Here is a 47,041-nt window from a genome sequence, read left to right as displayed (position 1 = left end):
GTGGGTCACGACCGCTCATGATCGCGGAGGTGGTGACCCTCCGTTGCTCCGGCACCAAAAGTGATCCAGAACCACGATTCACGCGTCGCCGACAGGGGATGACCTCGGGTCATGTGTCTCTCGGTACTGTAATCGCCGTTGGGGTCAGCACGCCGCTCACTCCTGCGGAGGTCGAACGCGGACAGCGTCTCGGAGCCCTCCTGTGTTGGACCAAGGGAGATCACTCGATGCTCGATACTGCGCTCGCCGCACCCATCTGGCAGGAGACTCTCCGCAAGTCAGAAATCCCAGTACAGCTCAGCTCTCGGTGCCGAGTTGGATGTGCTCGATGTCTTCGTCCAGGAAGGTGGCCAGGTCCTGGGCTTCGGCCTGGACGGCTTCTTGTTCCAGGACGGTGAGGGGACGAAGGGGGCGGACGCGAAGTAGGTGGTCGCGTGCGGTCCAGGTGGCGGTGACGCGTCCGTCGACGAGGACGGTGCGTTGGCCGGCGACGGACAGGCCGAGGTGGGCGTCGTCGATGATGCGGCTGCGGTCGTGGTAGCCGAGGATGGCGTTGTCGAAGGCCGGCAGAAACCGGACGGGGGCGGGGGTATCGGGGTGGGGGCGTGGCGCGTCGGGCAGATCGAGCAGTTCGCGGCCGCGTTCGTCGCGGAAGGCAATCAGCTCTTCTCGGATGGCTTTGACTGCGGCGGGAAGTCCGGCGAGGCCACACCAGGCGCGTAGGTCCGCGCTGGCGGCGGGCCCGTAGGCAGCAAGGTAGCGGCGCAACAGTTGCTGCCCGACGGGATCGCTGTCCTGGGCGGGCAGGGGGTCGAGGTCCCGTTCCAGCCAGGTGGCCAACGGCAGGTTGCGTACGCCCGCCCTCTGGTGCCAGAGGCCGCGGGGCGGGAGCTGGGCCATGGGGATGAGGGCTGCGACGAGCAGCTCGCCCAGGACCCTGCGTGGTGGGCCGGGCCAGCGGTCTTCGACGGCTTCTTGTACGAGCTCGCTCATGGTGCGGGGCTGCCGGTCGGCAACGGCCGCGCGGCCGGCGGCGGCGACCTCTTCCACGTCGATGCCGGCCAGTTCGCGCCGCCAGGTGCCCAGCACTCGCTGGCGCAGCATGGTGTCGTGGCGGGCTCGCCAGGCGAGCGCGTCGTCGGAGGTGACGAGGTGGACGGTGCGGCGCATCAGGTGGGTGCGCACCATCGTGCGGCCGGTGAGCGCGTCGTCCAGTTGCCTGGGATTGAAGTCGGCCAGGCGGGACCACAGCCCGATGAATGGTTCCTGAGGCTCTTGCGCCTGCAGGCCGCACAGGTGGGCCACAGCCTCGAGCACGGATGTGTCGGCGCGGGTGAGCAGGTGCTGGCGGGCGAGGGTGGCGCGGTTGAGGGCGCGGCTGTCGAGAACGTTCATGGGGTTCTCAGGCGGCTGCCCGCTCGTGGAGCGGGCGTCGGCGCAGGTCCGTGCGGGTGAGGGAGAGGGGTGTGTAGGAGACGTCCAGAGGGCTGATGTCGGTACCTGGCGGGACGATGGTGTCGATCTTGTCGAGGATGTCGTCGCCGAGGGTGAGGGCGGCGCCGGCAAGCAGGTCATCGAGCTGGTCCATGGTGCGTGGGCCGATGATGGCGGCGGTGACGTCGGGGTGGCTGGTGGCAAAAGCCATGGCGAGGTGCGTGAGGGAGTGGCCGGATTCTTCGGCGAGGGTGAGCAGCTGCTCGACTGCATCAAGCTTGTGTTCGTCGGTGAGGTGCTTGGGGACCCAGTGCATGCGGGCACCTGCGGGCCGTGGGGCGTTCTTGCGGTAGCGGCCGGTGAGCAGGCCCATGGCCAGCGGGCTCCACACCAGAACGCCGATGCCGTAGCGGCGGCAGGCGGGCAGGACCTCGCGCTCGATGCCGCGGTTGAGTATGGAGTAGGTGGGCTGCTCGGTTCGAAGGCGGTGCAGGCCGCGCCGCTGGGACACCCACTGAGCCTCGACGATGTCCGAGGCCAGCAGGTTGGAGGAGCCGATCGCGCGGACCTTCCCGGCACGCACGAGGTCGGTGAGCGCGGAGAGGGTCTCCTCGATGTCGGTGTGTGGGTCGGGGTGGTGGATCTGGTAGAGGTCGATGTAGTCGGTCTGCAGCCGCTTCAGCGAGCCCTCGACCGCCTGGATGACCCAGCGCCGGGAGCTGCCGCTTCGGTTGGGGCCCTCGCCCATCGGGCCGTTGAACTTGGTTGCCAGCACGACCTCGTCTCGGCGTCCTTTGAGGGCCTCTCCGACGATCTCCTCGGTCTCGCTGTAGCCGTAGACATCGGCGGTGTCGACGAAGTTGATTCCCGCGTCGAGCGCCCGGTGGATCATGCCCACGCAGTCGTCGTGATCCGGATTGCCCATCTTGCCGACCATCATGGTTCCAAGGCAGTAGGCGCTGACTTCGATGCCGGTCCGTCCCAGCTTCCGCATCCGCACGGTGACCCGTTTCCTTCCACTGCTGTACGTGCTCGGTGCCTGCGCCGTCCGGTCCGCCCGTGTGGCTGAGGCGGCCCGGACGGCGCAGGCATGTCAGATCTGGCCGGTTCAGCCGTTGTAAGGGGCGGTGACGTCCAGGACCCAGGTGACGCCGAAGCGGTCGGTGAGCATGCCGTACAGCGGTGCCCACAGCGCGGGTTCCAGCGGCCGCACGATGGCCGAGCCTTCGGCAAGCCTGCCCCACAGGGCACTGATCTCCGTGGTGTCGTCGCCGCGTACGGAGACGAAGAACGAGTTGTCGCCCTGGTTCCAGGGGAGTTGCGAGGGGACGTCGTAGGCCATGACGTGGAAACCGTCGGCGCCGGTCACCTCGCCCCACATCACCCAGTCCGCCTCGCTCTCGTTCTGCACGGCGCCGGCGTCCTTGTAGGTGACCGCGACGGTGCGGCCGCCGAAGACGGACCGGTAGAAGTCCAGCGCCTCGCGTGCGTTGCCCCGGAAGTTCAGGTGGGTGGTGGTCGTGACGGACATGTCCTGCTCCTTGCCTCGAACGAGTGGTAAACGCGCCGCCGGCCGCCTGGACGCAATGCCGGCGGCCTGACCGGGAGCTATGCGCTTCCAGGACGGTTCGCAGGCCACTTTGTCGGAGGTAGAGGACAGGGTGGGTCCTGTACTTCGGTGAGGATGGGCTGCATGCAGAAAACGTCGTCCCGGCTGCTCTCGCTGCTTCAGACACAGTGGCCCCGCACGAGTACCAGGCGCGGGCCGTCAGGCTCGCTCAGGACTTCGTGGATCTCCTCCGCCTCACGTTCGCGGCCGATCAGGCGGTCGTCGGCGCGGCCTGTGTGCGCAGCCGTGCCCCAGCGGATCAGTTCGTTCTCGCCTGACCAAGCAGCCACGATGCAGTACATCCTCTGTTAGAGATAAGCCCAGGGGGAGGGCGAACACGGTCGTCTCCGGCCATGCCCGCTCGGATCTTCGTCAGTGCGCGAACATTATGAGCGTTGCCACCACGCCGTGAACCGCCCACCTCTGCACGACAACTTTCGTTTGCAGAAGGGCGGTTCGTCTTCGCCTGAGTAGAGGGGGGACGGAAAAGGACAGGTGCCGTCTCTCCTCGCGGTTGAGGAGAACAGAACGAGGCGGCATCGTGCCGCAACTGAGTGGGACGGTCATCGTCGGGTGGCGGGGACGGTGCCAGTTCTGGCCGGGCGGGAGGACCTGGCTGTTCAGCCGGGCTCTCTCCTGCGGCTTCGGCGAGTATCTTCAGCGCACCAGGGGATCGATGGCGACCGACAGTCGTTCGAGGTAGAACTCCCGCGATGCGGCCTGATGTTTGAGACCGATCCCCACGCGACCCACAGTCGAGAACGCATGGGCCCCGGGCTGACCGGGACCTCCCGGTCGGCGACATCAAGGGGATCCCGAAGTCCGTCCCCTCCGACCTCCTGATGGGGCTGCTCGCCCAGGCGTCGACGCCGCTCGGCCGCCTGGTCGTCGCCTTGGCCTCTATCCACGCACTGCCCGGACACGGGATCCGAACCCTGCGCACGACGGACCTCAACCTCTCCTGTGGCACCCTCGAAGTACGGCGCGGCCTGCTGCGGCACACCCTCTACCTGGAGGAGCTCACCCACCAACTCGCCGCCGACTGGACGACCTACCGCCACCTGCGATGGCCCGCCTCGACCAACCACCACCTACTGGTCAGCCAGAAGACCGCTGTCGATCCCGACCACCCGGCCGTCAGCATCGGCACGCTGCGCGCGTCCCTCCCAAAGGGCCTGACCCTGGACGGACTGCGTCAGGACCGGATCCTCAACGAGGCATTCGAGTGCGCCGACCCCCTCAAGCTGATGCGGCTGTTCGGCATCACCGAGCAGACCGCCATGCGCTACGTCACCGCCGCCCACCCCGAACGAACCGCCAAGCTGCCCCGGTAGTCGGAGTGGCGAGCCGTGTCAGCAGCAGTTGCAGCCGGCAGCCGCAGGCGTCCGCCTCGGCGGCGGACCGACTGGCCAGCGCACAGCAGCTCTTGCCCTGCCAGGCGTCGGGGCCTTCCTTGTGGCGATGGCGGCGATGAGGTCGGCCCAGGACCAACCGAGGGTGGCGTTGAGGACAGGCCGAGCATGAGGACGGCGGCGAGGTAGGTGCACAGCAGGGTCTGCTTGGAGTGGGCGACCGCGGAGGCGGAGCCGAGTGCGCGGCCGATGCGGCGCTGGGCGGCGGAGAGGAACGGCGTGATCGCCAGGGACAGGGCGGCGATGACGATGCTGGGGATGGAGCGGTCGGCCTTTCCAGTGCCAGCCAGCGCGCGAACGGCGTCGACGGCGAAATACGCGGCAAGCACGAAGGATCAGCTGGGCCGTAGTTTTCCGGGAACGCCGGTGTGCTCGGTCGGTAGGCCTCAAGCAGTCGATGCTGGGGCGTCCCTCGGGCAAAGGGCGCCACAGCATCCGGACCGCCGTTTAATCGCCCGCCGCCGAGCCTCACGGTCCAGCAGGAAGTAGCCGGCCAGCTGCCCGTCGTCCGGCACCTGCGTGAACCTGCCGTAGTTGCGGCGTTGTTCGTCGGTCAGGAACGCCACCCTCCCCTCGCCATCGCTTCTCCCCGTGCTGTGACGGCGCTCACCTCAAGTCACATGATCAGCGGATGCAGTGGCGGGGCCTGCCGGTTCGGGCGGTCGGGTGCGGTTCCCACGCCACGGGTCTCGATCGCTAGTCGGATGCGGGCGGAGCGACGCCGGCGGCCGGGAGGAGCAGTTTGTCGACCATGTCCAGGAGGAATGGCCGGTCGACAGACTTGCCTTCGACGAGGGAGCGGTATGCCGCGAGGGAGGGGATCAACCGACTCAGCATGTTCAGGTCGACGTCGTCTGCCATCTCGCCACGGGCGATGGCGCGGTCGATCATCTCGCGGAAGGCGGTTGCCCACGGTTCGATACAGACGGCGTTCATGATCTCGGCGACCTCAAGATCCTGAGAGGCCAGGGACAGGAGGCCTTTGGTCACGCTGAGCTTGCTTTGCTCTTCCTCGATCGAATCGGGCTTGAACATGGCGCGAAGGTCCTCGCGCAATGATCCGGTATCAGGCGGCTGCTCGATCTTGGCGGTGTGGCGGCCCATGTGCCTGAACGCGTCGAGGACCAGTTGGGGCTTCGACTCCCAGCGGCGGTAGACAGTCGCTTTCCCTGCGTGGGCACGGGCCGCGACGGCATTCATCGTCATCCGCTCATAGCCAACCTCGGCGAGCACCTCCAGCGTGGCGTCGAGGATGTCGGCGTCGCGTGTGTCGTCTCGTTGCCTTCCCCCTCGGCCGACGCGTCGAGACCCACGACCAACCACTGAGGAGTCGTCCATGACCCAGATCATACCCCGGTCAGTTCCGGAACCCGCTAGTATCGGAACTCGTAAGTCTCGTCCATGTGAGGCGACGCGCTGACGGCGAGCGCGTCCTCGATGGACCGCAGGCAGCGCAGCGCCTCGGCGTGCTGATGCCGATAGCGCGCATCGAAAGTGGGCCGCCGGCCGGGTGGCCCTTTACCGAAGGGAAGATCATGACGACTGCGTTCGATCCGATCGAGCTGGGCGGCAAGCGTCTGGCCAACCGCATCGCGATGGCGCCGATGACCCGAAGCCGGGCCTACGGGCCGGGGGCCAGTGCGACGGAGCTGATGACGACCTACTACGCCCAGCGCTCAAGCGCCGGGCTGATCATCACCGAAGGCGTTCAGCCGTCGGTGGTCGGTCAGGGCTACCCCGACACTCCGGGCCTGCACTCCGCCGAACAGGTCGCCGCGTGGCGTCAGGTGACCGACGCGGTTCACCGCGAAGGCGGAGTGATCTTCGCGCAGCTGCTGCACACCGGCCGCATCGGCCACCCCAGCCTGCTGCCCGCGGGCCTGGTGCCGGTGGCGCCCTCCGCCGTCGCAGCGAAGGGGCAGGTATACACCCATGAGGGCCTCCAGGACTTCGTCACTCCGCGGGAGCTGGATGACGAGGAGATCGTGCAGACGATCGCCGACTTCGCGGACGCGGCGCGCAACGCCATCGCCGCCGGTTTCGACGGGGTGGAGCTCCATGGGGCGAACGGCTACCTGATCCACCAGTTCCTTGCCCCCAACACCAATCAGCGCACCGACCGATGGGGAGGCGACACAACGGGCCGGGCGCGTTTCGCCGTCGACGTCACCCGCGCCGTCGCCGACGCCATTGGCGCGCACCGGACCGGCGTCCGCTTCTCTCCCGGGGTCCCCTTCAACGACATCGACGAGACGGACCAGGCCAACCTGGAGGAGACCTACACGACCGTGGCGGCCGCTCTCGCCCCGCTGGGCCTGGCCTACCTGCACATACTCGAAGGTTCCAACCAGAGCCTGACGGGGGTCCTGCGCAAGGACTGGCCCGGCACGTTCATCCTCAACCCCTTCACCTCCTCTGAGCCCACCGACCACCGTTCCCTGAGCCTGATCGAGGACGGCGCCGCGGACATGCTCGCCTTCGGCGCACTGTTCGTGGCCAACCCGGACCTGCCCCGTCGCCTCGCATCCGGCGGCCCCTACAACGAACCCGACCGCGCCACGTATTACGGCGGCGACGAGCACGGCTACACCGACTACCCCTCCCTACCCGCCTGACCACCCGGGGCGCGGCGTCCCGGCTCACCCCGGGCGCGCCCCGTCCCGTCCACTCCTCATCTGAGGATCTGATCGCGACCACCGTCGCCGCCCCAACCCATCCCGGCGGCACCGAGGAACCAGCCCACCCAGTCGGTCGCCGATACCGCCCTGATTGCGGACGCCGTCGACGAGCCAGACGGCCTCTCCCCTGGGACAGGCCGTCGCTCTTCTGACCGGAACAACGAAAGGAAAGACTGGATGCGAGTCGTGCACGTCACTGAGTTCGGCGGCCCCGAGGTGCTGTCCGTGGTAGAGGCGCCAGAACCCCAACCCGGCCCCGACCAGGTGATCGTCGCTCTGGCGTTCGCCGACATCCTCTTCCTCGACGCCCTGATCCGCAGCGGGGGATGGGCAACCCAGCACTTCGCCCGCACACCGCCCTTCGTGCCCGGAACCGGCGGCGTCGGGACCGTGATCGCGGTGGGAACCGGAGTCGACCGCGCCTGGCTGGGACGCCGGGTCCTGGCCGCCGCCGAGACCGGCTACGCCGAACAGATCGCCGTCTACGTGGGACAGCTCCTGCCCGTCCCCGACGAGGTCGACGACCAGACCGCGGCGGCCCTGCTGCACGACGGCGCGACCGCGGCCGCCCTGGACCGGCTCGGCGAACCGAGGCGCGGCCAGTGGGTACTGGTCACCGCCGCCGCCGGAGGAGCCGGGTCACAGCTGGTCCAGCTGGCCGCGCAAGCCGGAGCACGCGTGATCGCGGCGGCGTCCACCGGTGACAAACGAGCCTTCGCCAAGAAGCTGGGCGCCGAGATCACCATCGACTACACCCAGCCCGGATGGGACGACCAGGTACGAACCGTAACCGGCGGCGGAGTCGGCCTGGCCTACGACGGTGCCGGCGGCGGACTCGCGACAGCCACGCTGTCCACAGTCGTCGACGGTGGCCGACTGGTCACCTACGGCACGACGACCGGCTTCGCCTCCCTCGACTACGACGACATCACCCGCCGCGGCATCGACATCATCACCCCCGTGGCCTCGGGCGCACTCACCGACGAGCACCTGCCCAATGCCGCGCGGGCCCTCGCCCTCGGCGCCGAAGGACGACTGCGCCCAGTGATCAGCGCGGTATACCGCCTGGAGCACGCGGCCGACGCCCACCGCGATCTCGAAGCACGCAAGCTGACGGGCAAGGCCCTGCTGGCGATCACCTGACGGGCCCACGCTCGCTCCGCACAACGCGGCGGCGCCAGCGGCCAGATCGGAGCCGAAGCCAGCGACAAGAGAGGCGGCAGCGACCACGAGGTGCCCGGTAGGTACGACGACGCACGACATCGCAGAGTGGGTCGGTATCTCGCAGCCGTATCTCTACCGCCTGTACCCGAACAAGGAAGCCCTGTTCGCGGCGGCAGTCGACCACGTGTCCGTCGTCATGACCGAAACACTGGTCGCGCACTCGCCGGCGTCGGGTGGGGCGGGGTTGGCTCCCGAGGCGGCGTCGAATGCCGCACGCGTCGCCTACGCCGCTCTCGTCGCGGACCGGAGCATTCTGCGTTTCCTCATGCACGCGAACTGTGCCGCCGGCGAGCCGCTGGTGGCACAGGCCGTGCGCCGGTGCTACGCCAAGCAAGTCGACACCGTGCGGCAGCTGCTAGTACTCCAGTCTGGTTTCGCGATCTTGATCAACTTCTCGTAGTTGCCTCGACCACGGCGATCTGATGGATCTTGCGTCGGCGGGGGCTGCAGTGCACGTCGACCACGTCGCCCACTTTGAAGCGGTCCTTCAGCTGGGGGTTGGACTCCGTGGAGAACATCGGCCGGTGCCATTGGTCCACTTCGAAGGACCACGCCTGGCGGGATTCGGGGTGCTCGATCGAGCAGCAGTAGTGCGTGATGAAGGTCGGCGGATCGTCGTAATGAGTGGTGAAGTCCCAACGGCAGATGACCGCACCACGGAAGGTCAACTCGGCCGGGAGACTGTGGATTCGGCGATGCGCCGGCAGCCAGAGACCCGCCAGGACCAGGCCGATGAGAACCGGGACGGCGCAGACAGCCGCGTCGTAGGCAGTGCGCGCGGTCATGACCAGTGCCGCTGTCGTGGCGCAGGCGGTGAGGGCCAGGACGACGAGTTGCCACATGCGGCCCCAGCGCGGCGGGTCCAGCGGCGCCGTGTCGATGACATGCCACGACTTGTTGTACGAGGACCAGATACGGCGGGACTCGCGAACGGGGAGTGCCGACTCGGGGCCGTTCGCTCCCACCTGCCGCTTCGGAGGGTGATGTGAGGTGGCCTGCGCGCTGTTGCGCCACCGGGTCGCGGCCTGGCGGCCAGCAGGAGTAAGCCGGGGACCGGACCTGCGCGGGAAACGTTCGTACCAGAAGACCAGCAGGACCGAGACGATGACAGTCGCTTGGAAGGCTACGTCGAAGACGTCGCCGCCCAACTCGGCGCAGCCGTACAGCAGGCCCGCCCACACAAGACACCCGGCGATCCTCAGCGTCCAAGTCAGGTACTTCTCGCGGGCCGGGCGGATCAGACCGAGGGCCATCGCCTCGTCCTGAACGCTTTGTTGAAAGCCCCGCCACCATATCCAGTACTCGTCGCCGTCCCCAGGCCCCAGCGCCTCTATGGGCACCCGGTCGACGTTGTCGCGGCAGCGGTGGCGGATCCGTTCGAGGAGCAGTTGCTCGAAGGGGCGCAGGTGTCGGTTGTCCTCGGCGGCGGGGGTGAGGCGCACGGTCGGGGTGCCGTCTGCTTTGCGCTCGAGCCGCAGCCGGCCCGCTGCAACGAGTTGGAGGCTGGTCGTCTCGATCGCCTTGGGCGTGACCTCCCCTCGACCGAACAGCAGGTTCACCACAGGCGCGGCCAGCTCACGATGGGGCGGGGGGCTGGGCAGGGGTGGCAGAGTCTCCCGTCTGCGTACGCCGTACACCGCGGCTGCGTACAGCAGCGGGCCGAAGACGAATGCCATGAGAAGGCTCACCACGGCTGTTTCCCCGCAGCACTGCTGGATATCCCTCGGGCGCCCGCCTCCGAGTCGCAGGTCCGGGCCGCAGGCCGTGCCCGGCGAGGCGAGAGCACCGACATGATCCACGTGGCCGCCGAGCCCGCGGCCAACGCGACCAGCACACTGATGGGCAGCACACGGCCCGACAGCGGATGCGTGGGCACCAGTGCCGTGCAGTAGTCGCTGTCGTTCATCAAGGCGGTACGAAGGATCAGCAGCGGCGTCACGGCCTTCGCCGCTGGCCCCGCCAGCGTGACCAGCAGCCAGTACGTCGCCATCGTCGACCGGCCCGCTGTCAGCACGTCGACGCGGGACTGGGAGCCGGCCCGCGGATCGTCGGCCCAGTAGAAGGCGATGTACGCCCCGCACACCGCCGTCACGGGCACGAGTACAGCAAGCGCGTGCGCGGTCGACCGAGCCCTGGGCGCGCCCGGAAACGAAGCGGGCCACACCACTCCCCATATGCCTGAAATCGCGCGTACACGGGCCGTCCGTCTCCCGTACTCGCGCCTCAGCTGCATGACCGGCCCCCGGCCCACCTCGTCAGACATGGGGCGACCGGGGTGCGGACGCCTGCCAGGCGGTGAACAACGGCAATCCGGTGTCGCCGGCGAAGACCACGAGGCCGAACGGCCTGTCGAAGGCGATGTGCCTGGTGCGCGGTTCACGGCCGGAGACGCTCAGCGTCCTCTGCCACATCTGCGCCACCGCAGCCGCCCGGACCCCCTGCTCGTCGATCCTCAGCACCGAGTCCTGGGCGACCCTGTCGACGCGCAGCGGCTCGGGGGACATGCCGGAGAAGTCGGCGAGCTCGGACACGGCCAGGGGCGCGCCGAGCGAGGCCAGGAGCCGCTCAGCGTGCAGGCGCGTGTGCAGGTGGAGTCGTGGGAGCGTGATGGTGACCGCGTCCGCGTCGATCGGGCGCCGGCGCTCGTGCGCCGCCCAGGCGGCGGGCAGGACTTCCGCCGGGCCTCGGCCAGGCGCTCCCAGCACACAACTGACCTGCAGCGGCCGTCGCTCTGGCCCCGCGGTGCACAGCAGCGCCACCACGTCCACCTCGTCCGCCGGGTTTCCGGAGGGGGCCTCCACGGTCCACGCGTACGACGGCCGAGGCAGCGACCTGGCCATCGTCGGGACGACGTGCTCGACGCCCCGGGCGTCGGTGAAGATCTGGTCGGACGTCGCCTCCTGCTTGAACCGTGACGCCCAAGTGCCGTCCAGCTGAAGCGCGTTGACGAGCAGAAGGAGTTCTTCCCCCTTCGGGCCGTCCGGGAGCTCGCGGATCATTCCGCCGGTCGCCTCGCGTACCCAGGCATCGAGCGTCCGCACGTCGGCGAGGTCCAGGTGCCCGAAGCGGACGTCCGGCAGGCGCTCGCGGTAGTCCCGGTAGACACCGACCCGCGACCACACGCCTGTCGCGACCGCAACGCCTTGCGTCTGTGCCAGCTGTCCCGTCACCTCGGTGACAGCGATGGCGGCGTCCGGCCCGGCCACACCGAGCAGGTCACGCAGTTCCCGAGCCGTTCCCGACTCCGCCCCGGACGCCACGGCCGAAAGCGCGAGCCACAGGCCCGCGGGTGAACAGGTGAAGTCGCCGTACGCGTCCCGCACCGCCACGTCCCGGACCACCGACGTCAGCAGGCGCTCCGCGAACTCCCGGACGTGACCGACATGTTGAACAGGTATGACGTGTGCCGTCACTCGGCCTCCCCCCTCGCACCGTCCGCACGGTGCGGACCGGCCCGAACGGTTCGGGCGTCTCAGTGCAGAACGACAAGCTTGTCGCACCCTATCCGGCCTCGGCATCAGTGCAATCGCGTAGAGGGGTACGTATCCGCCGCGGGGTCAGACGGTCGCCGTCCCGCAGGCCGGAGAGAAGACGCAAGTAGCTCAGAAGCGGCGTGCCGCCGCACGGGAGCGCGTGGTCCCGGGCGCCGGCAAGCGCATCCCACGGTTGGTCGAGCTGGACCTCGAGCCGCAGAGCCTCAACCAGATCCACCAGCGACGGACTGACTTGGCCGATCTGGTGCTACGAGCAACTGACGCTATCGTCGGCAGGGATGCTCGGCGGCGGGGTCGCCGCGATCCCCGCAGCGGTCGTCCGCGTCCAGAACCGAAAGCCCTGACCCAGCTCCGGAACAGGCAGAGGAGAGCCTGTCGTGCCTATGACTGCTCCCGCGTGAGCCCTGCAAGGAGCAGGGCAGCGACGCTTCCTGCGTCGGCAATCGCTCCGGTGCGGACCGCCTCGATGGCATCGGGAAACGTCGACCAGAGCACCGTCATGCCGATCTCGGTCTCATCGCGATGTCTATGGCCTGGCTCAACACCCGTGGCCAGGAAGAGATGGGTCCGTGCAACCTGTGGTCGCCGGGAGCGGGTCGAAGACGCCAAGCAGACGAGACTCGCCGACGACCAAGCCCGTCTCCTCTTCCAGCTCCCGGACGGCCACCACCTGCGGATCCTGCTGCCCGAGGCCGCCCTCCAGCGGACGAGAGCCGCTGCTACCTGAGTCCGGCGCGAGGGAAGAGTTGGAGGCCACCCCATCAGTCGATCCGGGTCACGTACCTGAGTGGCTGCATCGCCCAGCCGCATCTACTTGATTCCACCACCGACTGGGCCCGCTGCGGGCCGGCGCCGCCTTCGCCGGGGCGCCGACGTACAGCTGTGTCCGCTTCAGGGGCCTGGGTGCCGCCAGGTCAGTGGCATCGCCGGTGTACCAGGCCGAGCTTGCCGACGTAGATCGCGCGCACTGCATGTTCGGGTGCGCCGTGCCGGTACGGGCGCACGACCGGCTGGCGCACAAGAGCGCCGGTGAGGGGACGCGCCGCAATCATGAAGGGTTCGTACGTACTGACTTCGGCGACGGGCAGCCGCAGCCTGCCCGTCGGGCGGGGCCCGCGGGGCAGGGGCGGCCACCCGGCCGAAGCGCACGTCGCTTCAGTGCCGGTGGTCAGTCACTTCATCGCACCTCTCGTGCGTACGGCGTGACGGTGATCCGGTCGATGAGCGGCGCGTAGCGGGAGCGGAGCAGCACTCCGGGGAAGGTGTCCGAGGCGTAGGTGGTGCCGTCGAAGTTGGGCAGTTCCTCGGAGCGGAAGGCGATCGTGTTCTGTCCCTTCTTCAGGTGGACGGGGACGGTCAGTTCCCAGAAGTTGTTCTGGTGGAAGGTGTGGGGGAAGCCGACGCGGTGTACCTCGCCGTCGTTGACGGTGATGTCGGCGTGGCGGGCCAGCGGGTCCGGGTTGTAGTGAGTGGCCTCGGACTGCTCGGGGTTGGAGTAGCGGATGCGCAGCGCGTACAGGCCGGCCTTGTCCGCGGTGACCGTGAATGTCGCGGAGTTGCCGTTGCCCGGGTCGCCGCCGATCCCGGTGATCGCCGTGCCGTCGGTGGCCAGGGACAGCGGGGTCAGTGTGGCCGTGCCCGCGAGTCTGGCGTCCTGCGCCTCGTACGTACGCGTCCTGAGGGTGCCGTCGGTCGGCGTGACCGCCAGCCGGTCGATGAGCGTGGTGTCCGAACCGCCGGTCACCGTCACCTTGTTGATGCCGCCCGAGAGGGAGACGGCCACCTCGTGCCTGGACTTGGTCACGTGCAGGGCGTCGTGCCCGTTGACGGAGAGCCGGGCGTCCGCGCCGCCGAGGGTGTCGACCCTGAGAGTGGCCTCACGGTCGGCGGGGGAGTACACCCAGAACGTGGCCGTCTGGTGCTTCGCGACCCGGACGGCGCCGGAGCCGGTGGCGGGGGCCGGGGTGTGCTTCGGCAGGTCGTAGACGGGGTGCGCCCCGCCGCTCGTCCAGGCCAGCTCACCCTCGTAGACCTCGGTGGCCGCGGACGCGTCCGGCAGGGAGAGCGTGAGCCGGTCGACGATGGCGTCGCCCTTGGTGGCGCGCCTGCCGTCGAGGCTCTTCGCGGCGAGCGTCAGGGTGTGCTTGCCCTTGGTGAGGTGCACCGTGGTGTCGGTGTGGTCCCACACCACCCACTTGTAGCCGAGCGGCATGTACAGCTCCTGTTCGCCGGCTGCCTGGCCGTCCACGCGCAGGAAGACGTTGGTGGGTCCCTGGTCCTTCACCTTGTCGAAGGTGTTGAGGGAGTTGGCGAAGAGGCTCAGGTCGTAGGTGCCGTCCTCGGGCACGTCCACGGCGAAGTCCAGCGTGACGTCCGAGCCGGTGCGCAGGCCGCCCACGTCGTAGCCGCCGGAGGTGTAGAACTTCGACACGTCGCTGGTCGAGCCCTCCGGGCCGTTCTTCGAGTAGCCGGACCCGGTGTGGGCGGCGTCCTCCGCCTCGTACGATCCCTGCCAGCGCACCGGCGCCTGCTGTGTGCCCTTCGCCTTGCCGGCCGGGCTGAGGACGATCTCGTACGCCGAGGACTCCTTCAGCTTCGGCAGTGTGCCGTCGCCGAAGTCGAGGACGACCTTCCCGTCCTCACCGACCTTCAGGTTCGTCTCCGTCAGCAGCTTCGGGCCGGAGTTGTCGCCGAGCTGCCCGCTCCAGTCGATCTCGCTGACCCAGGCGTGGACGCTTTCCCCGAAGACCTTCCTGGGCACGTTGTCGAAGGTGATGTGCCCCTTGCCGGCGGACCCGCCGAAGAGCAGCCGGGACTGCTTCTTCTTCTCGTCGAGCGTGGCCACGCCCTGCATGGTGTAGTTCTGGCCCGGGAACGGCGGGGTCACGTTCACCGTGTGCCCGCTCATCGAGGCGTACGAGTGCAGCAGCCACCACTGGCCGTTGCCCCGGTTGGACTGCACCGCGGAGTCGGAGAGGTTGCCGTCGATGTTCCAGTACGCGATGTCGGCGTCCACCTTGGACTCCTCGATCGCGGACACCCACTGGATCATCTGACCGGGGACGGAGGTGTGGTAGTTGAAGGCGTACTCGTTGATGTTGATCGGGAGTCGGGTGCCCTCGCGGTCGGTGCCCTTGAACAGGTCCTTCTCCCACGCCCGGTACCTGGCCACGTTCTGGCGCACCGCCTCCGGGTGGCTCAGCTCGTGCCAGGTGATGACGTCGGGGAGGGTGCCGGCGGCCAGGGCGTGCGTGAGGAAGCCCTTGACCTGGTCGAACAGGACACTGGTGTTGGGGCCGGCGATGCGGGCGTCCGGCATCCTGCCCTTGATGAGCTTGTAGGCGGAGTCCCAGGCGGCGAAGAAGTCCTTCGGGTCGGTCAGCCAGCTGACCTTGTCGTAGCTCCACTCACCGGTGCCGAACATGTTGCCCTCGGGCTCGTTGAACGGCACGAAGACGATGTTGTCCTGGTACTGCTTCGGCAGTTGCAGGACCTGGTCGACCTGCTTGGCGAGCTTCTCCTCGTAGAGCTTGAGCTTCTCGGCGGGGGTGTCGCCCGGCCACTCGTACGGGAATCCCCGGTTGATGTCGGTCATGTAGATGTACACATCACCGTCGGTGGCGTCGGCCAGCGGCCTGACCACGTCCAGCGCGTCGGCGCCGGGGTGCTGCGGGCCGTCCTGGGCCTTGGTGGAGACCGTGCGCAGGCCCATGCCCTCGATGAGGTTGCCGGTGGGGACGTCCGGTCCGTACACGCCGTAGAGGGTGCCGGAGGCGCCGCCGTGGAAGGCGCCGGTGTCCGAGCCGAGGTCGACGGTGAGGGCCCCCTCGCGGACCACGGTGACCGCTGCCTGCACGGGCTGCCCGGATGCGGTTCCGGTCACCGTGAAGGTGCCCGGCTGGGCGTACTTCCCGGGCGGTACGGCGTCCCAGGTGACCGGTGTGTCGCGGTCGTAGCCGTCGGAGAAGGCGGAGCGGACCGCGGCGGGCAGGGACGGGGCGGTCCCGGTCGTCGTGCGGACGTCGAAGGACGTCCGGGAGAGCTGCTGGAGGGTGGGCACGGCCTCGACCGTACCGGCCACCTGCTCGGCGGTGAGCGCCGCGTGCCAGACCGTGAAGTCGTCGATCGCGCCCTTGAGCAGCGGGTCCTGGTAGAAGGACTTCCCGATGTAGCCGGCCGCGGTGGCCGAACCGTCCAGCAGGTCCTTGGCCCTGACGGTCGTTGCGGCGGAGGAGACGGCGACGCCGTCGAGGTAGGTGGTGACCCGTTGGGCGGCGGTGTCGAGGGTGACGGTGACCGTCCGCCAGCCGTCGGCGGGCAGCGGTGCGTAGCCGGAGACCTGTGCCTCCGCGCCGCCGCCGGTGGTCACGGCGGTGCGCAGCACGCTGCCGTTGGACGGCGTGGTGAACAAGTACTTGTTGGTGTCTGTGCCCAGGTCGAAGATCCGTTGCCACGCCGACTTGTCGTCGCCCCACTTCACGCGGGCCGAGACCGTCAAGTCGCTCGCGTCGCCGAGGACTTCCCGGGGCAGGCGGACGTACGCCCCGTCGGAGGTGGGTGCCCCGCCGGGCAGAGACAGCGCCCTGCCGCCGTCCGTGCCCGTGACCGACTCGGCGGTGGAGGCATTGACCAGGGTCGCCGTCAGACCGTTGCCGGAGCTGTCGGTGATCCTGCCGGAGGTGAGGTCGTCCTGGTCGAAGGTGTAGTGGGCGGCGGGCTGAGGCGTCTCCGCCGCCTGTGCGGGCACGGCCGGAGCGGCCAGCAGGCCCGCACCGAGAGCCAGCGCCATGGCGGCCGGGGCCCGGCACAGGGCGGATCTGTCAGCGGATGGCATGGATCGCGTCCTCAATCCTTGTGTATCGGTGCAACGGCTGTCGACACGAGTCGAACCGGTTCGATGGACTTCGTGACAGCTGGAGAAGTCGTTCGGTCGGCGGGGTGGCGAGCCCCGCGGTTTCAAGGAAGGTGTGAAACATTCCTGCGGCCGTCGGAAGGATCACTTCGTCGAACCGGTTCCGGGAAGCTAACACCGCGGAATCCTCACCATCAATCCCCCGACCAGAAGAAATCCGGGCCTTCTGTCAGATACGAAAGTCTCGTCGGGGGTGTTGACAGTCGCTGCGGCTGTTCCTACGTTCACTTCACGCGAACCGGTTCGACGATCGGATGCGCGTCACGGTCCACCCCACACCCTCATGAGCCGATGAGTACTCTCTCCATGGAGGAGTCGAACCGGTTCGAGCAATTCGAGCAAGGAGTCACCCGTGAACATCGGTGAGATCGCCCGCCGGGCCGGTGTCTCGCGGAGCACCGTGTCGTACGCGCTGAGCGGCAAGCGCCCGGTCTCGGACGACACCCGACGGAAGATCCAGCAGGTCATCGACGAGTTGGGCTACCGCCCGAACGCCAGCGCCCGCGCCCTCGCCAACGGCCGGACCAACACGATCGGGCTGGTCTTCCCGCCGGCGGGCAACCACTACACCGGGATGCAGCTGGATTTCATCGGCAGTGTGGTGGAGGCCGCCGCGGCCTACGACTACGACGTACTGCTGTCACCCAGCGGCGTGGACAGCGACCGCTCCTTCCAGCGGCTGCTGGGGGAACGCCGCGTCGACGGCGCGATCCTGATGGAGATCAGACTGGCGGACGACCGGGTCGACCACCTGGCCGAGCTGGGCTTCCCCGCCGTCGCCATCGGCCGCACCGCCCACCCGGAAGGCGGCTGGTGGGTCGGCCTGGACCACACCGCCCTTGCGGCGGCGTGCGTCCACCACCTTGCGGACCTCGGCCACCGCCGGATCGCCTTCGTCAACCGTCCCGAGCAGCTGCTGCGGGCCGGATACGAGTCCGCGCACCGCGGCCTGGACGGCTTCACCAAGGCCGCGGCCGAGCGCGGTCTGACCGTGCGGACGTACAGCTGCGGGGACGACGCCGCATCCGGCCAGGCCTGCCTGGAAAAGATCCTGCACGACGAGCCGGCCACCACCGGTCTGGTCACGCTGAACGAGGCAGCGCTGGGCGGTCTCTACCGAGGGCTCGCTCAGGCGGGCCGCCACGTGCCGCGCGACTTCTCAGTCACCGGCGTCGTCGCCGGCCGGTGGGCGGAGACGGTGACCCCGCAGCTCACCGCCGCCGACGTACCGGCGGAGGAAATGGGCCGGCGCGCCGTCGATCTGCTGGTGGAGCGGCTCGACCATCCCGACGCACCGCCCCGGCACCACCTCCTCGTACCGCCGATCTCCCTGCGGGCCAGCACCGGGCCCGCAGGGACCGGTACCGCGCTCTGACCGCACCCGCGTAGCTCTGCTCCTCGATTCCCTTCACCTCACGCACGCCCGAACGGCCCGACAGCGCCGTTCGCCGTGCCCGCCGTTCCTCGCCGCCCCGTGCCTCGGCACCGGCATGCCCAGAACAAAGGAACCCTCGCAATGAACAGCTCCTCCAGACAGCGCCGTCTGACCGCGGCGGCCGTGACCGCCCTGGCCGTGGCCGTGACCGGCACCGCCTGCTCCTCCGGCTCGGGCAGCAGCGACAGCAGCAGCACCGGCAGCGGTACGTACACCATCTGGGACCCGTACCCGCAGTTCGACAAGACCTCGGACTGGGCGAAGCTGCTGGACCAGTGCGGCACCAAGGCCGGAGTGAAGATCAAGCGGACCGGCTTCGACACCAGCGACCTGGGCAACAAGACGCTGCTGGCGGCGCAACAGGGCAACTCGCCGGACGTCCTCATCGTCGACAACCCGGTGGTGTCGACGCTGGCCGAGGCGGGCGTGCTCACCACGACCGACGAGAACAAGCTGGACACCTCGAAGGTCGACCCCAACCTGCTCGCGGCCGGCCAGTCCGGCGGCAAGACCTACGGCACGCCGATCGGCGCCAACACCCTGGCCCTCTACTACAACAAGGACGTGCTGAAGAAGGCCGGCGTGGACATCGCCTCGGTCAAGGACTGGAACACGCTGACGGCGGCGCTGGCCAAGGTCAAGAAGGCCGGCAAGAAGGGCATCACCTTCTCGGCGATCGGCACCGAGGAGGGCAGCTTCCAGTTCCTGCCGTGGTTCTGGGGCTCGGGCGCCAAGCTCACCGCACTCGACTCCGCCCAGGCCGTGTCGGCGCTCTCGCTGTGGAAGGACTGGCTGAAGCAGGGCTACGCGCCCAACTCGGTCCTCAACAACACCCAGACCACCAGCTGGCAGGAGTTCGCCAGCGGCGACTACGCGTTCAGCGAGAACGGCACCTGGCAGCTCGCGAACGCCAAGAAGGCCGGCTTCGACTACGGGGTGCTGCCCATCCCCGGCGCCACGGGCGGCAACGCCGCGGCCCCGACCGGCGGCGAGTTCGTGACCATCCCGGTCCAGAAGGACACCGCCCGCTACGCCACCTCACAGAAGCTGGCCACCTGCCTGACCAGCACCGCCAACCTCTACACCACCGACACCACCCTGTCCTACGTGGCCCCGACCGGCGAGGTCCAGGACAAGCAGGTGGCCGCGAACGCCGAGCTGAAGCCGTGGGTCGCCGCGGTCAAGGCGGCCAAGGGCCGCACCAGTGACGACCTGGGCACCAAGTACCCCAAGATCTCCGAGCAGATGTGGAAGGCCGTCCAGTCCGCCCTCAGCGGATCCACGTCGCCCAAGGACGCGCTGACTTCGGCGCAGGCCGCGGCCAAGTGACGTGCCGATGAAGCAGACGACACATCCGCCGGACCACCGGTCCGAGCGCGTCCGGGACGGGGCGGCGCCCGCTGCCGCCCCGTCCCGGGCCCGCAGCGGGAAGCGCCCCCGGCCCACCTCCACCCAGTGGGCCGCCTGGGGATTCCTCGCCCCGGTGACCATCTACCTCGCCCTCTTCTACGCCTATCCGCTCTACCGCAACCTCGACCTGAGCCTGCGCGACTACACCGTCCGCTCCTTCGTCCAGGGCGACGCCCCGTTCACGGGCCTGGCGAACTACCGCAAGGTCTTCGACGACCCGACCTTCGCCCCGGCCCTCGTGCACACCGCGGTCTTCACCGCCGCGTGCCTGGTCTTCCAGTACGCCATCGGGCTGGCCCTCGCGGTCTTCTTCAACCAGCACTTCCGGCTGTCGGCCACCCTGCGCGCCCTGTTCCTGGTGCCCTGGCTGCTGCCGCTGATCGTCTCGGCGTCCACCTGGTCGTGGATGCTCAACAGCGACTCCGGAATCGTCAACGCCGTGCTGCACGCCGTCGGAATCGGACCGGTGAACTGGCTGACCTCACCGTCCTGGTCCCTGACGTCGGTGATCATCGCGAACATCTGGATCGGCGTCCCGTTCAACCTGGTCGTGCTCTACAGCGGCCTGCAGTCCATCCCGGCCGGCCTGTACGAGGCCGCCGCGCTGGACGGGGCGGGGGCCTGGCGCCGGTTCTGGAGCATCACCTTCCCGCTGCTGCGCCCAGTGTCCGCGATCACCCTGCTGCTGGGGCTGGTCTACACGCTCAAGGTCTTCGACATCATCTGGATCATGACCAAGGGCGGCCCGGCCGACTCGTCCACCACCTTGGCCACCTGGTCCTACCAGCTCGGCTTCGGCAACCTCCTGCCGGCCTTCGGTCCCGGCGCGGCCGTCGGCAACCTGCTCGTGGTCGCCGCCCTGGTCTTCGGCCTGGTCTACGTCCGCGTACAGAGAAAGCAGGCGCTGTCATGAGCCGCATACGCAGGCGTACCTGGGTGAAGACCACGATCGGTGTGGTGCTGACCGGGATCATGCTCCTCCCGGTCTACTGGATGCTCAACGTCTCCCTCACCCGCGACCAGGACATGCGCAAGAGCCCGCCGGACCTGTTCCCGGTCCATGGCACCCTGGCCGGCTACCGCGCCGTCCTCGACGAGCAGTTGCCCTACCTCGGCACCAGCCTCGTCATCGGCCTGGGCACCGTCGCGCTGACCGTCGCCCTCGCCGCACCCGCCGGCTACGCCCTGGCCAAGCTGCGCCCGCGCGGCGGCGGCATCCTCAGTTTTGTCCTGCTGGCCGCGCAGATGATCCCCGGCATCATCATGGCGATGGGCTTCTACGCCATCTACCTCCAGCTCGGCCTGCTCCAGTCCGTCCCCGGCCTGATCGTCGCCGACTCGACCCTGGCCGTGCCGTTCGCGGTGCTGATCTTCACGGCGTTCATGTCCGGCATCCCCGGCGAACTCCTCCAGGCCGCGCAGGTGGACGGAGCGAAGGCCCTGCGCACCTTCTGGTCCGTCGTGCTGCCGATGAGCCGCAACGCCGTGGTCACGGTGTCCCTGTTCGCGTTCCTGTGGTCCTGGTCCGACTTCGTCTTCGCCAGCACCCTGGTCAACGGCGGCGCCCACGAGCCGATCACGCTCGGCATCTACCACTACATCGGCAACAACAACCAGCAGTGGAACGCCATCATGGCCACCGCCGTCGTGGCCTCACTGCCGGCCGCGGTGATCCTCGTCCTCGCCCAGCGTTACGTCGCCGCCGGCGTGACCGCCGGAGCCGTCAAGGACTGAGCCCCCCAACCCGTCACAGAAACCGGCCAGTTGCCCGCCGGCTGCTGCCCCCTGCTCCAGAAACGAGTCACGCCACCATGACCGCCGCCCCGTCCGGCCCGGCCTTCTCCGTCGACGACATCCCGTTCAGTACGTACGGATCCTGGTTCGACATCTCGCCCGTGGTGGCGGAGAAGACGTACGCCGAGGACCTCCACCTCGTGTCGCACCAGAACGGCATGCACGGAGTCCTGCGCCTGGTCCCCCTGAACACCACGGCTGAGGGCGACTGCGCCGAGGCTCGCGTCGAGGCGACACCAGGCCTGCTCAGCTGGATCGGCGAAAGCGGGCGCGTCGACCTCGCCTACGAGTCGCCGGACACGGTACGGCTGCGGGGGAGCGGACTGGGCTTCGGCGTCTTCGCCGCCGCGCAGGCCCTGACCCCGTTCAGTGGGACGTACTTCTTCCACGACCCGGCGGCGGACGGGCACGTGTTCACGTCGTACGAGACCGGGCGCCGCTACCGCGTCACCGTGCTGTCCGGCACCCTCGCCGAGGTGGCCGGGGCGCAGGCCCTGGGCAGCGCCGACCGCGGTGTCGCCGTGACCGCGGACGCGGACGGGACCTGGGAGATCGCGATCGACGAACTCGACACCGCGCGCCCGCCGTACGTGTCCTCGGGGACCTTCGACGACGTCGTGGAGTCCGCGCGGCGTGCGTTCGCGGACTTCGTGGACGCGGTGGCACCCTGGCGTTCGGCCGCCACGCCGGCGGCCGAACTCGCCGCCTACGTCGTCTGGTCGGCGACCGTACGGCCGGCGGGCCTGGTCACCCGGCCCGCAGTGCTGATGTCCAAGCACTGGATGGACAAGGTCTGGAGCTGGGACCACTGCTTCAACGCCCTCGCTCTGGCCCGCGGTTGTCCCGAACTCGCCCTGGACCAGTTCGCCCTGCCCTTCGACCACCAGGACGCCGGCGGCGCCCTGCCCGACTCGGTCACCCACTCCGAGGTTCTGTACAACTTCGTCAAGCCGCCCATCCACGGCTGGGCCTTCGGCCACCTCCGCCGCCTCCTGCCGGCACCTCCCGACCAGGAGCAACTGACTCAGGTGTATGACCGGTTGGAACGCTGGACCGCCTTCTGGCTCACCGCGCGGCGGGCCCCGGGCGCCGAACTGGCCCACTACCAGCACGGCAACGACAGCGGCTGGGACAACGCCACCACCTTCGACCCCGAGCGGGTGGTCGTCACCGCCGATCTGTCCGCCTTCCTCATCCTCCAACTGCGTGAACTAGCCCAGCTGGCAGAGGAGTTGAGCAACGCGGAGGCGGCGCACCGATGGACGGCCGCAGCCGAGGAGACCCAGGCCGCGCTGCTCGACCAGCTCTGGACCGGCGACCGGTTCGTCACCCGGTCGGTCGCCACCGGGGACACCTGGAGCAGCGCCGGCCTCCTCGACCTGATGCCCATCGCGCTCGGCGAGCACCTGCCCGGCGAGATCAGCAGCGCGCTGGCCGACCACATCAAGGCCCACCTCACGCCGTACGGCCTGGCCACCGAACTGCCCACGTCACCCCACTACCTCGCCGACGGCTACTGGCGCGGCCCGATCTGGGCCCCCGCCACCGTCCTCGTCGAGGACGGCCTGCGCCGGGCCGGCCACCACCGGCTGGCCGACGACATCAGCGCCCGGTTCCGCGCCCTGTGCGAGACCCACGGCTTCGCCGAGAACTTCGACGCCCTCTCCGGAACGGGCCTGCGCGACCGCGCCTACACCTGGACCGCCAGCAGCTACCTCCTCCTCGCGGCGGCGCACGCACACCGAGACGGCCACTGACCGGCCGCCTCCCCACAGTCCCGGGGCCGGACGGGCCCCGGTCCCCTCCGTCCTTTCCCCAGGAGCCGCACAGTGAAGCCGTTCACAGCACTCCCCGGAACCACAGCCCGCACCAGACGGCGGGCGGCCTCGTCCGTCGCCGTCCTCATGGCAGCCCTGGCCTCGACCCTGGTGCCCGCCGCTCCCTCCCGGGCGGCGGACACCAGCGTCACGGTCGACTTCGCCACCGCCGGCGGCGCCCCCACCTACCACGCCTCCGGCATGATCTACGGCATGACGCCGGACGGCTCGCTCCCGCAGGACCACTTCTTCAAGGACATCAAGTGGCACTTCATGCGGGCCGGCGGCGCACAGCTCAACAGCGGCGGCTACGCCACCAGCCTCGCCGACTACCAGACCCGCTGGAACTCGACCCTGGCACAGTACAGGCGGACGGTCGCTCTGGGCGGCACCTTCGTGCTGCTGCCGCACGACCTGTGGGGCGCCGACGGGACGACCAGCCAGGGCTGGCCCGGCGACAACGGTGACTGGACGCAGTTCGACGCCTTCGTCACCCAGCTCATCGGCGACGTCAAGGCCAACAACATGACGGTCGAGTGGGACCTGTGGAACGAGCCCGATGGCAGCGGCTTCTGGGGCGCCTCACAGACCCAGTACCTGCAGATGTGGTCGCGTTTCTACGCCAAGGTGCGCGCCGCGTTCCCCAACCAGCTGATCGTCGGCCCCAGCATCGCCGGCCAGCCGAACTCGTCCTACGCCTGGTGGACGACGTACCTGAACTACGTCAAAGCCAACAACGTCGCCCCCGACATCTACAGCTGGCACGACGAGCCCGGTGACCCGGTCACCGACGTGGGCCGCGCCAACTCGACCATCTCCGCGGCAGGCCTGACGAACACCCGCCCGTACCAGATCAACGAGTACGCCACCCTGTCCATGCAGTCCCCGGGCGGCGGCGCCTGGTTCATCGGCCGCCTGGAGCGGGCCGGGGCCGACGGCCTGCGCGGCAACTGGGCCTCCGGCACGGCTCTGCACGACGATGAGGCCAACCTGCTCACCAGGAACAGCGCGGGCCAGTACCTGCCGCTGGGCGAGTGGTTCATGTACCGCTACTACGGCTCGCAGACCGGCAACATCGTCAACTACATCCCCGGCACCAACACCGACGGCCTGGCAACCAAGGACAACACCGCCAAGAACGCCAAGATCCTGATCGGCAGCAACGGCAACACCGGCAACGTCACCGTCAACCTCACCGGCCTGAACACCACCTCGGTCGTGGAGAACGGCCAGGTCCGCGCCGTCGTCCAGCGCATCCCCTACAACAGCGGTGCCGCCGTCACCGGACCCACCACCATCTCCGACACCACCCTGACCGTCAGCAACAACGCCGCCTCGCTGACCGTCCCGTACACCAACGCCAAGGACGGCTACACGATCACCCTTCTCCCGCCGTCCAACACCACCATCTCCACGGTCGCGGTGAGCGAGAACAGCGGCCAGTGCCTGGACGACACCAACCTGAGCACCGCCGACGGCACCCAGTACCAGCAGTACTACTGCGAGGGCGGCTACCAGCAGATGCTCGACTTCAAGCCGGTTGCCGGGCGGACGAACACCTACACGGTGGTCAACGAGCTCAGCGGCAAGTGCCTGGACGTCTCCGGTGCCTCCACCGCCGACGGCGCCGCCGTCATCCAGAACACGTGCAACGGCCAGACCAACCAGATGTTCACCCTCAACCCCGTCACCGCGCTCGGCAACAGCCAGGACTACCAGCTCGTCGCCGTCCACAGCGGCAAATGCGTCGACGTCTCCGGCGTCTCCACCCAGCCGCGAGCCCTCATCCACCAGTGGACCTGCGACGCGGCGAGTGCGCTGAGCACCAAGAAGAACCAGATCTGGCGGCTGCAGGGCAAGAGCTGACGCCTCTCCTCGCGCGCGTGACCCTCCGGCGCCGGCGCCGGACGGTCACGCGCGATTCACCGGCTCGGCCGAGGTTGCTGAGTTACAAGGCCCGCTTCTGGGAGATACCGCGAGAAAAATGGATTGCTCGCCTGCGCTCCACGCGCTCGTGCTCGGTCGTCATCCCGCTCACGTGGCTGTCTCTGCCCTATCGGCATATCCGATACTGACCAGTCGCAGGGCACGGACCGTTCGAATCCAGGATGCCTCCCGAAGTGGTGGACATTCGCTGTCCGTTCTCATGGACAAAGCCAATGTTCGATGTTCACGAGAGGCGAGAGCACCTGGGCGCGGGTAGTGGGTCGCTTCTCCGTGCCCCAGGTCAAGACGCTGCCGGAGAAGGGCGTGCTGCTAGCTGGTCCAGGTCGTCAGTGCTCGCTGAAGAAGATCTCCTTGACCTCGCGCAGCGCGTAGTAGACCAGCACGTAGCCGGCTGTCGGGTCGGCCCACCAGAGGCCGGCCAGAGAATTCAGCAGGAGGCCGAGCAGCACGGCGGCGGCCAGCAGGCCGTCGATCAGGGTTACCCGGCCCTCTGTCTTCAGCACTGGGTTGTCCAGGGCGGTGCCGGTGTGTGCCTTGCCGGCGGCGAGCGTGAACATCACCGCAGCCGTCACCGCGGTCCAGCCGATGCCCAGTGCGGAGGGGTGGGGCCGGAAGCCGGAGACCAGTACCCAAGTGGACTGCACCAGCAGGTACACCGCCAGGAGCGCGAAGCCGACGCCGATCAGCTTCAGCGCACGGCGCTGGCGGTACTCGCCAGTGCCGGACAGCTCCCAGATCACCACCGTGGAGGCGCCGATCTCGATCAGGGAGTCCAGGCCGAACCCGGCCAGCGCCACGGACCTGGCCGAGATCGCGGCGACGGCGAGCACCACGATGCCGATCACATTCCAGCCGAGCGTGACGTACTCCAGGGCGAAGCCGCGGTGGACAAGCGTCCGGCGGGCGGCGTCATCAGTGCTGTTCACCGCGAGATCCTCCCAGACCCTGCCAGGTGCGAAGATCAGGTAGTGCTGTCGACTCCCGTGAAGAGTTCGATTCGCCGGCCTCTTCTGTCTACCTCCCGAATCGGTGAACAAGTGCTGCCCGTTCTCGTGGAGGGAGCCAGCCAGATCTGCCCTGGCAAGCACGGACACTGCAGACGGATCTGCCTGATGGATGCGGGGCGTGACCCAGCAGAGGTGCATGCGGGGATCACGGGGGAGGGCTGGCCCATCGGATGGGTGGGCAGCGCCCGCGACGACAACTGAGGCCTTTGCTCGGCCCCGGCCCGGGCAGTCTCCGTCACCAGGAGGCGTCAAGGCGTGGCGCCTCCTGAACGCAATCGGCGGCGCCATGCCCGGGTCCGGCACCTCGGTGAGCAGTACCAGCTGTAGGACCTCTTCGTCTTCCCGAACGGAGTGTCCGCGGCGTACCAGGTGCTGCCGCACTCCGGGCAGGTGAACCGCGGCCAGGGATGGCGGCGGCCTTCGAGCACCGCCTTGAGGGCCGCCCCACCGGCCTCGATCGCCTCGCGGCGGGCCTTCATCGTGCGCCAGGCCCGCGTCCTGCACGTCGCCGAGCAGTACCGACGGTTCTTCCTGCACCCGTCGGGAAGCGGCGTTCCGCACTGACGGCAGCGCGGGGTCTTCCTGGTGGCCACAGCTCCAGGGTGCCCGGCGGCATCGAGGTCTGACCACGCGCCCGGCTGTGCCGCCTTGGAGGAACAGCCGCCCCCCACGACGGCCGCGCCATCTCCGCCGGCGGCGAGGCTCCGAGCCGCGCCCTGGGTCGCGTCGGAGGCAGGCCTCGGCGAGGATAAAAAACCAGGTCAGAATGCCTTTTTCGAGCTACCGCGCACGCCGACTACTTCCCTGGGGAGCCCTGCGTGGCAGTACCGGCCTGGTTCCCTGAAGCCACGGGGCCGTGCACGTGCTGCGCGTCGGCCGTGCGCGGGCAGACCCGGTTCACCGGGCGAGGATCACGCCGACCAGCGTGGCCATGACGGTCACGGCGCCGAACGCGACGCCGAGAGGCTGGCTCCATGCCGGGTGGCGGTGCACGAGGTAGGCGCCGCCGGCCGCGAGCAGCAGCACGGCGACGACCAGGAGCAGCAGAGCGAGCGTGGACACGAACGGTTCCCCCTCGGGATTCGGGCACGCCCCGGACGGGCGTGCGGTGGTTGGGCGGTGGAAGGTGTCGCTTCCCTGGTCCTTGCGTCCCGGGGTGGCGCTCAGGACCGGGCGGCTCAGGGTGCATGGCGCGGGGGTAAGCCCCGCAACCCCCGCCTTGAGCAGCCTGTTTGCAGTGCCTCTATCTCCGGTCACCTGGGTCAGGCGGGCAGGTGAGCGTCCGGTCACCGGAGGCTGACCATGGCACCCGCACGGCCGCCACTCGATACTTCCGACCTGAGCTTTCGCTGGAACTTCCAGGCATCCCGCGCCGCCGATCTCGCGGTGCTGCGGGCGACCGGCTGGACCAACCGCGAACTGGCGATGCTGACCCTCTACGAGGGGAGCGGACTGGCTCTGCCGGGTGGCCTGTCCGGCGCGGTGGCCGGTCTGACCGGGGTGCTGTCGCTCGGCCGGGGCGTGACGTCACCGGACTGCGTGCTCTGGACGTCGGCTGCGGCGCCGGTCACTACATCGCCGAACCGCGCGAACGAGGGGCGTCCGAGGCGGTCGGCGTCGAGGGCAGCGCGACGCTGCTGGTATCCACGGTCCACCCAACTGCTGACTGGGTGTGGCACGGCGGCTGCCATTTCGACGAGGACCGCGTCGAAGCCCGCTTCGGGACCAACGGCTTCACCAATGCGCACCCTCGCATGACGATGCAGACGTTTCTGGGAGAACTCCTCGATGCCGGGTTCGCTCTGGAGCGGCTGGTGGGGCCCCGCGCCGCACAGTCCGTCCGCCGCGTTGACGAAGAGCGCTATCTCAAGACCCATCAGACGCCGTTCTTTGTCGTCCGTATGCGGAAAGGCTAGGCACTGCGGGCATGCTGGGGCCCACTGGCCAACCATGAGGGCTGCGGCTCGGACGCTTCGACGCGACGGCTCCGAGCAGCCAGTATCTGCGCTATGCATGACAGTGGTTGTGGCCTGTCGTGGCATGTCTCGCCGACAGTGGGCTAACGACGGAATTCGGTGACCTGCGGAAACGCGGCCTCTGGCCTGTGGGCATCCCGCGCTGGTCTGTGCAGATTCCCGGTGAACTTCGGGCCGTCGGCTGTCGCTGGTTCGGTGCTCTGGAGACGTTCCCAGAGCGAAACCATTCCGTCAGCGCACGGACGCTCGGGCGCAACCTTCCGGTGTTCTGGCGTGTCCACGTAGTGTGCTGACGATACGCAGAACATGGCGGACAGCGGCGGCCGCCGCTTTCGCGACCGCCGCTATGGCGGTCGCAATCCCGGCCGCGCACGCCGCCGGAACGACGCTCGTCCTGGACGCCCAGGAGAACTACTACCTCCCCACCGAGGGCGAGGGCCCGAACCTGGACCTCGGCATCACCGCCTCGGGCGGGGACGCCCATGACGTCTCGGTCGCGGTCGACGCGTCGTCCCTCGCCGGGAAAGCGACGATGGTGGTCACGGGGGACTGCGTGAGCACCGGCACCCTGAAGGTGAGGTGTGACGTAGGCCCGCTGTCGGGCAGGGAGTCGATCGACCCGTTCTTCCTGAAGCCCACCGCGGCCGCCAAGGCGGGCGACACCGGTGCCATCACCTACACTGCCACCGCCTCCGACGCGTCCACCGTGACGGGGAAGACGGCCGTCCTGGTCGGCGGGCCGAAGCTCGTCCGCCGGCCCTACCCGGCGCTGAAGGGCATCGCGCCCGGCGCCGTCTTCGAGCGCACCCCGGCCTTCGCCAACAACGGCGCAGCCCCCGCCGACAAGGGCGTCATGCTGCTGGTGCAGGACTCAGAAAGCGTCTCTCTCGCCCGTGACCACTCTAACTGTCACTACTCGGACCAGCCCGACGTGGGAGCCTGGTGCCGGTTCGACACCCCGGTCGCGCCCGGCGCGGCCTACGAGACGGACGCGCCGCTGCGCTACACCGCCGCCAAGGACACGATGTACGGCTACAACACCTACGTCGTGTGGCCGGTCGGCGGCACCGCGCCCGACTCCTTCGACCCGTCCGACTTCCCCGAGACCGGCACCGGCGCGCCGCTCGGCCTGAAGTCCGTTGCCTCCGGCACCGGATTCACCGGCTTTGGGTACGGCACCTTTGCCACCACCCAGCACGCCGACTACCAGGCGCTCGGTGACACGGTCGAGGGCAAGGTCGGCGAGACGGTGAGCATCACCGTGGGCGTCCGCAACAATGGGCCGGGCCGGATGGACGTCCAGTGGGTGGACGCCGACAACTCCGGCGCGTTCGTGGTGACCCCGCCCGCCGGCACCACCATCACCGGCGCCCCCGGCCCCGGCGAGCAGGGCGACCCCGGGCCGCTGTGGAACTGCACACCAGGCAAGGTCGGCGCGAAGAGCTACACCTGCGACATCGGCAGCACGGACTTCCGGCCGGGCGACTCTGTGACCCAGGAGTTCACGGTGCGGATCGACCGGGTCGTCCCCGGCGCGCAGGGCAGCGTGCGGGCGGTGGAGAACCCCGAGTACCCCAATCGTGACGACGACGCGGCGAACGACACCGCGGCGATCGCGGTGAAGGCCACCGGTTCGGCGACGTCCAGCCCGTCGCCCAGCGCCTCCGCGAGCCCGTCCGGCTCCGGGACCGGAACCAGGAGCGAGACGACGACTGGCGACGGGCTCGCCGCCACGGGCGCGGACGGAGTCCTGCTGCGGGCGGGCACCGCCGTCCTGCTGGTGGCGGGCGGCGCGCTGGTGTTCCTGGCGGCACGGAGGTCGCGGCCGCAGGGCGGCCGCTGACGCCGCCGCCCCGGCGTGGCAGGTCGTCAGCGGCCGATGAGGCATTCCGTCACCTCGCGAACCGCATTTCGCCGGTAGCCCACAGTGTCCTTCGTTGGTCGCCGGACCCTCTGTGATCAAATGAGCGCACAGCTACGGGGAGGGTGCTGGTGTGAGCGGCGAGTGCCTTGCGTGCGACCTCATGGGGGGCAGCGCTCCGCGCGCATCCGTGCCTGAGGCCGAAGCGGCGACGGCCCTCATCGGGGCGCGATGACCGATCTCCCGTAACTCCCACAAACTTCCACTCGGAACCACTCGGAACCACTCGGAGGGTGAGGTCTCGTCCGCTCAGATCAGACCGGACGAGACCTCAACGGCGTCTCAGTGATGATCGGCAGCAACTGCCGCGGGGCGGGACCGGATGGTGTGGGGACATCCCCAAGGTTTTCAAGGAGCCGGTTGAGTACGGCCTGGCCGTCGGCGATGGCGGCTTGTTCTTCGTCGGTGAGTGGGATCGCGGGCTGCATGCGCTGAAGGTTGCCCTTCGCCTCCAGAAGTTGGGCCCTGCTGGATTCCTTGGGTGTGTAGAAGACGCAGCGGGCGCAGGCCATGCGGTGCGGGCACTGTTCGAAGAACGTGTATGTGCAGTAGCCGTGTCCCAGGTCCTGGTGCTGCCATGCTTCCCCGGCGCCGGCTGCGACGGCCTCGCGGTCGACGAGGACCTCGAGGGTGCGTACGTTGCGGGCGAAGTGCCCGGCATCCTCGTACGCCTTGGTCAGCATGTTGGGGCTGATCTTCGCGTAGTGCTGGGTGGACTCCGGAGACCGGTGCCCGAGCCACGCCCGGAGCTCGAACAGGGTCACGGGCTCTTTCGCGCCGTAGAGCTGGCTGGCGATGGTGGAGCGGGCGCGGTGGCAGGTGATGCTGCCGCGGGGCGTCGACGGCCGATACGCGGTGCCGGGCTGAGAGCGGTTCGGTGCGTCCTGTCGCCGTGCGGCGTGGTTCCGGCGTAGGGCGGCCGAGCGGCAGGTGAGGGGACAGAGAGGGGGCGAAAGAGGCAATCCGACGTTCTCGTGTCAGGCCCGCTGCCGTGGTGCGGGCGCATAGTGGAACCGGGGAGGGGGTCCGGAAGGGAACGGGGTGAGCGCCTGTGACCACACCAGCAATCGACTATCACGCGCTGTTCGCCGCCACCCCCAGTCCCTACCTGGTGCTCGGCCCTGATCTCGTGATCCTCGACGTCAACGCGGCCTACTGCCGGGCGACCGGCCGCACGCGGGACGACCTCATCGGGCAGTATCTCTTCGACGCGTTCCCCGACAACCCGGCGGACCCCAACGCCGACGGGGTGCAGAACCTCAGCGCCTCCCTGCACCGGGTCCTGCTCGCAAAGCAGCCGGACACCATGGCGGTGCAGAAGTACGACATCCCTGTGCCCGACCGCCCCGGAGCATTCGAGGAACGCTGGTGGTCCCCGATCAACACCCCCGTGCTCGGGCCGGATGAACAGGTCGCGTGGATCATCCACCGGGTGGAAGACGTCACCGAATTCGTCCTCTCCCACAACACCCGCGCCCGGCCTGGTCAGGCGCTGAGCGAACATGAGGCCATGGAGGCCGAGCTGTATGCGCGGTCGCGGGAACTCCAGCTGGTGATCGAGCAGCTGCGCAAGGCCCATGCCCGGGAACGGAAGATCGCCGTCACCCTCCAGGAGGCGATGATGCAGTCGCCGGACCTGAACCGGCACCCGAACATCGCGGTGCGCTACCTGCCCGCGGCCAAGGGCCTCAACGTGTGCGGCGACTGGTACGACGTCGTGGACCTGCCCGACGACCGCTTCGCCGTCGCGGTGGGCGACGTCGTCGGCCACGGCCTGGAGGCCGCCGCCGCCATGGGCATGCTCCGCAGCGCCCTGTCCGCCGCGGTCCGCGCCCTGCATGAACCCGCCAGCGCCATGGAAGCGCTGGGCCTGTACGCCCGGTCGGTGGAAGGCGCATGCACGACCACCGCCGTCAAAGCCGTCGTCGATACCCACGGCCGGCACATCACCTACAGCAGCGCCGGCCACCCTCCACCGGTCCTTGTCCGCCCTGACGGCACCTTCGTCCTGCTCGACCAGGCCACCGACCCGCCCCTGGGCGCCCGTCCGGACCATGTCCCGCGCCCCCAGGCCGCCGTGCCCTACGCATCCGGTGACACTCTCGTCCTCTACACCGACGGGCTCATCGAACGCCGCGGAGAGGACATCGATGTCGGCCTGCACCGGCTCACCGACACTCTTTGCGGCAGCCCTCGGCTCAGCCCGGACCACCTGGCTGACGTCCTGCTGTCCCGCCTCGGCGTCAGCAGCGGTGGGTGCGACGACATCGCCTTGATCGTCGTCCGCCTGTAACAACCCCGGCTTATCGGAAGGGGCGTGACCGGCTCGGGCGGGCGTAGCGCTCGGAGTGCGGAGGTAGCAGGGAACGTGATGTGCCACTGGGAAGCTTAGCCACGGCTTCACCCGGGGTAAGGGCTTGGGTCCTCGCTGGTGAGCCCGACCGGCTGCGCCGCCACCGTGCTCGCAGCGGCCGTCTCCCGCCTCGTCCGCTTCCTGCTCGACCGACTGCACGAGTTCTTCTGGCCACCCTGCCACGCGTCTGATCAGCGGCGGCTGCGAGGACGTGCGAGCACCGGGCCGCGCAGCCGCCTGCACCGGCGGCGCTGGACCAACGCCAGAGCCATCTCATTCAGCGGGTTCGGGCTGGGTCTCGTCGGTGGGTGCGGCTTCTTGTTCCGGTGTGCTGGTGGGGGCGTAGAAGACGGAGGAGTTTTGCTTGTTCCGGCGGACGCGGCTTTTGGCCACCAGGTTTTCGAGGGTGGTGCGTACCACCTTGGTGTCGATGGTGCGCTGGGGGTGTGCCTGCCTGAGTGCCTCGGCGATCTCTGCTGCGGAGCGGGGCTCGTTCTGATTGCTCACATGCTGGTGGATGAGGTCGACCAGCGTGGACTGAGACGCCTCCTCGTCTTGGGGCTGTGGTGCCGCTGCTTTCTTTGCCGGCCGGCGCGTGCCGGACGCGGACGCAGGCTTCTTCCTGGGCGGGGGGACGGCGGCGCTTTCGGTGCTGGCCGGCTGGACAGGTGTGGCGGGGACGCCGAGTGCCTGTTGCATGGTGACCAGCACGGTGTGGTCCTGCTGCAGAATGTTCAACTGTTCCTGGAGCGCGGCGAGTTCAGCGGTGATGCGTTCCTGCTCTTTGAGGTTGCGATCGAGGTCGCTGTTCACTTGGCTGATGTAGTGGGAGGCCAACTCGGTGGTGTGAGTTGTGCTGTCGGGCATCGTTGTCTCCTTGGTTCGTTGCCGGGGGGGTTGCGGGGAGTCGAGGAAGGGGCCTGGGCTTAGTGTGCCTCGGTGGAGTGATGTTACGGGTGGGAAGCCCTGCTTTCCCTGTGTGCAACGCCGGCATGTGTATGGGCGGTGAGCGGCTGTCGGCTCCCGCTCGGGCAGGCTGGCCGCCGCTGGTCGAGTCGTGGTCCGGTGCGCGATCGTGGCTGGGTGACCGACCACGACTCTCATCCCGCGCCCAACAGCGTCACTGCGCCTGGGCTGCTGAGCGCCCTCGCCTCCTACCGGGCGGCGCGGCAATCGCTGCTGGGGACTATGGGGCTCGGCCGATCTAACCGGGACCCCTTGGCCGAGGTCGCCGAGCATCTGGTCTTGGCGCTGTGGGGAGGCCGGCTCGCCGGATCCCGCGTACAAGCGAACTGGGACCTGGTATCGGCTGACGGCGAGTTTGTCCAGGTCAAGTACCTCGCCAACCCTCTCGGCGTCTGGCTGAACGAGCACCCCGTGCGGAGCATCCCCGGCGTCGACTGGTACGCGCTCGTCGTCTACGAGGCGTTCGACGTGGCCGGCGTCTTGGCATTCCCGCCCGACCTGACGGAGATCTGCGCGACCCTGGGCAAGCGCCACCCCGGCCAGTCGACCTCCCTGCAGTTCACCCGGCGGAACTGGTGGACGATCAAGGACGACGCGGACGCCTACCGGCAGTTGGGCATGCGTATCTGGCTGCCCCCCTTCCAGTAGGCCGGCCCGTTCGTCGTCAAGCCAGGCAGTCAAGATCACTTGCCAAACGGTAAGCAGGTCATCGAAGCCGGATGGCTTGAGGAGACCGAGAGGATCGGCCACATCAAGTACCACCGCCTCGATCCCAAGCGGATGGGCGAAAACGTCGTCGTCCCCCTTCGCCGCGCCACCTGACGTCCCACGGACCGTGCCTCATGTACGTCACGTGAATGAGGCACGGTCCGTGGGACGTCAGTGTTGACCCCCGCGTCATCTCGATCGCCTGATCGGGTCCATGCTGACGATGCAGAGCCATGCTGTCGAGTGAGGCGGATTCGATCCGTGGCATCACCGCATTCCGCGGGATACCTCTGCCATTAAATACGGGCAATACGTGTCAAACGCCACTAAACGTCCATATCAAACTGCAAGTCGTCCGATTCCTGGTGCATCAAGCCGACCAGGCTCTAGCTGTTGCGGGCCAAGACGTTGATGTCGGCGGTCACTTGCTACCGATCAAGGGCTATGGTCATCGACCGCGAATTCCTCACATCGGATGATCAAGGGTCCCAGACGAATGTCGCGCAGTCCGCGCACTCCTCGAGGTACCGATGGCGACACTCGACGGTGTGCCGGAGGAAGGTGATCGCTTGCTGTTTGCTGCGGACCTCACTTTCGAGCGCAGCGATCTTCGCGCGCACGACCTCCTGCGCTGCGGACTTCTTCAGGGACATCGCTGCGGTGACCTCTGGCAACGAGAGCCCGACTTGTCGCAGTTTCAGCACGGTTCGTGCCTGCTCCAGGACATCGTGGTCGTAGAGGCGGTAACCGTTCGCGTCCCGGTGCACCGTGAGTGCTCCGACGTGCTCCCAGTGCCGTAGGACATGGGCCTCGACTCCAAGCTGCGCAGCCGCCTCGCCGATCGTTATCGCCATTCCGCCCTTGCCTTGATGTCGACCTGACCCTTTAGCCTCCCCAGCATGCCTGACAGTTCTCCCACCCCGCCTACTCCTGCTTGTTCCCGATCGGTCCTGGTCACCGGCGCGACGGGCAACCTCGGCCGTGAGCTCCTCGCCCGGCTGCATGTGCGCGCAGCAGCTGTGCGGTGCCTCGATCGTCGCCGTGTTGGCCCGCGACCCGGCATCGAGTCGGTGCGCGGTGACCTGACCGACGCCGACTCCGTCCGTGCGGCGCTCGACGACATCGACACCGTCTTCCTCATATGGCCGCTGCTCGACACCTCCTCCGCCGAGCCTCTGATCGCAGAACTCGCCGCAGCAGCACCGCGCGTCGTCTACCTCTCCTCGACTGCGATTGATGACGCCTCATTTCGCCAAAGTGACCCGATTGTGCAGGTACACGCGGACATGGAACGCCGGCTCCGTGATGCCGGCCTGCATCTCACCGTGCTGCGCAGCGACACGCTGGCGTCCAACACTCGGGGCTGGGCGGCACAGCTGCGCGCAGGCGACGTGGTCAGAGGTCCGGACATAGCGCGCACAGCAGTCGTGGACGAGGGTGATGTCGCGGCCGCAGCCGCGGAGGTGCTCCTTCGACGCCAGGGCGATTCGGATCGCACCCCCTACCTGCTGACCGGGCCCGAGCCGCTCAGCAGGGCCGACCAGGTCGGAATCCTCGGTGCCGCCCTCGGACGAAAGTTGCGTTTCGAGCCGGTCCCCGTGGTTATCGCGCGCGCACGAATGCTCGCGGACGGCCGTCCCGAACAGCTGGTCGATGCCCTCATCACGGCGTCAACGCAGCGACCCGAATCACGCCTTGTCACCGATGATGTCGAGCGCCTGACCGGTAGGCCGGCCCGCCCCTTTGCGCAGTGGGCCATCGACCACAGCACCGAGTTCGGCCCGCGGCCATGACCACACACATCAGTCAGTCTCTAACCGGTGTGATGACCGCCGAAGATCGCTTCCCCGACCGTGTCGAAACCGTCACGGGAAACTGCCCATGAGGCACGCCAATGCTCCACTGACGCCGCCACCGGGTGCCAACGCTTGACCGCAGCGGACAGCCCCAGCCGCATGCGCGGATCGCAGAAGGGGACGGTCTAGTTGTCGCCTCGGTGTCCGTCGCGGACCACCGCTAACCCGCCGACCCGGGTCGTGATGCCCGCCGGCCCGCGTCGGGCCGAAGCGAGCACGCTGGCCGGTCGACCGAGGCTGTCACCCTGCTCCACCTCGATCGCGACCGTCTGTGCCCCTGTCGCGTCGAGCAGGTGGGCGGCCAGGCAGCCGGTGCTGTTGGCGTTGGCGACGTCCTCGTCGACACCGATCGCCGGCGCGAACATCCGCGCCGCACCCGGTCGGTCGCCCACCGGCGGTGCGTACACGAAACAGCCGAGGAGCCCGTACCGCTGGCACGCCGCTGTCAGCCTGCCGAGGTGTGGGTGGACTCGGAGCAGCGCCGACCGGTCGTGGACCGGTACCAGCATGCGTGGTGCGCTGGGCGCGGCGATCCGTGGCGCGTCGGTCGGATGCGGGTCGTCCGCGGTGAGCCCGAGCGCGGCGACGATCGCGGCGCGCTCGTCCGCTGCCGGGTGACGTAGCGCGACGAGGCCCTGGTCGAACCACACCTCGATGCCGGCGGGGCGGCGGATCGCGACGGTGTCGAACGTGCGCCCGCCGGTGTGTTGGCGGTCGTTCAGCTCGCCCAGCGCGGTGCGGGTCAACCGGACGGCCTGCGCGGCAACGGTGCCGTGGCCGCAGCCGGACAGTTCGGCGGTGGCGGTGAAGAACCGGACCGGCCAGCCACCGTCCGGCGTCCGCCCCGGGCCGAGGAACGCCGCGTGCGAGGTGCTGGCCGCAGCAGCGACCGCACGCCGGTCCGCGTCCGTCGCCGCCGGGTCGTCGTCGGTGACGGCCGTGGGGCTGCCGCCCCGGCCGTCGCGCCGCACGCACGCATCCACCACCGTGACATTTGGCCAGGACATCGGCCCACCTTTGACGCTCAACGAACCGGCAACCGCGAACGGCGTTCCGCCGATAGCCGGACCTGGCCGCAACGGCCGACCGAACGCGTCCCGGAGCGTACCGTCCTGCCTCAGCCGGTGCCGTCCTGCACCGGATAGTGGATGACGACCGCACCGCCGGTGGCGTAGTTGGCGACATCGGCGGCCACCCGCCGGCCTTGCGGCGACGCCCGCGCCGCGGCCATGGCGGCGGCGTCAGCGAAGTCGCCTTCGAAGACCGCGAAATACGGCGCTTCTCCCTTGGCCGCCGCCACGTCGAAGCTGTAGCGCCACGCAAGCAGACCGGGCCAATTCATGACCAGTGGAAGGTGGTTGGTCACGTAGTAGTCGCGGAAGTGGTCAGGGTCGGCGGGCTTGGAATACAGGACCACCAACTTATGCATGACGACCTCCGTCCAGATCAGGGTCGGCGGGCTGTGTGAGTGCGATGTCCAGGACCGCGGTCAGTTGAATCGTCATATGCGCAGGTTAGGGCTTGACGTGGGGTCGGGGGAAAGACCAATGCGGGATAGACTCAGAACGGATCGTTATCAATCGGCAGGGAGTGCACATGGCACCGGATACGGTCAGCCTGCGGTACTTCCTGGTGCTGGCGCAGGAGTTGAACTTCACCCGCGCGGCCGCCCGAATCGGTATCGCGCAGCCTGCGCTCAGCGCCCGGATTCGCCGATTGGAAACGGAACTCGGCAACGCCCTGCTGGTTCGAGACACGCGGAGCGTCGTATTGACCACGGCCGGTGCGGCTTTGGCGGAGTCCGCGCCGCCTGCGCTGGCGGCGCTGGACCGGGCATGGGACACCGCCCGGCGGGCGGGGGCCGGTGAGCTGGGTACCCTCCGCATCGGATACAGCCTCAGCGCCGGGGCCGAGACGGCTCCGGCCCTGGTGGACGAGCTGATTCGCAGCAGTCCCGGACTCGCGGTCAGCGCGGTCCCGATGGCGACGCTCGAGATCTCCCCCGCGGTCGCCGACGGCCGCATCGATGCCGGGATCACCCGCGGTGAACAGCCGGGCGGTGGCGTGCGCCGGTACCTGCTGCGGCGTGAGCGGATCGGCGTCCAATTGGCGCAGCACCATCCGCTGGCCGAACACCCGGAGATCGAGATCGCCGCCGCGGCCGCGTATCCGCTGCGACTCCCCGACCGTGCGGCCAACCCCGTGATCCACGACCAGCTGGCCGCATTGTTCCGCGATACCCGGCCACATCCCCGATTCCACACGCCCACAGTCTCCTTCGACATGTCACAGCGCGACCTGCGCAACGGGCTCACCCTCGCCCCGGCCGGCGAGGCCGCCGCCACGGCACCACCGCCCGGCATCACCTGGCGACCGCTGCACGGCGCACCCAGCCTGACGATCCACCTGGTCCTTCCGCGCGATCAGTCGCCACTACACCGCCGCGTCCGTGCCGTCGCCAAAACCGTGGCGCACGAGCTGCACTGGCTGTCGGACTGACGGGCAGCAGGTCATGCCAGGCGAACTTCCGCGGTGGCGAGGCCGAAGACCTTGCGGCCGGCCGACTTCGCGACAATCACGACGACGGCGGTCCTGCTCACCGGATCGACAGACTTGATGCGTTCGGTGAACTCGACACTTCCGGCGGAGGCGGCTTCGATGACCGTGGGGCCGTCAAACTGCCCAGGTTCGATGTGACGACCTCCGACCTCGACGACAACGGCCACATCCTTGTCGCAGTGGGCGGGACGCACGTCGGCACCTGGGACGTGGAGACCGGCAGACAGCTCGGCTCCTACCAGACCGCCGCGAGGGTACGGAACGCGCGCCTGTCCGCTGACGGCACGACGGTTGCCGTGAGCACCGACGGCGACCACACCACCGTTCTGGAGGCCCGCGGACTCCACCCGCGCGGTCATGCCTACCCGACCGGGATCGACCTCTTCTCCCTCAGCCCGCAGGGCACCTTCCTGGTGGCCACCGGATACCTCGCCACGGTCTGGAACAACTTGGACATCCGGCAAAGCACCGGCCGTACCGGTTCGTGTTTCGACAACGCCGCCGCGGAGAGCTTCTTCGCCGTCCTGAAAGCGGAGATCGGAACCACGGTCTGGGAGACCCGTACGCAGGCTCGGCAGGACGTGTTCCGGTGGATCGCGGATCATTACAACCGGGAGCGGATCCACTCGACCATCGGCTACATCACGCCGTACCAGGCGAGGACCCGCTGTCACCAACGGCTGGACCTCGCGGCATAAAACGGAAGTGCCGGGACGCGAGGGGTCACTTCACCCGCCACCACCACCTTCCTCGCCGTCACCCTCGCCCGATATCTCGACTACCGCCGCTACTTCGACGACTGGATCACCCTCACCACCCGCGCCGCCGCCGTCTTCCGCGAGCTCGGTGACCGCCACCGCGAAGGCCAGACGCAGATGGCCTGGGCAATCACGCACAACGAGCTCCGGCTGGGGCGGAGCTGAGCGCACTTCGCCCCGCCGACGTCGCTCCTGCCGGAATTCTCGTCCGCGCAGGTCAGGCCACATGCAGGTACTCATGGAGTCATATCGGCGAGGCGATCGCGTCGTCGTATGCCGAGTACTCCAGCTGTAGATCGTGATCTTGCTGATGGGCGTCCGGTGACACCGAAGAATGATCGCCCAGCTCAGGCCCGGTGCGACGTGTCTTTGGCGGGTGGCGCATGATGCCCGGCATGGAGAGCACGGTCGAGAAGATCAAGGTCTGGTTCCGGTTCATCCCTCGCGAGGGGTGGTTCCCGCAGGACACCGAAGGTCTATGGGCTACGAGGATCAGTGCTGACACGGCTCGCGTGCAGAACATCCCCTTTCTTCAGAATGGGGTGGCTGAGGGTGACGTTGTGCGGTTTCAGACCGATTCAGAAGGGCTTCACTGGGCCGTGGGGCGGGTCAGCGCCTCCGGCAACTGCACGATCCGCGTTGTGCCGGTTCCTTCCGGCCCCCTGGGACGCAGTCCCCAGGCAGTTCATCAGCATCTTTCGAGATTCGGGCTCGGTGGCGAGGTCTTCAGCGAAGACTTCCCGATGGTGGCCTTCAACGCACCAGCCGGTGGCGACTTCCACGGGATCAAGGCGCTCCTGGCCCAGGGACAAGAGGATGGGTGGTGGCACTACGAAGTCGGCTGTGCCACCGATGAGTGGTGGAACGCCTGATCTTCGCGCGCTTCGGGAAAGCCATCCTTCGGTGGGCACACGCTTAAGGTTGGCTGACGCAGGACAGTGGGCCGGTACGGAGACGGGTGCGGCCACCGTTGATCATCATGAGTTGTGTGGACTAACGATGAGACGGTGGCCGCAGGTCACAGCATAGATCCCGCCCGATGGCGGAAGGCATTCGAGGTGGCCATGGGCCGGGTCGCGAGCCGGTTCGCCCGGTACGAGCCCCGCCTGCGAGCCAACCGGTTGGTGCTGGGCCTACTGTCCGACCTGCCGGGCAAGAACTGCTGGGCGATCGCGGAGTGGGCCGGGGAGGCCAGCCCGTACGGCATGCAGCATCTGTTGTCCCGGGCGGTCTGGGATGCCGATGCCGTCCGCGACGACGTGCGCGAATACGTCGTCGAGCACCTCCATGACGATGCCGCGGTGCTGGTCGTCGACGAGATCGGCGACGTGAAGAAGGGCACCCACACCGTCGGGGTCCAGCGCCAGTAAACCGGCACCGCCGGCAGGATCGAGAACTCCCAGGTCGCGGTCTACTTCGTCTACGCAGGCGAGCGGGGACACGCGGCGGTGGACCGGGAGCTGTACATCCCGCGCTCCTGGACGTGCGACCCGGACCTCTGCCAGGCAGCAGGACTTGGCGAGGACACCGTCTTCGCGACCAAGCCAGAACTGGCCCGCACGATGATCGAACGGTTCCTGGACGCCGGACACCACGTGGGCTGGGTCACCGGGGATGAGGTCTACGGCGGCAACCCGAAACTGCGCACGGCTCTGGCCGAACGCGGCATCGGTTACGTCCTCGCGGTGGCCTGCTCGGCCGATGTCCCCACTCATGCAGGCAAGTTCCGGGCAGACCGCCTGGTCAAGCGGCTGCCGAAGCGGGCCTGGCAGAAGCTGTCGGCCGGTCGCGGTGCGAAGGGGCACCGCTTCTACGACTGGGCGGTCATCGACCTGGCCGGCTCCTGCCCGGGCCACCACCAGCTGCTGATCCGCCGTAACCGCGTCACCGGCGAGCTCGCCTACTTCCGCTGCTTCTCACTCCAGCCGGTGCCGCTCACCGAGCTGGTGCGAGTCGCCGGATCCAGATGGCGAGTGGAAGAGACCTTCCAGACCGAGAAGGGGCTTGCCGGACTCGATGAGCACCAGGTCCGCCGCTACCCGTCCTGGAGCCGCTGGGTCACCCTCGCCATGCTCGCCCACGCCTTCCTCGCCGTTGTCCGCGCCGACGAACACGCCCGTCGTCCCGGACCGACCGACCTGGTCCCGCTGTCCTGCAACGAGATCCAGCGCCTGTTCATCACGCTCGTCATCCGGTCGGGCCACGACGCAGCCCACCGGCTCGACTGGTCCGACTGGCGACGCCGCCATCAGGCCCGGTCCCGCACCAGCCACTACCGGCGACAAGCCGCATCCCAGACATGAAGATCACGATCTACGGCTGGAGTACTAGTACTCCAGTTGCAGTTCGCTATTCCTGCTGGTCAGGGGCGTGTTCGTGAGTGTACTTGGCTGATGTGCCGTCAGGTGGCGGGAGTTCGTGACTTCGGGTGCGGCTGGCCGTTGTGTTTGTCGTGCAAGATGATGTGCGGCCTGATGTCTGGTCGGCGGAGCTGGAAGAGCTGCTGGTGCGGATCGGTCACCGCTTCGGGCGGGTGGATCTTCGGCGGCGGATGCGGGCCTATGTGCAGGGTCTGCTCGGACCGGTGGGCCGGAAGAACAGCTGGCAGCTGGCCGAGCACGCCGGTCACCGCACTCCCGCAGGGTTACAGCACCTGCTGAGCCGAGCCTGCTGGAACCCCGACGAGGTCCGCGATGACCTGCAGGAATACGTCGCCGAGAGACTCGGGGACACGGCCGGGGTGCTGATCATCGACGACACCGGGTTCATCAAGAAGGGCACCGTCTCGGCCGGGGTGCAGCGGCAGTACTCCGGCACAGCGGGCCGTACGGAGAACTGTCAGATCGGTGTATTCGCCGCCTATGCCTCCTCCAGGGGCCGCGCGCTGGTGGACCGGGAGCTGTATCTGCCGAAGTCCTGGACCTCCGATCCGGACCGCTGCGCGGAGGCGAAGATTCCCGGCGAGCGCACGTTCGCCACCAAGGGCGACCTGGCCAAGGCCGTCATCATGCGGGCCCTGGCCTCGCCGCTGCCCATCGCCTGGGTGACCGCGGACTCGGCCTACGGCCAGGAGTGGCGGCTGCGCCGCCTGCTGGAGGAGGCCGATGTCAGCTATGTCCTGGCCGTGCCGAAGTCCCAGCACGTGCACGCCATCGGCCGCATCGACTTCGCCATCTCCCAGGCGCCTGAGGATGCCTGGGAACGGTACTCCTGCGGGGCCGGCGCGAAAGGGCCGCGCGTCTACGACTGGGCGGCAGCGAGGCTGCCCGCGATCGACGACTTCGACGGCGATGCGCCCACCCACGACCGGTGGGTGCTGGCCCGCCGCAGCCTGGCCCGCCCGGACGAGATCGCCTACTACCTCGCCTATGCGCCGGCCGGCACCGGCGTCGCCGAACTGGTACGGATCGCCGGGACGCGCTGGGCGATCGAGGAGGCGTTCCAGGCCGCGAAGAACGAGTGCGGCCTGGATCAGTACGAGGTCCGCCGGTATCCGGGCTGGTATCGGCACATCACCCTGGCCATGCTCGCCCACGCTTTCCTCGCCGCCATGGCCGCCGCCGCGGGGACGGAAAGGGGGGCCGCAGAATCGGTTCCGACGCTCTCACCCCGCTCACGGTGGCGGAAATCCGGCGACTCCTGGCAGCTGGCCGCCCCGCACTGACGCACATACGGCGCACACGCCACGCACTGGACTGGTCCCGCTGGCGCCGCCGTCACCAGGCCACCGCGCGCCGCTGTCACTACCGACGCCGCACCCGAAGTCACGAACTCCCGCCACCTGACGGTGCGTCAGCCAAGTACACTCACGAACACGCCCCTGACCAGCAGGAATAGCGAACTGCAACTGGAGTACTAGCCTAGGCGGACACGGGGGCCGTACCAGGGGTGCACGGCCACGCCTCCTGGGCCGCAGCCGGTCACGCCTCGGTCCGGCCCCACTATGTGCTACCGACTTCCGCCACCATGAATCGGTGGCTACTCTGCAACCATGTCTGTCACCACCATGACCTTGCGCATCCCCGAGGAACTCGCGCCCTCGATCAAGGCGGCCGCCTCGGAGGCCGGCATGAGCGTGAACGCGTACGTGGTGCGCGCCGCCCGCCGCGCAGCCACACTCGACGCCGCGCGCCAGCTGGCCGCGCTGGGTCTCGGCGACGACCTGGCGGGCGAGGGCGACACCCTGTGAACCGTGGCGAGATCTGGGCGCTCCCCGACGGCCGTAACGTCCTGATCATCAGCCTGACCGGGCTGGAAGAGACGTACGGCGCCGTCCTCGTGATCGTGCTGCACGAGAGCGGCCGGTTCCCGGACACGGCCATGTCGGTGGTGATCGGCGATCCGCTCCCGTGCACTGCGGTCGCCGTGAACATCGTGCAGCTCAGGGTCAACCGGTTCGAGGGCGCAAAACTCCTCGGGCCCGTCGATGCTGCGGGCATGGCCCGGGTGGACCAGGCACTGCGCGCCGTCCAGGACCTCTAGCCCGACGACGCCTGAAGCACCCACCCGCGGGCGTCCGCGACCACCACAGCTAGTCACACCATCAGGGGAGACAGCCCGGGTTTTGCCGGGCTGGCGCGGGCTGCAGGGCACGCTCGTGCCCGATGTGCGAGCAATCAGGTGCCGCACGGCTTGGCTGGCCTCCGGCCGATGCCTGCGGCGAGGACGACGGTGGTGTGCGGGTGGAAAAGACGCTCGAGGTCCTGCGGGCGGTGCGGGCGGTGCGGGCGTGTGAGGAGGACGCCGAACGCGGCTGGGCGCTCGACTGGTCACTGGCCGCGTTGCGCCGGCGTGTGGGGGTCCTGGTCGGCCAGGGCCTGCTCGTGGTGGCTGATCGCGAGACGCGGGCCGAGCTGTCGGCGTGGGAGGGCCGGCCTGTGCGGTGGGTGGTTCGGTTGTCGGCGGTCGGCCATGACGTGATCGCTTTCGCCCGGTTGCAGCCTGCCCGTGCACCGTCGGAACCCGCTGGGGATGCCCCGTTGGTGGAGTTGCTGCCGTCGCAGATGGCCGTGATGCAGGTGTACATCGGCCTCTTCCGGGCCGGGGAGATCAGTGTGCGGCCGGCCGAGGGGCTGGCGGAGCAGGTCCGGGACGCCGTGCACGACCGCGGCGCGAGCCGATGGGGCCCGGAGCAGTGATCAGCGCGCTGGTGACCGAACAGGCCTGGGAGCTGCCGGCCGCCGGCGCCACGCTGCGCGAGCGGTGGGAGACCACCGCCCCCGAACTCGCCGGGCACCCTTACCCGTCGCGGAGTGCTCGTCAGTCCGTAGTGAGGTGGGTGGTGTAGAAGTCGGTGAGCTTGTCGATGGCGGGGTCGATGTACTCCTTCTTGTCGTAGAGGTCGACGTGGCTGGCGCCCTTGATCCAGTGGATCTCCTTGGGGCCGGTGGCGCGCTGGTGGGCCTCCACGGCCATCCAGGCGGTGACGGCGCGGTCGCCGATGATCTGGAGGATGGGGCGGGGACCGATCAGCGGGACGGCGAAGAAGGCGTCGTGGGAGGCCATCCTGTCGATGCTCTCCCAGGCGAGGGTCTTCGCGGAGCGTTCGTGCCGGCCGCGCGGCGTGCAGTAGTACTCGAAGCCTTCGACGCCGTGCCGGCCGCCGAGAGCTCGGGCCTGCTCGGCGGTCTCCGGGAACATGGTCATCGGGGCGGGGTCCTCGCCGCGTGCGGCGGCGCTGCGGGCCGCTGCGGCGGCGTCCAGCAGGGCCTGGAAGACGGCCGGGTCCTGGGTGCCGTCGGCGCCGAGACGGAACTGGCGGGCGGGCTCGGCGGTGGACACGGTGGCCACGGCCTTGACGCGGTGGTCGCCGCCGGTGGCGGCCAGCGAGTAGCTGCCGGAGGCGCAGATGCCCAGCAGGCCGATCCGGTCGGCGTCGACGTCGTCGCGGGTGGTGAGGTAGGAGACGGCGGCCTTGAAGTCCTCCACCCGCTGGGCGGGGTCTTCCAGGCCACGGGGCAGGCCGCCGGACTCGCCCTGGTGTGCGGCGTCGAAGGCGAGGGTGACGAACCCGTGCTCGGCCATCCGCCGCGCGTACGTGCCGGAGGTCTGTTCCTTCACGCTGGTGCCGGGGTGACCGACCACGAGCGCCGGGCGCGGACCCGACGTCGGCGCGTCGGGGGTGTAGAGGTGGCCGACGAGCGGGATGCCGGCGCTGTCGAAGCTGACGGTGGTCCGCGCCATGGGAGCTCTCCCTGAGACGTGATGACGTGTGTAACGCGCCGGCGCGGCGGACTCGGGGCCCGCGCCCTGCCGGGCACACATCCACGTTCTGCCAGTCTCCGCACGTGCGGGAGAGCCAGGTTTCTGCCTGGGAAAGAACTTGCCCCCTCACCCGTGTGCCGTGACCGTCGCGGCGCACTGACACTTGAGAGCATGACCGCAGACTCCGACTTCCGGGCGCTGGGCGCCTTCCTCAAGGCCCGCCGGGCCCAGCTGACACCGCAGGAGTGCGGCCTTCCCGAGACGGACTCCGCCCGGAAGGTCGCCGGACTGCGCCGTGAGGAGGTCGCCCAGCTCGCCGCCATCAGCGTGGACTACTACACACGACTGGAACAGGGCCGCGTCCGGGCCTCCGTACCCGTGCTGACCACCCTGGCCCGCGCCCTGCGCCTCGACGACGACCAGCAGCGATACCTCTACGAACTCGCCGGCCGAAGCGATGCCCACCCGCGCCGCCGCCGGCCCGCCCAACGCCTGCGTCCGGCCATGCGACGTCTGCTCGACCAGCTCACCGAAACTCCCGCGCTCGTCCTTGGCAAACGCCTGGACATCCTGGCCTGGAACCCCGCCGCCACAGCCCTCTACGCCGACTTCGCCGCCCTCCCGGCGAACCGGCGCAACTACCTGCGGCTGCTGTTCACGAACCCGGTGGTCCGGCAACTGCACCAGGACTGGGCCCACGACGCCCGGGAAGCAGTCGCCGCGCTGCGCATGGAAGCCGCGGCCGATCCCGACGATCCCGACCTCGCCCAGCTCGTCGGCGAACTCGCCGTCCAGGACCCCGACTTCCGCACCTGGTGGGCCGAACACAGTGTCAACAGCGCCAGTTACGGCACCAAGCACTACCACCACCACCTGGTGGGCGACCTCACCCTCGACTGCGACACCTGGACCAGCCCCGACGGCTCCGGACAGCGACTGATGATCCTGACCGCCGAATCCGGCAGCCCCTCCCACGACGCCCTGCGCATCCTCACCTCATGGACCACCCGGCAGCCGACCAGCGACCGGACGGAGAACCTCCCGCGATGACCACCTGGACACCCGGGGATCTCGCCGTTCTCACAGGGGCCGAATCCCTCGTCCTGACCGTCGGTGACGACGGTCACCTCGGCGTGGAGATCGGTATGGTCCTGGTGGACGGCGAGCTGTACGTCCGCGCCTACCGAGGGGTCCGCTCCAGCTGGTACCAGGCGGCGCACAGGCACAGCCACGGACAGATCCGGGTCGGGGCCGTCACCCGCGACGTCCTCCTGGACACCCGTGACACCAGACCCGCCTCCGAGATCGACGCCGCCTACCGGTACAAGTACGGACAGGCGGCCGGTGCCCTCGCCGTGAGCCCCGCGGCACACGCCGCCACGATACGGATCGACCCGGCGCCCTCATCGAAAGGCGCCACCGGCCTGGTCCGCTGACGGAACGGGGCCCGGGCAGCTTCAGCTTGTGCTTTAAGTGCGTTGTGGCAAACCGGATCTTGTTCGAGCGGCAGCGGGTGGTCGTCTGGACTGAGGTTCGGGTGCGGTCGCGGGCATGAGAGAACGGGCCC

Annotated in this window: 44 protein-coding genes and 4 pseudogenes; 28 read left to right on the top strand and 20 right to left on the bottom strand. The window is 68.8% G+C overall.

The genetic code is table 11. The annotated features are described in order from the left end of the window. Window positions 1–297: 297 nt before the first annotated feature. The 4 genes from ACFZDK_RS52655 to ACFZDK_RS52640 all read right to left on the bottom strand — a co-directional run bounded on the left by ACFZDK_RS52655 (window position 298) and on the right by ACFZDK_RS52640 (window position 3,333). On the bottom strand, window positions 298–1,395 hold the full coding sequence (locus ACFZDK_RS52655; RefSeq protein WP_390985710.1) for a DNA glycosylase AlkZ-like family protein: 1,098 nt from the start codon (window positions 1,393–1,395) through the stop codon (window positions 298–300). Between the two features lie 7 nt (window positions 1,396–1,402). Beyond that, entirely contained in the window at window positions 1,403–2,434 is a 1,032-nt protein-coding gene (locus ACFZDK_RS52650) for an aldo/keto reductase (protein WP_390985708.1), read from the bottom strand. Window positions 2,435–2,542: 108 nt separating this feature from the next. Next, window positions 2,543–2,965: a VOC family protein gene (locus tag ACFZDK_RS52645; RefSeq protein WP_390985705.1), complete on the bottom strand. Its 423-nt coding sequence runs from the start codon at window positions 2,963–2,965 to the stop codon at window positions 2,543–2,545. Between the two features lie 197 nt (window positions 2,966–3,162). After that, window positions 3,163–3,333 carry a hypothetical protein gene (locus tag ACFZDK_RS52640; protein WP_390985702.1) on the bottom strand — a complete coding sequence of 57 codons (171 nt, stop codon included), beginning with the start codon at window positions 3,331–3,333 and terminating at the stop codon, window positions 3,163–3,165. A 552-nt stretch (window positions 3,334–3,885) separates the two neighbouring features. Here ACFZDK_RS52640 and ACFZDK_RS52635 point away from each other — a divergent pair. Continuing rightward, window positions 3,886–4,377, top strand: a complete 492-nt coding sequence (locus tag ACFZDK_RS52635; RefSeq protein WP_390985699.1) for a hypothetical protein — start codon at window positions 3,886–3,888, stop codon at window positions 4,375–4,377. Here ACFZDK_RS52635 and ACFZDK_RS52630 read toward each other — a convergent pair. Together ACFZDK_RS52630 and ACFZDK_RS52625 are read right to left on the bottom strand one after the other, a co-directional pair. Beyond that, window positions 4,334–4,787 (bottom strand): annotated as a pseudogene (locus ACFZDK_RS52630) (hypothetical protein); the annotation flags it as partial. The gene ACFZDK_RS52635 and the pseudogene ACFZDK_RS52630 overlap by 44 nt on opposite strands. Window positions 4,788–5,151: 364 nt before the next feature. After that, the gene (locus ACFZDK_RS52625; protein ID WP_390985696.1) at window positions 5,152–5,793 is read right to left on the bottom strand and encodes a TetR/AcrR family transcriptional regulator C-terminal ligand-binding domain-containing protein; all 642 of its coding nucleotides are present in this window, start codon (window positions 5,791–5,793) and stop codon (window positions 5,152–5,154) included. A 197-nt stretch (window positions 5,794–5,990) separates the two neighbouring features. Between ACFZDK_RS52625 and ACFZDK_RS52620 the strand changes: the two genes are divergently transcribed. The 4 genes and pseudogenes from ACFZDK_RS52620 (at window position 5,991) to ACFZDK_RS52605 (ending at window position 8,757) form a co-directional block, all read left to right on the top strand. Next, the gene (locus ACFZDK_RS52620) at window positions 5,991–7,070 is read left to right on the top strand and encodes an alkene reductase (RefSeq protein WP_390985693.1); all 1,080 of its coding nucleotides are present in this window, start codon (window positions 5,991–5,993) and stop codon (window positions 7,068–7,070) included. Between the two features lie 240 nt (window positions 7,071–7,310). Then, window positions 7,311–8,276, top strand: a complete 966-nt coding sequence (locus tag ACFZDK_RS52615; protein ID WP_390985691.1) for a zinc-binding dehydrogenase — start codon at window positions 7,311–7,313, stop codon at window positions 8,274–8,276. A 112-nt stretch (window positions 8,277–8,388) separates the two neighbouring features. After that, window positions 8,389–8,460, top strand: a pseudogene (locus ACFZDK_RS52610) (TetR/AcrR family transcriptional regulator); the annotation flags it as partial. Window positions 8,461–8,481: 21 nt separating this feature from the next. Then, complete coding sequence (locus ACFZDK_RS52605) at window positions 8,482–8,757, top strand: hypothetical protein (protein WP_390985688.1); 276 nt, start codon at window positions 8,482–8,484, stop codon at window positions 8,755–8,757. Here ACFZDK_RS52605 and ACFZDK_RS52600 read toward each other — a convergent pair. The 5 genes from ACFZDK_RS52600 to ACFZDK_RS52580 all read right to left on the bottom strand — a co-directional run bounded on the left by ACFZDK_RS52600 (window position 8,744) and on the right by ACFZDK_RS52580 (window position 16,685). Beyond that, the gene (locus ACFZDK_RS52600) at window positions 8,744–10,033 is read right to left on the bottom strand and encodes a DUF2207 family protein (RefSeq protein WP_390985686.1); all 1,290 of its coding nucleotides are present in this window, start codon (window positions 10,031–10,033) and stop codon (window positions 8,744–8,746) included. The two genes, ACFZDK_RS52605 and ACFZDK_RS52600, sit on opposite strands and share 14 nt — an antisense overlap. A gap of 8 nt (window positions 10,034–10,041) precedes the next feature. Next, window positions 10,042–10,455, bottom strand: a complete 414-nt coding sequence (locus ACFZDK_RS52595) for a hypothetical protein (protein ID WP_390985683.1) — start codon at window positions 10,453–10,455, stop codon at window positions 10,042–10,044. A 157-nt stretch (window positions 10,456–10,612) separates the two neighbouring features. Then, window positions 10,613–11,770, bottom strand: coding sequence for a serpin family protein (locus ACFZDK_RS52590; protein WP_390985680.1), 1,158 nt, complete (start codon window positions 11,768–11,770; stop codon window positions 10,613–10,615). A 619-nt stretch (window positions 11,771–12,389) separates the two neighbouring features. Further along, window positions 12,390–12,608 carry an NUDIX domain-containing protein gene (locus ACFZDK_RS52585; protein WP_390985678.1) on the bottom strand — a complete coding sequence of 73 codons (219 nt, stop codon included), beginning with the start codon at window positions 12,606–12,608 and terminating at the stop codon, window positions 12,390–12,392. Between the two features lie 420 nt (window positions 12,609–13,028). Next, on the bottom strand, window positions 13,029–16,685 hold the full coding sequence (locus ACFZDK_RS52580; RefSeq protein WP_390985675.1) for a LamG-like jellyroll fold domain-containing protein: 3,657 nt from the start codon (window positions 16,683–16,685) through the stop codon (window positions 13,029–13,031). 430 nt (window positions 16,686–17,115) lie between these two features. Between ACFZDK_RS52580 and ACFZDK_RS52575 the strand changes: the two genes are divergently transcribed. The 6 genes from ACFZDK_RS52575 (at window position 17,116) to ACFZDK_RS52550 (ending at window position 25,085) form a co-directional block, all read left to right on the top strand. Next, window positions 17,116–18,138 carry a substrate-binding domain-containing protein gene (locus ACFZDK_RS52575; protein ID WP_390985673.1) on the top strand — a complete coding sequence of 341 codons (1,023 nt, stop codon included), beginning with the start codon at window positions 17,116–17,118 and terminating at the stop codon, window positions 18,136–18,138. Window positions 18,139–18,279: 141 nt separating this feature from the next. Further along, window positions 18,280–19,527 (top strand): extracellular solute-binding protein, encoded by a 1,248-nt coding sequence (locus ACFZDK_RS52570; RefSeq protein ID WP_390985670.1) that lies wholly within the window; start codon window positions 18,280–18,282, stop codon window positions 19,525–19,527. A 7-nt stretch (window positions 19,528–19,534) separates the two neighbouring features. After that, on the top strand, window positions 19,535–20,521 hold the full coding sequence (locus tag ACFZDK_RS52565) for an ABC transporter permease subunit (protein ID WP_390985667.1): 987 nt from the start codon (window positions 19,535–19,537) through the stop codon (window positions 20,519–20,521). Continuing rightward, on the top strand, window positions 20,518–21,342 hold the full coding sequence (locus ACFZDK_RS52560; RefSeq protein ID WP_390985664.1) for an ABC transporter permease subunit: 825 nt from the start codon (window positions 20,518–20,520) through the stop codon (window positions 21,340–21,342). The genes ACFZDK_RS52565 and ACFZDK_RS52560 overlap by 4 nt, the downstream gene beginning before the upstream one ends. Window positions 21,343–21,419: 77 nt before the next feature. Beyond that, complete coding sequence (locus ACFZDK_RS52555) at window positions 21,420–23,159, top strand: trehalase family glycosidase (RefSeq protein ID WP_390985662.1); 1,740 nt, start codon at window positions 21,420–21,422, stop codon at window positions 23,157–23,159. A gap of 147 nt (window positions 23,160–23,306) precedes the next feature. Beyond that, window positions 23,307–25,085: an RICIN domain-containing protein gene (locus ACFZDK_RS52550; RefSeq protein WP_390985716.1), complete on the top strand. Its 1,779-nt coding sequence runs from the start codon at window positions 23,307–23,309 to the stop codon at window positions 25,083–25,085. 407 nt (window positions 25,086–25,492) lie between these two features. Here the strand turns inward: ACFZDK_RS52550 and ACFZDK_RS52545 are convergent, their stop codons facing one another. Next, on the bottom strand, window positions 25,493–26,092 hold the full coding sequence (locus tag ACFZDK_RS52545; protein WP_390985659.1) for a cation transporter: 600 nt from the start codon (window positions 26,090–26,092) through the stop codon (window positions 25,493–25,495). 432 nt (window positions 26,093–26,524) lie between these two features. Between ACFZDK_RS52545 and ACFZDK_RS52540 the strand changes: the two genes are divergently transcribed. After that, window positions 26,525–26,737 (top strand): hypothetical protein, encoded by a 213-nt coding sequence (locus ACFZDK_RS52540; protein ID WP_390985656.1) that lies wholly within the window; start codon window positions 26,525–26,527, stop codon window positions 26,735–26,737. A gap of 333 nt (window positions 26,738–27,070) precedes the next feature. Here ACFZDK_RS52540 and ACFZDK_RS52535 read toward each other — a convergent pair whose 3' ends face one another. Then, the gene (locus ACFZDK_RS52535) at window positions 27,071–27,235 is read right to left on the bottom strand and encodes a hypothetical protein (protein WP_390985654.1); all 165 of its coding nucleotides are present in this window, start codon (window positions 27,233–27,235) and stop codon (window positions 27,071–27,073) included. A gap of 608 nt (window positions 27,236–27,843) precedes the next feature. Between ACFZDK_RS52535 and ACFZDK_RS52530 the strand changes: the two genes are divergently transcribed. Both ACFZDK_RS52530 and ACFZDK_RS52525 read left to right on the top strand, forming a co-directional pair. Continuing rightward, window positions 27,844–28,089 carry a hypothetical protein gene (locus ACFZDK_RS52530; RefSeq protein WP_390985651.1) on the top strand — a complete coding sequence of 82 codons (246 nt, stop codon included), beginning with the start codon at window positions 27,844–27,846 and terminating at the stop codon, window positions 28,087–28,089. Window positions 28,090–28,495: 406 nt separating this feature from the next. Beyond that, a complete protein-coding gene (locus tag ACFZDK_RS52525; protein ID WP_390985648.1) occupies window positions 28,496–29,992 on the top strand; it encodes a hypothetical protein in 1,497 nt (498 codons plus the stop codon). Between the two features lie 332 nt (window positions 29,993–30,324). Here ACFZDK_RS52525 and ACFZDK_RS52520 read toward each other — a convergent pair whose 3' ends face one another. Further along, the gene (locus tag ACFZDK_RS52520; protein ID WP_390985645.1) at window positions 30,325–30,834 is read right to left on the bottom strand and encodes a hypothetical protein; all 510 of its coding nucleotides are present in this window, start codon (window positions 30,832–30,834) and stop codon (window positions 30,325–30,327) included. Window positions 30,835–31,121: 287 nt separating this feature from the next. Between ACFZDK_RS52520 and ACFZDK_RS52515 the strand changes: the two genes are divergently transcribed. Beyond that, complete coding sequence (locus tag ACFZDK_RS52515; RefSeq protein WP_390985643.1) at window positions 31,122–32,363, top strand: SpoIIE family protein phosphatase; 1,242 nt, start codon at window positions 31,122–31,124, stop codon at window positions 32,361–32,363. A 333-nt stretch (window positions 32,364–32,696) separates the two neighbouring features. On the opposite strand, the gene ACFZDK_RS52510 is transcribed toward ACFZDK_RS52515, so the two are convergent. Further along, window positions 32,697–33,290: a hypothetical protein gene (locus tag ACFZDK_RS52510; RefSeq protein ID WP_390985640.1), complete on the bottom strand. Its 594-nt coding sequence runs from the start codon at window positions 33,288–33,290 to the stop codon at window positions 32,697–32,699. A 216-nt stretch (window positions 33,291–33,506) separates the two neighbouring features. Between ACFZDK_RS52510 and ACFZDK_RS52505 the strand changes: the two genes are divergently transcribed. Then, the gene (locus ACFZDK_RS52505; RefSeq protein WP_390985638.1) at window positions 33,507–34,037 is read left to right on the top strand and encodes a hypothetical protein; all 531 of its coding nucleotides are present in this window, start codon (window positions 33,507–33,509) and stop codon (window positions 34,035–34,037) included. A gap of 51 nt (window positions 34,038–34,088) precedes the next feature. Further along, window positions 34,089–34,211, top strand: a pseudogene (locus ACFZDK_RS52500) (replication initiation protein, RepL2); the annotation flags it as partial. Between the two features lie 365 nt (window positions 34,212–34,576). On the opposite strand, the gene ACFZDK_RS52495 reads toward ACFZDK_RS52500, so the two are convergent. Next, complete coding sequence (locus ACFZDK_RS52495) at window positions 34,577–34,951, bottom strand: MerR family transcriptional regulator (RefSeq protein ID WP_390985634.1); 375 nt, start codon at window positions 34,949–34,951, stop codon at window positions 34,577–34,579. A 45-nt stretch (window positions 34,952–34,996) separates the two neighbouring features. Between ACFZDK_RS52495 and ACFZDK_RS52490 the strand changes: the two genes are divergently transcribed. Next, window positions 34,997–35,890, top strand: coding sequence for an NAD(P)H-binding protein (locus tag ACFZDK_RS52490; protein ID WP_390985631.1), 894 nt, complete (start codon window positions 34,997–34,999; stop codon window positions 35,888–35,890). Between the two features lie 188 nt (window positions 35,891–36,078). On the opposite strand, the gene ACFZDK_RS52485 is transcribed toward ACFZDK_RS52490, so the two are convergent. Next, window positions 36,079–36,960 (bottom strand): PhzF family phenazine biosynthesis isomerase, encoded by an 882-nt coding sequence (locus tag ACFZDK_RS52485; protein ID WP_390985628.1) that lies wholly within the window; start codon window positions 36,958–36,960, stop codon window positions 36,079–36,081. Window positions 36,961–37,070: 110 nt separating this feature from the next. Further along, entirely contained in the window at window positions 37,071–37,382 is a 312-nt protein-coding gene (locus ACFZDK_RS52480) for an EthD family reductase (protein ID WP_390985626.1), read from the bottom strand. A gap of 167 nt (window positions 37,383–37,549) precedes the next feature. On the opposite strand from ACFZDK_RS52480, the gene ACFZDK_RS52475 reads away from it, so the two are divergent. Further along, window positions 37,550–38,452, top strand: a complete 903-nt coding sequence (locus ACFZDK_RS52475; protein WP_390985623.1) for a LysR substrate-binding domain-containing protein — start codon at window positions 37,550–37,552, stop codon at window positions 38,450–38,452. Window positions 38,453–38,463: 11 nt separating this feature from the next. Here ACFZDK_RS52475 and ACFZDK_RS52470 read toward each other — a convergent pair whose 3' ends face one another. Continuing rightward, window positions 38,464–38,706, bottom strand: a complete 243-nt coding sequence (locus ACFZDK_RS52470) for a hypothetical protein (protein ID WP_390985621.1) — start codon at window positions 38,704–38,706, stop codon at window positions 38,464–38,466. Here ACFZDK_RS52470 and ACFZDK_RS52465 point away from each other — a divergent pair. From ACFZDK_RS52465 to ACFZDK_RS52435, 7 genes and pseudogenes are all read left to right on the top strand, one after another. Next, window positions 38,692–39,210, top strand: a complete 519-nt coding sequence (locus ACFZDK_RS52465; RefSeq protein WP_390985618.1) for an integrase core domain-containing protein — start codon at window positions 38,692–38,694, stop codon at window positions 39,208–39,210. The genes ACFZDK_RS52470 and ACFZDK_RS52465 overlap by 15 nt on opposite strands. A gap of 455 nt (window positions 39,211–39,665) precedes the next feature. Further along, on the top strand, window positions 39,666–40,142 hold the full coding sequence (locus ACFZDK_RS52460) for a DUF4265 domain-containing protein (RefSeq protein WP_390985616.1): 477 nt from the start codon (window positions 39,666–39,668) through the stop codon (window positions 40,140–40,142). A gap of 192 nt (window positions 40,143–40,334) precedes the next feature. Beyond that, a pseudogene (locus ACFZDK_RS52455) lies at window positions 40,335–41,573 on the top strand (IS701 family transposase). A gap of 161 nt (window positions 41,574–41,734) precedes the next feature. Continuing rightward, window positions 41,735–42,934 carry an IS701 family transposase gene (locus ACFZDK_RS52450; protein WP_390985713.1) on the top strand — a complete coding sequence of 400 codons (1,200 nt, stop codon included), beginning with the start codon at window positions 41,735–41,737 and terminating at the stop codon, window positions 42,932–42,934. Window positions 42,935–43,261: 327 nt separating this feature from the next. Next, window positions 43,262–43,459 carry a toxin-antitoxin system HicB family antitoxin gene (locus tag ACFZDK_RS52445; RefSeq protein ID WP_390985613.1) on the top strand — a complete coding sequence of 66 codons (198 nt, stop codon included), beginning with the start codon at window positions 43,262–43,264 and terminating at the stop codon, window positions 43,457–43,459. Further along, complete coding sequence (locus ACFZDK_RS52440; protein WP_390985610.1) at window positions 43,456–43,752, top strand: hypothetical protein; 297 nt, start codon at window positions 43,456–43,458, stop codon at window positions 43,750–43,752. Before ACFZDK_RS52445 ends, ACFZDK_RS52440 begins: the two co-directional genes overlap by 4 nt. A 122-nt stretch (window positions 43,753–43,874) precedes the next feature. Beyond that, the gene (locus ACFZDK_RS52435; protein ID WP_390985607.1) at window positions 43,875–44,408 is read left to right on the top strand and encodes a hypothetical protein; all 534 of its coding nucleotides are present in this window, start codon (window positions 43,875–43,877) and stop codon (window positions 44,406–44,408) included. 121 nt (window positions 44,409–44,529) lie between these two features. Here ACFZDK_RS52435 and ACFZDK_RS52430 read toward each other — a convergent pair whose 3' ends face one another. Next, window positions 44,530–45,453 carry a CocE/NonD family hydrolase gene (locus tag ACFZDK_RS52430; RefSeq protein WP_390985605.1) on the bottom strand — a complete coding sequence of 308 codons (924 nt, stop codon included), beginning with the start codon at window positions 45,451–45,453 and terminating at the stop codon, window positions 44,530–44,532. Between the two features lie 192 nt (window positions 45,454–45,645). Between ACFZDK_RS52430 and ACFZDK_RS52425 the strand changes: the two genes are divergently transcribed. Together ACFZDK_RS52425 and ACFZDK_RS52420 are read left to right on the top strand one after the other, a co-directional pair. Then, window positions 45,646–46,524 (top strand): helix-turn-helix domain-containing protein, encoded by an 879-nt coding sequence (locus ACFZDK_RS52425; RefSeq protein ID WP_390985603.1) that lies wholly within the window; start codon window positions 45,646–45,648, stop codon window positions 46,522–46,524. Then, complete coding sequence (locus tag ACFZDK_RS52420; protein ID WP_390985601.1) at window positions 46,521–46,910, top strand: DUF2255 family protein; 390 nt, start codon at window positions 46,521–46,523, stop codon at window positions 46,908–46,910. Before ACFZDK_RS52425 ends, ACFZDK_RS52420 begins: the two co-directional genes overlap by 4 nt. The last annotated feature ends 131 nt before the right edge of the window (window positions 46,911–47,041 follow it).

The sequence above is a fragment of the Streptomyces sp. NPDC007901 genome, assembly GCF_042959465.1.
GTDB lineage: Bacteria > Actinomycetota > Actinomycetes > Streptomycetales > Streptomycetaceae > Streptomyces.
The sequence above is the reverse complement of the archived record's forward strand: the minus strand, read 5'-3'. Positions and strand labels throughout refer to the sequence as shown.

Bases quoted from the DNA above. Each gene is read 5' to 3' on its own strand.
- ACFZDK_RS52655 (WP_390985710.1), bottom strand. From the start codon at position 1,395: ATGAACGTTCTCGACAGCCGCGCCCTCAACCGCGCCACCCTCGCCCGC.
- ACFZDK_RS52645 (WP_390985705.1), bottom strand. From the start codon at position 2,965: ATGTCCGTCACGACCACCACCCACCTGAACTTCCGGGGCAACGCACGC.
- ACFZDK_RS52635 (WP_390985699.1), top strand. From the start codon at position 3,886: ATGGGGCTGCTCGCCCAGGCGTCGACGCCGCTCGGCCGCCTGGTCGTC.
- ACFZDK_RS52625 (WP_390985696.1), bottom strand. From the start codon at position 5,793: ATGGACGACTCCTCAGTGGTTGGTCGTGGGTCTCGACGCGTCGGCCGA.
- ACFZDK_RS52620 (WP_390985693.1), top strand. From the start codon at position 5,991: ATGACGACTGCGTTCGATCCGATCGAGCTGGGCGGCAAGCGTCTGGCC.
- ACFZDK_RS52615 (WP_390985691.1), top strand. From the start codon at position 7,311: ATGCGAGTCGTGCACGTCACTGAGTTCGGCGGCCCCGAGGTGCTGTCC.
- ACFZDK_RS52600 (WP_390985686.1), bottom strand. From the start codon at position 10,033: ATGGCATTCGTCTTCGGCCCGCTGCTGTACGCAGCCGCGGTGTACGGC.
- ACFZDK_RS52580 (WP_390985675.1), bottom strand. From the start codon at position 16,685: ATGCCATCCGCTGACAGATCCGCCCTGTGCCGGGCCCCGGCCGCCATG.
- ACFZDK_RS52570 (WP_390985670.1), top strand. From the start codon at position 18,280: ATGAACAGCTCCTCCAGACAGCGCCGTCTGACCGCGGCGGCCGTGACC.
- ACFZDK_RS52565 (WP_390985667.1), top strand. From the start codon at position 19,535: ATGAAGCAGACGACACATCCGCCGGACCACCGGTCCGAGCGCGTCCGG.
- ACFZDK_RS52560 (WP_390985664.1), top strand. From the start codon at position 20,518: ATGAGCCGCATACGCAGGCGTACCTGGGTGAAGACCACGATCGGTGTG.
- ACFZDK_RS52555 (WP_390985662.1), top strand. From the start codon at position 21,420: ATGACCGCCGCCCCGTCCGGCCCGGCCTTCTCCGTCGACGACATCCCG.
- ACFZDK_RS52550 (WP_390985716.1), top strand. From the start codon at position 23,307: ATGGCAGCCCTGGCCTCGACCCTGGTGCCCGCCGCTCCCTCCCGGGCG.
- ACFZDK_RS52525 (WP_390985648.1), top strand. From the start codon at position 28,496: ATGGCGGTCGCAATCCCGGCCGCGCACGCCGCCGGAACGACGCTCGTC.
- ACFZDK_RS52510 (WP_390985640.1), bottom strand. From the start codon at position 33,290: ATGCCCGACAGCACAACTCACACCACCGAGTTGGCCTCCCACTACATC.
- ACFZDK_RS52495 (WP_390985634.1), bottom strand. From the start codon at position 34,951: ATGGCGATAACGATCGGCGAGGCGGCTGCGCAGCTTGGAGTCGAGGCC.
- ACFZDK_RS52490 (WP_390985631.1), top strand. From the start codon at position 34,997: ATGCCTGACAGTTCTCCCACCCCGCCTACTCCTGCTTGTTCCCGATCG.
- ACFZDK_RS52485 (WP_390985628.1), bottom strand. From the start codon at position 36,960: ATGTCCTGGCCAAATGTCACGGTGGTGGATGCGTGCGTGCGGCGCGAC.
- ACFZDK_RS52480 (WP_390985626.1), bottom strand. From the start codon at position 37,382: ATGCATAAGTTGGTGGTCCTGTATTCCAAGCCCGCCGACCCTGACCAC.
- ACFZDK_RS52475 (WP_390985623.1), top strand. From the start codon at position 37,550: ATGGCACCGGATACGGTCAGCCTGCGGTACTTCCTGGTGCTGGCGCAG.
- ACFZDK_RS52460 (WP_390985616.1), top strand. From the start codon at position 39,666: ATGGAGAGCACGGTCGAGAAGATCAAGGTCTGGTTCCGGTTCATCCCT.
- ACFZDK_RS52445 (WP_390985613.1), top strand. From the start codon at position 43,262: ATGTCTGTCACCACCATGACCTTGCGCATCCCCGAGGAACTCGCGCCC.
- ACFZDK_RS52435 (WP_390985607.1), top strand. From the start codon at position 43,875: ATGTGCGAGCAATCAGGTGCCGCACGGCTTGGCTGGCCTCCGGCCGAT.
- ACFZDK_RS52430 (WP_390985605.1), bottom strand. From the start codon at position 45,453: ATGGCGCGGACCACCGTCAGCTTCGACAGCGCCGGCATCCCGCTCGTC.
- ACFZDK_RS52425 (WP_390985603.1), top strand. From the start codon at position 45,646: ATGACCGCAGACTCCGACTTCCGGGCGCTGGGCGCCTTCCTCAAGGCC.
- ACFZDK_RS52420 (WP_390985601.1), top strand. From the start codon at position 46,521: ATGACCACCTGGACACCCGGGGATCTCGCCGTTCTCACAGGGGCCGAA.